We start from the raw sequence: 57,671 nt of genomic DNA, 5'->3' as shown, positions 1-57,671 counted from the left end.
GGTTTTCCATCTTCTTTCCAATGCTTCATGTTGCGGTAAGTCTTCGAAACCGAACTTTTCGCTTGATAGAAATTGCACTGTTTGCTGGTTTTTGGGCCACCATGGGCTTGTTCTACGTTTATAATCCGGTGGAACGAATGGTCTGGTATTATGCCATGCCTGAACTGCTGCTTTACACGCAATTGCTTCTGTCGGTGGTTTACCTGATGCGACAATTCGCTAAGGCAAGTGAAAAGCTCTTTCTACGAAGCTATATGTTCATGTTTGCGGCATTGAGCATTGCTTCCGTTCCGTTAACATTGGGAGAATTAGATTGGATGGATCGCTACTTGAATACAGTAGAGACTGAAAGGTTGGAAATAGGGGAGATGATTGCTTCGTTTCCGGCAACAGACACGCTTGTTTCCGCTCACGGACACTTTGGAGCCAATTACCAAGGATACGTATTGGACATGAGCGGTCTTAATTCCAAGCTAGTAACTGATATTAAGTTAAATGCCGACTCGGTCCTTTCGATTTACAAACCCAAGTATTTCATTCATCACGCGTCAGGCCAAAATGTAACAACTGCCGAAAACAATGGTTACGTACTGAAACAAGAATGGACGAAGATTGAAGAGTACGACTACCCTAAATGGGTTCTGTATGAACGTAAGTAAGGAGCTTAAATGTCAAATCATAAAAAAGCCCGATCAGTTACTGATCGGGCTTTTTAGTTATTAAATAGCTTGATTCTTAGAAGAACTTAGCGCGATTGTCTACGATCTCTGCTTTTTCTTTCAAGGCTTCATACACTTCAAAGTCAACTCTTGAAGAAAGAGCGCTGTTCAGCATACGTTCGTTATTTGCCAAGTTGTTTTGAGCAGGTGCTTGTGCACGGCTCTCTAAATAAACCACATACACGCCTTGTTCGCCTTTTACTGGTTTAGAAATATCTCCAGTCTCCATTCCGCTGATTGTTCCGATAAGTGCTGGTTCACGACCAAGACCAGTAATAGCCGCTGAAGAGAAAAGTACATTCTCTTTTACTTCAACAGGAAGATTCATTTTATCTGCAATGCTCTGAATGTCGCCAGCACGTGCAGCATCAAATTCTTCCATGAATTTTGCAGCTTTCTTGTCTTGGATCGCTCCTGCCTCAATCTCATCTTTGATCTCTTCCATGGCGGTAAATCCTTCCTCATGTACAGCAGTAAGAGCTGCTACAACAAACGTATTTCCCAGTTCGAATACTTTGCTGATGTCGCCTTTTTCCGATTTGTAAGCCCAACGGATCAATTCCCGTGGGTTTTCCAATCCGGCAATGGTTTTGTCGTTCTCTTTCAAGTTGCTAGCAATTCGCTTGTTCAATCCACGGCTAGCAATTTCCTGGTCGAAAGAAGCGATAGAAGTAATGCTTCTGGCAAACTCATCAGCTGTTCCGTAAACCATTTGGAACGTTTTAGTGCTGGCATCAACTTGTCTATCGATGAAAGCAACCGCACGTTTTTCAGTTTTACCTTTTTGGTCCATTACTTCAATGATGTGGAATCCAAACTGTGAGCGAACCACAACCAGATCACCTTTTTTGCCATCAAAACAAGCATCGTTGAAACTTGGAACCATTTGTCCTTCTTTGAACCATCCAAGATCTCCGCCTTTGGCACCTGAACCTGGATCTTCTGATTTTTGACTGGCAATGGCCGCAAAATCGCCACCTTTTTCAATCACTTCTTTCAAACTATCAGCAGCAGCTTTTGCTTTCTCAACACTTCCGAAAGTTTCTAGTCTTAGTAGTATGTGACGTGCTTCAACCGAATCAGGAGCAGTTTTCACCCCGATCAATTTTGCCATTCGGAAAGTCTGTCCTTCCAAATATGGACCTTCAACGTATCCTTTTTCAGCGGCAAACATCAACGAATCGATTGCTCCACCAAGTTCTCCTTTGGCAAGCCATCTTGCGTTAAAACGTACATCCGACTCGCGGTTGATCAAAAGCGTATCGTTTTCAGACGATTCAAACTCTGGCTTCAAACGTTCAGCCCAATTTTTCACTTTCTCAAAATCTTCTTGAGAAGGATCTACTCTGAACGAAACGAACTCAACATCGCGAGATGCATCTTGCTCATATTTAGACTTGTTTGCATTGTAATATTTTTTCAGATCAGCATCAGAAACCTGAATTGTTGAATCGGAAACGCTTGTATATCGCTTTAGCACGAATTTCACGGTAGCCGGTTGGCTTTTTGCCAAAAGGTCGCTTTCAGCTTCCACTTTCGTTATATAAAGTCCTTTCTTAATAAGGTTGTTGTACTTCTCAACTCTTCGAAGTTTTTGGATGTCTTTCTCAAAAGCGATCCAACGGGTTTTCATTTCCTCGTCAGTTTCCATTTTTTTGAGGAAGGCAATAACCTGCGCCTGATCAAATTGTCCGGTCTGTGGGTTAGTAAATGCTTGAACCACTTGTGGATGAGGATTATTTCCTTGAACCATATCAAACAGTTCCTCTGTACTTACATGCACGCCAGCAGCGTCCATTTCTTCACCAAGAACAATGTCTCGAACCATTTGCTGCCATGTCTGGTCGCGCAATTGGTCAGTAGTTGCATTATCAATTGTTGTTTGGCCAGTTTGACTCTTGTAGTTGTCTATCGATTGCTGAACGCGCTCTTCAAAAGTTCGTCCTTCAATTGCTGTTCCTGCAATTTCTCCGACCTGCGTTGCAGAGCCATTGAGCAGAAAACCGCCTGAGTTGATGAGGTCTCCAAGGATAAAAGCCAGCATGGCTCCACCAATTAATATCAGCAACAAGGTTGACTGCTCACGAATTTTACCAATTACCATCTGTAATTACCATTAAAATTTAGGGCTGCGAATATACGTTTCTTACAATCGTTGGTCAATAGTAAAATGATGTCGTTTAACAACGCTTTACGATTGGAAATAATGCAAAGAGTTTTGAACAGTAAATAATCCTTCGCCATGAACCTCGTTTTTTGGTGCAACCTTTGATAAGTGTTGTTTCAATTCACAAATCTTAAAGTCATGAAATTCCTAAGCACATTCGCACTCGCATTGATCATCACAATTCCAACCATCGGACAGAACTTCGGAAAGTTTATGAAGGATGCCGAAAAGACTGTTAAAAACGTGACAACAGACAACGGCACAGGATCACTAAGTGAAGACGAGATCATAAAAGGATTGAAAGAAGCCTTGGCTGTAGGAAGCAGCAATGCAGGAAAATCCGCATCGCAACTAGACGGATTTTACAAGAACGATAAGATCAAAATTCCGTTTCCTCCAGAGGTTGATCAGGTGAGAACAACCGTTGAAAAAGTCGGTTTGAAACCGCAGGTCGACAAATTTGTGGAGACGCTGAACCGAGCTGCTGAAGAAGCCGCTAAAGAAGCCGCGCCCATTTTTGTTAATGCCATAACCAGCATGAACATCAACGATGGAATGAATATTCTGAATGGCGGAGACCGTGCAGCAACAACCTTTCTTCAAGACAAGACATCTCCAGAATTGAAAGCCAAATTTGAACCTATTGTAAAAGCGGCCATCGAAAAAGTGCAGCTGACCAAGTATTGGAATCCGATCATCAACCAATACAATAAAGTTCCGATGGTAAAAAAGGTGAATCCAGACCTTGATGCCTATGTTTTAGACAAAGCACTTGACGGACTTTTCACGCTTGTGGCCGAAGAAGAAGCGAAGATCAGGAAAGACCCAGCAGCTCGCGTTTCGGATATTCTGAAGAAGGTTTTTGGTAACTAATTAAACCGTTTTCTTCCCGTACATCTTCGCAATCAGCGAAAGCTGACCGCAATGAGTGCCTTCGTGGCGAATGGCATGCATGGCCATAAAACGTTTGCTCGTGTTCTCGCCAAAGGCGATTCCAAGCATGTTTTCCTCATCCAATTCAGCCTCGGTTAAATTGGAAATGGTTTCCAAAGCAACAGCATGAATTTGTTTGAAAGCATCCAAAACCTCTTCTAATGACGGCTGACTGGCAGGTTTTTCGCCCTTCGGGGAATGGATTTTGAAATCATTCAGCCAAGGAATGTCCAACGTTTTGCCTCCTAGACTTTGAATGGCCAACATGTTTTCGCCCCAGCACAAATGCGCCAAAATCCAATAAGCACTGTTGGTGGTGTAACCGTTCACTTCAAACTCGCGGTGCATGTCCTCACCTTTTAGTTTAGAAAGATAAAAGCGCGTTAGATTGCGCTGTTCATCCAACATGGTGGCAAGCACTTTCCCAGCCCCTCCAACCGCCCCCGAGGGGAGGCTTTTCTCATCTGAAGTTTTGTCCATGGTCGCTTGTTTAGTCTCCCTTTGGGGGATTCAGAGGGCTTTTACTTTTTCCCGTGACACACTTTGTACTTCTTACCGCTGCCGCAAGGACAAGGGTCGTTTCGGCCGATCTTCTCTTCCACAGTTACAGGCTCCTGTTTTTTCTGTGGTTGCTGAGGAAGTGCTTGTTGCGGTTCGCCATTCTGTGGTGCGGCAACTTGTCTTTGCGCCACTTCTGGACGAGAAGCTGTTACTCGCTCTTTACGTTCTTGCGCTTCGCGAACGCGTGTGTTCTCTGCGTTTGGAAGATCGCCTTTGAACAGGAACGAAATCACTTCGCGATTCATGCGGTCCAGCATTTTTTGGAATAGGTCGAAGCTCTCGAACTTATAGACCAACAATGGATCTTTCTGTTCGTAGGATGCGTTCTGTACAGACGTTTTCAATTCGTCCATTTCGCGCAAGTGCTCTTTCCATTGCTCGTCAATAATGGCAAGAATGATGTTCTTCTCGAACGCCAAAGCCAAATTCGAACCTTTCAATTCGTAGGTTTTGGCCAGATTCACAACCACGTTCAAACTCTTAATTCCATCTGTGAATGGAATAACGATGTTCTTGAAATTCTCTCCCTGTGTTTCAAATACATTGGCAATCACTGGAAAAGCACGCTCCGCGATGGCACTTTTTTTCCGTGTGTAGCTTTGAATCAGTTCGTGAACAAGTTTTTCAAGTATCACATCTACTTTTCCTCCACCGAAATCCTTTTCTGAGATCGGAGATTCTACCGAGAACGTACGGATGATGTCGAGTTTAAATCCTTCGTAATCACGCGCTGGATGGAACTCGTCTAGCAGAGAAGAAGCCGTATCGTGGATCATGTTCAACACATCCACAGAAAGTCGTTCGCCTTGCAAGGCGTGTCTTCTACGTTTGTAGATCACCTCGCGCTGAGCGTTCATCACATCATCATACTCCAACAATCGCTTACGTATGCCGTAGTTGTTCTCCTCAACCTTTTTCTGAGCACGTTCAATGGATTTCGAAACCATTCCATGCTGAATGACCTCGCCTTCTTCGTAACCCATTCTATCCATCAACTTGGCAATTCGGTCAGAACCGAAAAGACGCATCAAGTTGTCTTCCAACGAAACATAGAACTGAGAAGAACCCGGATCTCCCTGACGACCAGCACGACCACGCAACTGGCGGTCAACACGTCTGCTTTCGTGACGTTCGGTACCAATAATGGCCAATCCGCCAGCTTTCTTCACATCTTCCGTAAGCTTGATGTCAGTTCCACGACCTGCCATGTTGGTGGCAATCGTAACCGCTCCAGGCTTTCCGGCCATTGCCACAATATCAGCTTCCTGAGCGTGCAATTTGGCGTTCAAAACGTTGTGATCGATCTTCTTCATTTTGAGCATTCGGCTCAATAGTTCGGAGATTTCCACAGAAGTTGTACCAACAAGTACTGGACGTCCTTGGCCAGTTAGGTTCACAATCTCATCAATCACCGCGTTGTACTTCTCACGGGTTGTTTTGTAAACAAGATCATCCTTGTCATCGCGCGTTATTGGACGATTGGTCGGAGTTACCATCACATCCAATTTGTAGATGTCCCAAAGCTCTTTTGCTTCCGTTTCGGCTGTTCCGGTCATACCAGAAAGTTTGTGGTACATACGGAAGTAGTTCTGAAGCGTAACTGTTGCCCAAGTTTGGGTGGCCGCTTCAACCTTCAGATTTTCCTTGGCTTCAATGGCTTGATGAAGTCCGTCAGAATAGCGTCTGCCATCCATGATACGTCCCGTTTGCTCATCCACGATCTTCACTTTATTGTCCATCACCACGTATTCCACGTCTTTTTCAAAAAGCGTGTAGGCTTTAAACAATTGGTTCATGGAATGAACACGGGCACTTTTGATGGCGAAATCGCGCATCAACTCATCTTTTTTCTTGGCTTTTTCCTGATCGGAAAGCCCCATTTTCTCAATCTCTGCAATTCCTGAACCTACGTCTGTAAGCACGAAGAATTGATCATCATCCATGTTTTTGGTGATCAGTTCGAGACCTTTTTCAGTCAGCTCGATGGAATTGTGCTTTTCATCAATTACGAAGAACAATTCTGCATCAACCTTATGCATTTCCTTGTTCTGGTCTTGCATGTAGTAATTCTCCGTTTTCTGAAGAATTTGCTTCACACCTGGCTCGCTCAAGTATTTGATCAGCGTCTTGTTTTTCGGCAATGCACGATAGCAACGAAGCAAGGCCATTCCGCCTTCTCCTTCTTTGTAACCATCGCGCTTGTCGGCAATCAGTTTTTTAGCGTCTGCCAATGTGGTGTTGAAGAATGTGCGCTGAACCTGAAGCAACTTTTCAACCTTAGGCTTTAGTTCATCAAATTCGTGCTGATCGCCTTTTGGTACTGGTCCTGAAATGATAAGCGGTGTTCTCGCATCATCAATAAATACAGAATCGACCTCATCTACAATGGCGTAGTTGTGCTTGCGTTGTACCAGATCGCCCGCTTCGCGTGCCATGTTGTCACGCAAATAATCAAAACCGAATTCGTTGTTCGTGCCAAAAGTGATGTCAGCATTGTAAGCAGTACGTCTTTCTGTAGAATTCGGTTGATGCTTATCAATGCAATCTACTTTCAATCCGTGGAATTCATAAAGTGGTCCCATCCACTCAGAGTCACGTTTAGACAGGTAATCGTTCACCGTCACCAAGTGAACCCCACGACCAGCCAACGCATTCAAATACACAGGAAGCGTGGCAACAAGGGTTTTTCCTTCACCAGTGGCCATTTCCGCAATCCGTCCTTTGTGAAGTGCCACGCCACCAATGAGCTGCACATCGTAATGAACCATGTCCCATTTTACTTCCGTTCCGCCAGCTTTCCATGTATTTGGGAAAGTGGCCTGCTGTCCATTGATGGTAACATACCCTTTGGTTGCAGCCAGATCCCTGTCCATTTCGGTAGCAGTTACCGTAAGCGAACCATTGTCTTTAAGCCTTCGGGCGGTTTCTTTCACCACTGCAAAAGCCGTTGGCAGAATTTCAAGGAGAACCTCTTCAATTTTACTGGTAACGACCTCTTCTAACTTATCAATCTGATCGTAGAGACGTTCTTTTTCTTCAATATCTGTTGCTGGCTGTTCAGCTTTTTCGGCCAGTTCGGAAATCTGATTTCGCTCAGCAGACAAATAGTCGTTTATCTGTTGTTTGAGCGCTGCTGTTTTTCCGCGAAGCGCATCATCGGAAATCCCTTGAAGGGTTTTCGAGATCTCATTTATCTTCTCAACGAAAGGTTGAATTTCTTCAATATCCTTATCGGCCTTCGTGCCGAATACCTTTCGTGCAAGATTGTTTATGAAATTGATCATTGTGTCTGAATTCCTTTTTGAATGACCGAGCTTTTAGCAACAACCATTCCTTGGTATGGTGTTCGGTCAACCTGTCATGTAAGCCCGCGAAATTACGCCTTTACGCTAACGGGGCAAAGCAGATTTATGACCATCTGCAATGGCATACAAAATGAACAAGATGGAAGCTGAAATAGCTTCGGATGCTTCAACTATTAGCTCGTTGAGCTAGACCTGAATGACCTACAGAAGTTCGTTTGCCAAGTTTGCTAGTTCAGACCGTTCGCCTTTTTCCAGCGTAACGTGTGCGCAGAGTCTATTGCCTTTCACCTTCTCAATGAGATAGGATAGACCGTTACTTTGCGTGTCCAAATACGGAGTGTCTATCTGAAAGATGTCGCCTGTAAAAATGATCTTGGTGTTTTCTCCAGCACGAGTAATAATTGTTTTTACTTCGTGAGGAGTTAGATTTTGCGCTTCATCAATAATGAAGAAGATGTTGCTCAAACTTCTTCCGCGTATGTATGCTAGAGGAGTGATCATCAACTTTTCGGTTTCTACCATCAGTTGAATCTGTTTGGCCTCTTTTCCCTTTTCTGGAAATTGACTCTGAATGAACTTGAGGTTATCCCAAAGCGGCTCCATGTAAGGGTTTATTTTACTCTTGATGTCTCCTGGCAGAAAACCAATATCCCGATTGCTTAATGGTACGATTGGACGGGCCAAATAGATCTGGCGGAAATCCTTTTTCTGTTCCATGGCTCCGGCAAGCGCCAAAAGCGTTTTTCCTGTTCCGGCCACACCTTGTAAGGTTACCAGTTTGATGTTCGGGTCGAGAATGGCATGGAGCGCAAAAACCTGTTCGGCATTCAATGGGCGAATACCATAAGCAGTGGTTTTTTCGATGCGGTGCAGCAGGCCTGTCTCTGGATTATTATGGACCAAAGCAGATTTCTTCCCGTTTTTAAGAATGTAATAATGATTGTATGGAGCGTCTTTCAGTCCAACTGTGGCTGGCTCGCAGGTTCCTTCCTGGTATAGGTCATTAATGACAGAAGATTCGATGCCTTCTACCGAGGTTTCCCCTTTATAAAGCATGCTCACATCCTTGATCTTGCCCGTTTCGTAATCTTCGGCATTCAGATTCAACGATTTGGCCTTCAACCTCAAGTTGATGTCCTTACTTACAAGAATCACTTTTCTATCCGGATGCTCAGATTGAACCGCCAAAGCAGCATTCAAAATCCTGTGGTCTGCTTTGGTTTCGCCAAAGACCTTATTAGCATCAACGTCATTCTTGCCGGTCATAATAACCTTGAAGGACCCTTTTTTCGAACCATTGATAGGAATCCACTGCTGCAATGTCTTCGTCCCAGCCAATACATCAAGCTCTCTTATGAACTCTCGCGCAGCAAAATTCTTACTGTCGTTTCCCTTTTTGAAATTGTCGAGTTCTTCTAAAACCGTGATCGGAATGGCCACATCGTGCTCATCAAATTGAGTGATCGCGTTGTGATCGTAAATGATCACCGAAGTGTCCAATACAAATATCTTTCTGACCTCTTGCTTTTTTGCCATTTCTAATCACTCTAGTTGTTGGAAATTTACAGTTTTGAACGTGTGTTCTGCGGGCATTAACGTTATCGAATTTTGATTTTTTCAACACAGAAATGTGGAGTACCTTGTAACCGATTGACCCCTAATAGTATGAACCGATTTAAACAGCTGGAGCAAGACTTTTTTAAGAGCAATTCCTACAGCGAGGCATTAAGCTTTTTAGAAACATGCGATGCGGAATTTGCGATAGTTTCCATTCATGATAAGCAAGCTTTGTACGTTCGCGTTTCACCATCCGTTGTGGCATTTTGCGGCTACACAGAGAAGGAACTCGTGGGCAATTCGGCATACGATTACTTTCATCAGGATGATTTTCAGGATGTTTTAAAGTCTCATGCTCGCGTCACGGTATTAAGAGACGTTGAGATGGTCGATTATCGATTTATCAATTCTTCAGGAGTACCCATTGATGTCACCACTTTTAGCAAGCGGATCTCGCTCGAAAACGGTTTAGAGAACATTTTAGCATTTACCTTTAAAAGGACGTAATCACTCATTCATCGAAAAAAAAATCTCGTTGATGGTGAAATATCCAAACGATGTCGTAACTTTGGTCTACAGTTCCAATTCCTGGTTTCACCCCCATCGCATGACGCTTCGGCTGACTCGGTGGGGGTATTTGTTTGTAAGAACTTAAGGCATCCTTATTTGTTACCTTTGCCACAACCAATAATGTAACGCATATGTCAGAGGTATTGCTAGATATGAGAACAGATATAGGAGAGGTACTGAAGGATCTCAATATCAAGGAGTTGAATCCAGCTGCATCTACTGGTCTGGTCGATTATAAAGGAGAAGGTGCCGCTATCGATTCTTATTCACCGGTTGATGGAAATCTTATTGCTTCAGTCGGTTCATGCACCAGCAACGATTACAATCTGGTAGTTTCTAAAGCAGAAGCTGCATTTAAAGAATGGCGCATGTGGCCAGCACCTAAGCGTGGCGAAATTGTTCGTCAGGTTGGTGAGGCGCTTCGTGAAAAGAAAGAACCGCTTGGTAAATTGGTTTCCTATGAAATGGGAAAAAGCTTGCAAGAAGGTTTGGGCGAAGTACAGGAGATGATCGACATCTGCGACTTTGCGGTTGGACTATCACGCCAACTTTATGGATTGACCATGCACTCTGAGCGACCCTTGCACAGAATGTACGAGCAGTACCATCCATTAGGAGTTGTAGGAGTCATTTCCGCGTTCAACTTTCCAGTGGCCGTTTGGAGTTGGAATGCCATGTTGGCTTGGGTTTGCGGTGATGTTTGTATTTGGAAACCGTCAGAAAAAGCGCCTTTGTCTGGTGTTGCATGTCAGAACATCATTAAAGAAGTATTTAAGAAGAACCAAGTTCCCGAAGGTGTTAGCTGTGTTGTTCAAGGAGACTATACCGTAGGCGAGTTGATGACCAATGATAAACGCGTTCCGCTTATTTCTGCCACAGGCTCTATACGTATGGGCAAAAAAGTGGCGGTTGCTGTTGGTTCACGATTGGGTAAGACATTGCTGGAGTTGGGCGGAAACAACGCAGTCATTATTACTGAAAATGCCGATCTGAACATTTCCATTATAGGTGCTCTTTTCGGAGCCGTTGGTACTTGCGGTCAGCGTTGCACAAGTACTAGGAGACTTATTATTCACGAAAGTGTGTACGAAGAAGTTAAAGCAAGTTTGGTAAAAGCTTACGGACAGCTTCGAATAGGTAATCCATTGGATCAACACAATCACGTTGGTCCTCTTATCGATAAGCAATCTGTGGAGACTTACCTGAAGGCTTTGGAACAAGTGAAAGCAGAAGGTGGCAACATGGTGGTTGAAGGAGGTGTTCTGCAGGGAGAAGGATACGAAAGCGGCTGTTATGTGAAGCCTGCCATCGCGGAAGCAAAAAATCATTTTCAGATCGTTCAGCAAGAAACCTTCGCGCCTATTCTGTATTTGCTTAAGTATAGCGATATTGACGAGGCAATTGCTTTACAGAATGGGGTTGATCAAGGATTGTCTTCTGCAATTATGACCACGAACATGCGTCAGGCAGAATTGTTTTTGAGTTGTGTTGGTTCTGATTGCGGTATTGCAAACGTGAATATCGGTACATCTGGTGCCGAGATCGGAGGAGCGTTTGGAGGTGAGAAGGAAACTGGCGGAGGTCGCGAATCGGGTTCAGATGCATGGAAAGTTTACATGAGAAGACAGACCAACACCATTAATTATAGTACCCAATTGCCTTTGGCACAGGGAATAAAGTTTGATTTCTAATCGCGCTGTTTGAATCGATTGCTTTACATATCTCTGGTCATGTTGATGTGTTCCTGTTCTAAGGATCCTTCGGAGGTGTATTATGAAAACCAACGTAATTATTACGATCTGCCTTCTTTCATTACCAAGCAGATAACGAATTTCAAAAGTAGAGGTCAGTGGGTGCGTAAGCACATCACAAAAGATGGTCACACGCACATCATAGAGCGCGGAGATGTAGATTGGGATGAGGAATTCGATGCGTTCGTAGAATCTGACATCAACCGACCTGCATGGCGAGGAGAATTCAAAGTAGATACCATTTCGTTGGAGCGGATGTATGTGATAACATACAAGACAGAGAACGACCAGATTCCCGTGAAAAATGTGGTTGTGACCATCGATAAGGACACAAAACAGTGCTTGCAACTAACGGTTGATAGAAGGACGGAGAACTTCCTTTACAGCTCTGATCAAAGTCTATTCTTCACAACTGGAGAAGGATACATGATGAAAGGAAAACTTTCTGTCACGTTGCTTTTCGATTCTGAGTATGCCATCGAAAGCGAATTCATTGAAATTTGAGAGATTGATCCTCTTCTCTTTAGGACTCATCCTTTTCCTAGGTTGTTCTGAAGAGAAGAAATCATTGCCAATTGCAGGAACTTGGCGGTTTACACTTGATATTGGCGAAGAACAAGTGCCATTTCAGGCAGAGATTGTTGACGAAAAAGGAAAGCTACAGTTCTATGCCATCAACGGTAAAGAACGGATTCTGGCCGATCAGTTCGAAACGAAAAACGACAGCGTTTTTATCAGATTGCCCATTTTCAACACGGCTTTGATCGGGAAATACGATGGAGAGCACATCCTTGGCAATTATTTCGATTATTCGCGAAAAGACGATTATCGCATTCCGTTCGTAGCCTCCAAGAAATTCGAAAGTAGATTCAAAATATCTAAACCGCCAATTGCTGATCCTACTGGCAAGTGGCGCGTGGAATTCAGTCCCGGAAGCGATAATGAATACTTGGCCTTGGGCATTTTTGAACAGGATGGAGATAGGGCTTTCGGAACATTTCTGACCACAACGGGCGATTATCGCTATTTGGATGGCAATATTTCTGGAGACAGTCTTTTGCTTTCCTGTTTTGACGGATCACACGTTTTCCTTTTCAAAGCACGAATAGATGGCAACAAGATCGATGGTGATTTTTGGTCAGGAATACATTGGCAAGAGAACTGGGTTGGAACGTGGGATGATACCTATGAACTGCCAGATCCAACGTCTCTCACTTTCATTAAACCGGGTTATTCTGGTTTGGAATTCTCGTTCCGAAACATGCAGGGAGAAACAGTAAGCTTGGATGATGACAGGTATAAAGGCAAAGTGGTGATTGTGCAAATAATGGGAAGTTGGTGCCCAAATTGTATGGACGAAACCGCTTACCTCGTGTCGCTTTACAACAAGTTTCATCAGCAAGGTCTGGAAGTGATTTCCCTCGCTTTTGAAAAGAGCGATAACGAGGAAACGAACATTCGCTCGCTTGCGCGACTCAAGGAACATTTCAATGTGCCGTACGAGATTTTGCTTGCGGGAAAAGCGAGTAAGACAGAAGCGAGTCAAAAACTGCCCATGCTCAATCAGGTGCTTTCATTTCCGACAGGAATTTTTTTGGACAGAAAAGGAAAGGTGCGAAGAATCCACACTGGATTTTCTGGTCCTGGAACAGGCGAGTATTATCATGAATTTGTGGAGGAAACAGATCAGTTTGTAACTCAACTGTTGGTTGAGTGAAGGTTAAATCCGCACGCCAATGACGCAGATGTCATCCACTTGATCGTATGAGCCCTGCCATTCGATAAGATACTTTTCCAATTCAGTTTTTTGCAATTCCATCGGAAGCGAACTGATCTCTAGAATTTTCTTCCGCATGACAGTGGTCTTTAACTTCTTTCCCAATTCACCACCGAATTGATCGGCATATCCATCAGAATAGATGTAAATACAATCGCCTTTTTCAAGTTGAACAAGATGATTTTGGAACGGACGTTCTTCCGTATCCATGCTTCCAATGGCAATTCGGTCTCCTTTGATGAGAATCTCTGTTCCATTTCGAATGATCAATAGCGGGTTGAATGCACTCGCGAACTCCAATTTCATGCTATTGCGGTTCAGTTTACACAACGCAATGTCCATCCCGTCCTTCACATAATTATCATGTTCCGATTTCCGCAATGACTCGTTGACACTTGTGCTCAAATGTTTTAAGATGGCCGCTGGCTCAGAAAGGCGGTATTCACTAATGGCTTGGTTCAATCCGTTGTAGCCAACGATGCTCATTAATGCACCAGGAACACCATGACCCGTGCAATCAACAGCGGAGAAGAATACGTTATCGCCTCGCTCAGATAACCAATAGAAATCGCCACTCACAATATCCTTTGGCTTAAAAAGGACAAACGAATCTGGCAGAAGCTTACTCCATTGCTCGATTGTAGGAAGTGTTGCGGATTGGATGGTACTTGCATAGTTGATGCTATCGATCATCTCCCGATTTTTCTTCTGAATTACATCTTTTTGTAATTCAATTTCGAGGTTTTGCTTTGTGATCTTCCGGTTGACACGTTGAATTGCGAAATAGGAGTACGCGATTGCGCTGGCTACCAGAGCGCAAAACAGAAAGAACCACGTGGTGAGATAGAACGGAGGAAGCACCGTAAATGAAACACTGATAGGTTCATTTTCCCAAAGTTCGTCTCCAAAACCTGCCCTCACCATGAAGGTATAATCGCCTGGCGACAGGTTGGTATATGTGGCCTCGCTGTTGTTCGTGATCTTCGACCAATCCTCATCATATCCTTCTAGCATATAACTGTAGTTCATGGAAATCGGCACGGTGAGGCTGACACCAGAATACTCAAACTTCAGTGTGTTTTTGGCATACGGAATTTCAGGATTGAAAGGGATTCCGGAAAGGGAAATAGAATCGGTGTACTGGCTCCAATCGGTTTCCTGTGAGAATACCTTGACAGCCGTTATCCGTGTTTTTGGTTTGAAGAAAAGCCCCTTGTCTTGTGTTGGATCGTACTCAACCAGCCCGTTGGTCGCACCGATCCAAACCGTTCCGTCCTCATCGGTCCAAATGGAATTTCCGCTGCACTCCAAACCCATAAATCCTTGCGCCTTTCCGTAACGGATCACATCAGTGGGATTGCCTTTATCGTCAAAATAAATTCGGCAAAGACCTTTAGACTGTCCAACCCAAAGGCTGCCCTTGGCGTCAAAGTTCAAGGAATAAACAGCTTCGGAAATTAGGCCTTGATCGACACTGATGTTAATGCAAGAGTCGCCATTATACATATAGATTCCCTTGTTAGTTCCGAAGAAAAGATTTCCTGTTGGGCCAACGGCAACGCTTCGTGTCCTTCCGTCAAAAAAGCCGTCTTTAGCCTTGAGATTCACAAACGTGTGACCGTCATATTTGAGAACGCCATGTTCGTATGCAAACCATAGATCATTCTCGTGTCGAACAGCATCGAACACCAATGAATCGAATTGACCTGAGTTTGACGGTCGAATAAGCGTTCCGTTTTCAAATTTGGCAACCCCTCCTGCGGTCCCGAACCAAACGTCATTTCCATCCACAAATACGTCATGACAACCGTTCAGGTTTTTTTCTGTTTGCTCATACGACACAAGCAGACCGTCTTTATAGGTATTGAAACCATAATCAGTGGCGATGTAAATAGTGCCTTCAGGGCCTTCGTCTATGTCTCTTACCACCTCAGATATCAACCCGTCTTTTTGTTCGAAAAAGAGACGATCATTGCCATTCCAAACAGCAACACCTTGGTGTGTTCCTAACCAGAACTGACCTGTCTTCGAACGAAATACAGCGCCAACTCTTGGGTCTTTTAAGTCATTTTCAGTACTGTAGATCTTGAATCGTTCGCTGTTCAGTTTCGAAACTCCGTTAGATTTTGAACCGAACCAAAGATTTCCCTCACGGTCCTGAAGTAGCTTCCAGATATTGTTGTTAACAAGCCCGCTTTCTTTATTGAACAGTTTGAATTTGCCATTCGCGTATTTAAGAACGCCATTACTTGTTCCGATCCAAACATTGCCTGCCTTGTCGTTCGTGTATCCGTAAAAGATGCTGTGCTCGGAGATAAGACTTCCAGCATATTCGCGTTTTAGTTCTTGCCCTGAAAGACGGTACAAGCCTTTGTAACCGAAAATCCAGGTTTCAAACTTGTTGATCGGCATCACGTCAAAAACATAGTTGTGGTCCAATCCGTCATCGGTGGTTATATTGAGAATGTCCTTTCCGTTCCACCGAAACACACCGTTTTGAACCGTTGCAAACCATATGGAACCATCTTGGCCCTCGCGGATACTCATGATGGTGGATTGTGAAAGGTCAGGATCCAGTTCAACAACTTTAATGGAATCACCTTCCAGTTTGGCCACGCCTTTTCCTGTTCCCAACCAGATCTCATTCTTGCTGGAAACTAGAATACTTACAACTCCTGCATGTGGCAGACCGTTTTCCGTGTTAAGGATGGAGATGCCAGTTCCTTCAATAATGCTAAGTCCATTATTGGTTCCTGCCAAAATACGGTCGCCCAGCTCGTTGATCGCGTAAACCACGTTATCTGAAAGCCCGTTTTCAGTTGAGATATACTTGAAATTCGTGCCGTTGTAACAGTTGATGCCACCTTGATTAGTGCCGATCCAAAGCTCTCCTGTGTTGGTCTGATGCAAGCAGAGTACTTGAGATTGCGCAAGGCCATTCTCAACTGTGAACGTTTGGAAGTCATACGATTGACCGTAGATACTTTGACCACATAGCCAAAGAACAACGGTCAGAATACTGGCATTCCAATAGTACTGCTTCAAATTTCTATTTATCACGAGTCGGTTTTACTCGTACCGAGCCGATTCAGTTACAGTTTGAATTCACAAAGTTGCTTTTCATTCGGTCAGCATATAGGTATTAGAAGTTGGGTCACGTTTTTTTTCGTTGGAATAAAACCATCACGTGGTTATTACGTATGCCCTCTATCATCTAGGTAACTCCAAGGGAAATACCATCAAATCTATTGCAATATGAAACAAGCGAGAAGTCTATTGTTCATTCTATTATTAAGCATCCCAACCTTAAATGCCTTTGCACAATGCCAAGCTGAATTGGCTGTCCTTGGTCAACTGGGAGAGAGCAATGATACCATTTTCATCTGCTCCAATATGACGCTTCAGTTTGAAGACGAATCCTTGTTAGAAGGACTAATTTCTCTTAGAACTTGGGATTTCGGTGACGGAAGTAACGTTGTTGATGGATTGCAGATTCCATTGACGCAGTATGCCTATACCACCCCCGGAACGTACATCATGAAATTGACAGTGGCCTCAATTCTGTGTACACAAATGGTTGCCAAGAGGGTCATTGTTGTTCTAGGACAGCCATCGTATAACCTGTCGGCCTTAGATGCTACCTGTGCCGGAAATTGCGATGGGCAGACAACCGTTTCAGTTTCTGGGCCCAACGCAGGTTTCTACAATTTTATTTGGAGCGATGCGAATGCTCAAGAGACAGCGACAGCTGTTGATCTCTGTCCGGATGACTATTATGTTATGATTTCGGATGATTTCGGTTGTTCTGACGTTACGACCAATACCATTACCGTAGGTGAGCCATCCGTGTTTTCCGCATCTGTCAATACCATCACAATGCCCGATTGTGAGGGAGATGCAACCGGATCGGTTTCGATAAGCACTTCTGGCGGTTCAGGACCATATACGTTTGATATTGGAAACGGTGAACAGGCAAGTAACTTTTTTAGTGGATTGTCAGCAGGCGATTATGTCATTGTGGCGAAAAATTCAAGCGGCTGTGAGGCCACTGTGCCATTTACTATTGGAGAACCATCGGCCATTGAAGGTTCCATTGATGAACTTACCCATGTGGTATGTACCGGAACGTTAACTGGTTCTGTGACCATAACTGCATCGGGCGGAACTTTTCCTTATACATATGACCTAGGATCCGGCCCACAATCAAGCGGTTTTTTTGCTGGTCTTCCGGCCGCTAACTACAGCGTAATTGTGAAGGACGATCACGGCTGCCAGACTACGGTTGGATTTACCATAAATGAACCATCGCTCCTTTCAGCATCCGTTGATTCTTACTCCGATGTCGATTGTAACGGCAATGCAACAGGTTCAGTCGTACTTGTTGGTACTGGTGGAACGGCTCCTTACTCTTACGATATTGGTTTGGGCTCTCAGCCAAGCGGAAATTTCGTTGGACTTACAGCCGGTGACTATTTTTTAACCATTACAGACGCGAACGCTTGCCAGAACGTAATCGGTTTTACCGTCAATGAGCCGCTAATTCTTTCAGCATCGGTGGATGCCAGTTCAGATGCAGATTGCAATGGCAACTTAACCGGTTCAGCCTCGGTAAGTGCCTCTGGCGGAACATCGCCTTACACTTTCGATATTGGCAATGGACCGCAGGCCGATGGCAACTTCTCTGGCCTTTCTGCTGGTTCTTACACGGTGACGATTGTGGATGATCACGGTTGCACTACAACGGTTCCTGTGGTGATCGGTGAACCATCAGCTCTTTCAGCATCGCTGGATGCCAGTTCAGATGCAGATTGCAATGGCAACTCAACGGGTTCAGCCTCGGTAAGTGCCTCTGGAGGAACATCACCTTACATGTTCGATATCGGTTCTGGACCACAGAACGATGGTAACTTCTCTGGACTTTCCGCTGGTTCCTACACGGTAAGCGTCACTGATGATCACGGTTGCACCATAATGGTTCCTGTAGTGATCGGTGAACCAGACATTCTTGCGGTGAATTTCTCATCTGGAGCCAATATTAGCCTTTGTCCTAGCAACGGTTCCACCCAATTGGATGTGGTAATCTCTGGCGGAACAGGTCCTTTTACTTCTGATTGGACAGCATCTCCAGATTTGAACGTAATCAACGTGACATCTGCTGTATTGACACCGACCGAAAGTTCTGTAGAAGCTCAGTATGTAGTAACGGTCACGGATTTCAATGGTTGCAATGCTTCAGATATGATTACCGTTAGTTCAACGTCAAGTTCGTTGCAAGGAACTCTGACAATGGGCAACCTTCCATGCATAGAGTGTTGGGCGTTCATGTACGAATATGACGCGGTCAATCCAGGGGTTTGGAGTCCGATCGATTCGGTGATGACGGATGTTGTCGGATATTACGACTTTGGTCAAGTAGACAATTTCCAAGCTTTTGTCCTAATGGCCAACCCTAATGATGCTTTCTACCCAATGAGCGTAGAGACTTACTATCCAGCCGAGTACGATTGGAACAATGCTGCGGTATTCAATATGTGTGGAAACGATTTTGTGAAGGATATAGCAATGATTGAGCCGATGCTATTCAATGGTTCAAATACACTTTCAGGAACGTTATGGTACGATCCGAGTGGAAAAACGGAGACTGAAGAAGACCCTATTCCGCTCATTGATGTAGTTGTGGAGAAGACCCCACCAGGTCAGGCACAGGGAAGAGTGTCAACTAACACGAATGGTGAGTACGAATTCTCTTTTGTGCCAAGTAGCGATACGACTTACACGATTTTCGTCAACATTCCAGGGGTTCCTGTTACAAACACGTACGAAATTTTGGCAAATTCTGCGGGCCAGGTGTTTGACCACCTCGACTTCTGTGTCAATATAGATTGGACAGAGATTCAAACCTGTCAGGTAGGTGAGGGACTCTCATCTGAGCAAGAGGAGTCCAATGATCTAGGTTTTATGCTCTATCCGAATCCGAGCAACGGAATGTTCGCTATCAATACAGGAAAGTTTGCCGAAACAGATGCTGAGATCCGCATTATGGATACTTCAGGTCGGTTAGTGTTCATTAAACAGTATGAGCAGATACCTTATGTGGTGAACATGGTTAATATGGCCGAAGGTTATTACATCGTTCAGATCATGAATGGTAATGCAAGCGATTCATCGCCTATCAGCGTTATGCGATATTAAGGGAAAGATCAAACTGTGTTCCTGTTGGGGTTCTTACATTTGACCACATGGGAACCATCATTTCAAAGATCATTTTCTTTTTCAGCGGCTGGACAATGGATAAGGACATTCCTGCCGATGTGCAACGCTGCGTCATCATCGCATCGCCACATACCAGCAATTGGGATCTGGTTCATGCACGTTCAGCCTTCTATCTGATGGGTATTCCACTTCGGTTTACCATTAAAAAGGAATGGTTCCGACCTCCATTCGGATGGCTCACCAAAGCTATGGGCGGATTGGCCATTGACAGAACACCGAAAGAACCGGGTGCGGAGCGCAAAAGCATGACCGAGGCAATGGCAGATCTTTTCAAAGAACACCAGACCTTGGCCATGATGGTGACACCCGAAGGAACGCGTGCATTGCGAACTGAATGGAGAATGGGCTTCTACCATGTGGCGGTAGCTGCTGGAGTTCCAATCGCGTTGGGTTATTTGGATTACAAGCGGAAACACGCAGGCGTTGGCCCCATTATTCATCCAAGTGGAGATATGGATGCCGATCTACGTAAGATCATGGCGTTCTACAAAGACATCGCTCCAAAGCACCCAGAGAAATTCTCGGTAGATCTGCGCTACGATTAGATCACGAAACGGCTTTCATTTTGCTTGCCACATAAATGGCAATGATGGATGAAGTAATGGCCAAATAGCCGACCAGATTGTAATCCTGCAATTCTCCTGTAGCCGATTTTACTACGATCATACCTGCCACATAACTGGCCACGCCAGCACCGAGTTGTTGTATACTCGAATTGACGCTCATAAAACCGCCACGTCTTTCTGGTCTGACGGAAGAAGTGATCATGGTCATGGCCGGAATAATGCGCCCCGAAATGACGATGAACATGATGCTCGTAATAACCAGAACAGCTACGAGTTGGAGTTTGGGTAGGTTGGTTATCACCCAAAGTGGAATGAGGGAAAGAAGTGTCACGATGGTGAAGAATCGAAGCTGTCCGAACTTATCCGCCCATCGGCCAAAAAGGGGAGAAGAAAAAAGCGTGCACACGCCTCCGGCCAAATAGATGTATGCTACTTGCCCTTCAGAGAATCCAACATTTGAAACCATGTAAGGTGCAATGAATGTGATGACAGAGAACTGTCCGAGCATCAACAGCACAATGAAAACATGGGCTGTAAGTTGGTTGCTGTCTGCCATCATAGTCTGAAAAATAACCTTCGGACTTTGGGTTGATTGAAGCAAATGTTCGCGCACATTCGGAACCATCATTACGTTCAATACAAGAATTGGAAGCCCTACAATTCCAAGAAAGAGGAATGGTGCCTGCCAGCCGAATTTGGTTGCTAGAAATAGACCGAAAGGCACACCGAAAACCGAAGCAGCAGAGAATGCAGCCATGATGGTTCCCATCGTTTCAGATCGCTTGGACATGGGTGTAAGGTCTCCAACAATGGAAAGTACCGTAGCTCCCAGCAATCCACCAAATGAACCGGTCAGGCATCGAGAAATGAGGAGCATGTGGTATGAATCGGAGAACGCGCAAGCAAAAGTTCCCAATAAGAAACCGATGTAAAGGAAAATCAGGGCGTGTTTGCGGTCAAATCGGTCCATGAAAAACGAACCGAACAACCCTACAATTCCTGCGCTGAACGTGTACGCAGCCACCAACAGGCCGAATTCCTTTGGAGAAATGTTCCAAACCCGTTCGAGGTGTGCACCCAGCGGCATCATGATCATAAAGTCCATGATATGCGTGAACTTGATGAACGCAAGAAGGTAGGTAAGCTGTTTGGTCATTGACTAAAAACGGGCGCAAATGTCAGCAATCATTCGTAACCATGGTTGTAACTATTTGTTTTCGCAAGACGTCTTAATAGCAAACACGCCAGTTATGAAACATCAGATCACCATTCTTTCGTTGCTCATTTGCTCAATGGCCTTCGGGCAATCACGTCAATCTGATTATCATCGCGACTCCAGGGCAGCGCCTCCTTCGGGGTTTTACATCAACCAGTTGACCACCGTCACAACCGCTCTGCTCGATTCCATCATTGTGGGAGGCTGTGTGCAGGTTTCCAACTTTCAGTTTCATGGCCCAGCAAGTGCTTTTGGAATCTTCATCGATAGCGTGAATGCCATTGGCATGAACGGTGGAGTTCTGCTCACCTCTGGCATGGCTAGTACTGCTTTAGGACCAGATAATGCAAATTCTATGGGTTCAAATCAAAATGGTTCTGGTTATGTTGACTTGACAACTCTTGCCGGCTTTCAATCCTTCGATGCCGTTTGGATTGAGTTTGACTTCACCCCATTTGCAGATACCATCTTCGCTTCAGATTTCGTATTCGGATCGGAGGAATATCCAGAATATGTTCAATCTGGATATAATGACGCTTTCGGATTCTTTATTTCTGGACCAGGAATTTCAGGGCCGTATTCAAATGGAGCAGAGAACATTGCTCTGATTCCTAACGCGAACATTCCGATCACAATTAACAATGTAAACAACGGATATAGCCCTACTGAACCGACCACTGGTCCCTGCACAAACTGCCAGTATTATGTCGATAATTCGAACGGGCCTTATGTTCAATATGACGCGTTCACTACCGTGATGAACCTTGAGTATCCAGTTACACCTGGAGAAACATATCATTTTGTGATTGCTGTTGCGGACATTGGAGATGGAGTTTTGGATTCAGGCGTATTCATCGAATCTCAAAGTTTCTGCGGAAACACGTGGTTTCAATATGCACAGTTTGTGGCGCAGCCTCAGGGAGGCTATGAATATGGGTTTCAGAACCAGTCATTTCAGGCCGATTCCTATTTCTGGGATTTTGGTGATGGGATGACAAGCGAGGATGAGAATCCAACACATACCTATGCTGAACCTGGTGAGTATGAGGTAACGCTCACTTGTAGCAACCATTGTTTTGATACAGCCACCGCTGTCCTGCTGAATGTTGGAACCGTGACTGGGATGGAAGAACTTGTCAAGGTTGATGCGTATGTGCGAAACATCGGTTCGGATGCTATCATGCTCAATTGCGAACTACCTTTATCGTCTAATGTAAAGCTGAGCATTTTTGACATGTCTGGTCGAATCCATTGGAGCGAGCAGGTGGGAACGACCACCAAATTCACCAAAACGGTTGATATCTCTTCGCTCCGTTCAGGAATCTATCTGATGCGTATCGATGCGGGAAATTCCTCAAAAGTGATTCGGTTTGCCAAAATGTAAAAGGGCGAACCTTTTCAGATTCGCCCTCATCCTCATCAACCAGCTCCACTTACTTTTTCATCTCATCTTCAATCATTCCAAAGAACTGATCCAACTTTGGCATGATCACGATTCGTGTTCTACGGTTTGCTGCGCGACCTTCTTTAGAACTGTTATCCATGATGGGTACAAATTCGGCACGACCAGCGGCTGTGATTCTTTCTGGAGCGATTTTGAAATCATTCTGTAGAATTCGCACCAACGAAGTTGATCGTTTTACGCTCAGATCCCAGTTATCCTGCAGTTCGCCTCGGTTAAACGGAACGTTGTCCGTATGACCTTCAACCATTACATCCAACCACGGTTTTGATGATAAGATGGTGGCCACTTTGCCAAGGACAGATTTTGCGTTGGAATTGATGGCATAACTACCACTTTTGAATAGGAACTTGTCCGAAATAGACACGAAAACCACACCTTTTTCAACCTTCACAGTGATGTCATCATCATACAGATTTCCGAGTGCACCTTTGATGCTTGTAACAAGCGCAATGGTCACCGAGTCTTTTCGGTTCATTGCCTGATTCAAAGTTTTGATGCGCAGATCCTGCTCGTTGATCTTTTCCAACGATTTCTCTAGGTTGGTAGCTCCTTTTGCAGAAAGCATGGTCATATCACCGATGTTGTTGATCAGTTGGTCGTTTTGTGAGCGGAGATAATCCAACGAACTTTCTGCCGATTTGAGAGCGGATTGACAGGAAAGCAATTCTCGTTGAGTGCGGGCCAGATCGGATAGATTTTTCTCATGCAGATCCTTCAAGGCAGAAAGTTCGCCACCTTGCTTTGTAAACTTCTTGTTAGAAACACAGCTGCTCAACAAGAGGGCTGATAAACTGAACACTATTACTTTTTTCATTTTAAGGTTAAAACATTAATTAATGGCGCAAAAGTAGATGGCTGCTTTATGGCCGGAATTAAAATGTGATGAAAATTGAATTGGCTATAATTCAGGATTTTGAGCACAATAAAAGCCGAACCATGAATATGGTTCGGCTTATGAAAATGAATCTATAGGAAGTTTATTTCGCTTCTTTCAGACCTTCTTCAATCATTCCGTAGAACTGATCCAATTTTGGAAGGATGATAATGCGCGTTCTGCGGTTAGCAGCACGGCCTTCGGCAGAGTCGTTGTCTGTAATTGGAACGTATTCCGCACGTCCAGCAGCGGTCATTCTTGCTGGGTCTATATTGAAATCTTTCTGCAATACTCGGACGATTGAAGTTGCACGCTTGGTGCTTAGATCCCAGTTGTCTTCCAGATCGCCTTTTCGGAAAGAAACGTTGTCTGTGTGTCCTTCGATCATCACCTCAAAATCAGCTTTTGCAACAAGAATCTTGGCAACTTTTGCCAATACATCCATGGCGCCACTGTTCAATTTAAAGCTTCCGCTCTTGAAGAGGAATTTATCTGAGATGGAAACGAAAACAGCTCCTTTATCAACCTTGATCTGAATATCTTCATCACTTAGATCTCCAATTGCACCTTTGATGCTGGTAACAAGCGCAAAGGTCACCGAATCCTTTCGGTCCATGGCATCTTGTAGCGTTCTGATCTGCTTGTCTTTCTCGTTGATCTTCTCTAACGATTTTTCCAAGTTCTCTGCTTCTTTCTTAGAAAGTGTGGCCATTTCGCCCATGTTGCCGATCAGCTTATCGTTCTGAGAACGAAGACGCGCCAACTCCAAACTATCGCGCTCAAGTTGTTTTTTCAACGAGATCAACTCGCGTTGCGTGCGGCCAAGGTCATTTTGGTTCTTTTCATACATGTCTTTCAGGCCGACATATTGGTCGCTGAGAGCCGTGTGTTTTTTGGTAGAAACGCAGCTGCTAAGTAGCAGTACGGAGATTGCAAGAATTGCTATTTGTTTCATAATCGAGTTAACGTGTTTAGTGACTGCGAAATTATACAGCAGAGATTCCTTCTCTGCTAGAAGAGGATAATAATTTCAACTAAGATGTGTGTACAACCGCGGTTTAGACCTGTGCGGTTAGCCACTCTTCCTTCTCTTTGATCGAAGCTTCAATATCTTCCAATCTCCCTTTCGGAATGGCCGCAATCAGCTTCTTGGTGTACTCCGTTTGAGGATTCGAATAGATCTGGTCGGCATCGCCCATTTCTTCCACCACGCCTTTGTTCATTACCACCATGCGGTCGCTCATGAATTTCACCACCGAAAGGTCGTGAGAGATGAAAATGTAAGTGAAATCGAAATCGCGTTTCAGTTCGTTCAGAAGGTTCAGAACCTGCGCCTGAACAGACACATCTAATGCCGATACAGACTCATCGCAAATGATGAACTGCGGACGTAACGCCAAGGCACGTGCAATACAGATCCGTTGGCGCTGACCGCCTGAGAATTCGTGTGGATAACGGTAAAAATGTTCTGGAAGCAGGTTTACGCGCTCCAATAATTCGAGCACTTTATCCTTCCGTTCCTTATCGTTTGCATACAGTTTATGCACTTGCATCGGTTCCATTATCGCATCGCCAACCGTAATTCGTGGGTTGAGCGAAGAATACGGATCCTGAAAGATGATCTGAATGTCTTTTCGGATCTCGGTCAGTTCGCTCGTGGTCATCGAGTGCAGCGGCTTTCCTTTAAAGATCACTTCGCCACCGGTTGGATCAACTAGCCGGAGCACCGTTCTGCCAAGCGTGGTTTTTCCACAACCAGATTCACCAACAAGGCCAAGCGTTTCGCCAGGATAAACATCAAACGTTACGTCATCCACGGCTTTTACTTCTTCTGTCACTTTTCCGAAGAAATTCTTCTTGAGAGGAAAGTATGTTTTAAGGTTTTTGATCTGAAGAATAGGTTCTTTGGCGTACAAATCCTTGTGCGCTTTTTCGCGTTCTGCAGGTGTTTGAATTTCCTTTTGAGTGGCTTCGGTTACGGTCTGGGCAATTTCCTCAATGTTTCCTGCATCATCCAATTTCATGAAATCGGACACGATCGGAAGCCGTTTCAACCGCACATCCAAAGGTGGACGACAGGCCAACAATCCTTTGGTGTAAGGATGCTGCGGATTGCTGAAGATCTCCAAAACAGGCCCTTGCTCCACAATTTTGCCCTTGTACATCACCACAACTTTATCGGCCAATTCGGCAATTACGCCCAAGTCGTGCGTAATGAACATGATGCCCATATCGTGCTCACGCTGAAGTTTGAGCATCAGGTCGAGAATCGTTTGCTGAACAGTAACGTCCAAAGCAGTGGTCGGCTCATCGGCAATCAGAATGCTCGGATTGCAACTCATGGCCATCGCGATCATTACGCGTTGCTTCTGACCACCAGAGATCTGATGCGGATATTGATCAAAAATGGCTTCTGGACGCGGTAACTGAACTTCTTTGAAAAGCGCGATGGTTTTCTCTTTCGCCTCTTTCTTGCTCACTTTCTGATGAAGCAGAATGGCTTCCATCACTTGATCACCGCAGGTAAAAACGGGATTCAGCGATGTCATCGGTTCTTGAAAGATCATGGCAATGTCGTTGCCACGAATGGAGCGCATTTCCTTCTCGCTGATCTTTACAAGGTCAACGGTAGAATTCGCATCCTTGTGAAATAGAATTTCTCCGCCCGAAATGGTTCCTGGAGGATTTGGGATCAGACGCATAACCGAAAGCGATGTGACCGATTTTCCAGAACCAGACTCGCCCACAATTCCGATGGTTTCGCCACGATTGAGCGTAAAACTCACATCGTTAACGGCTTTCAGCACTTTTCCATCCGTTCGGAATTCCGTAACGAGGTTCTTTATTTCCAGCAATTTTCTATCAGACATGCGCGTAGTTGATCAGTAGTCAAAATTATAAATTGTGAGGGAGAGCTTGGGCTGCCCGAATTCGATGCTCTCATCAGCCAAGGTGAATTCCACTTCGGTACCCGAACTGTTGTCTTTCCAAACAAGAAATCCGCCATCCAATTGCACTTCGCCAAAGCTTGCGTTGTAGCGCTCTACCAGCTTGTTCTCAAATGTGTTCAGACTTGCCGAATCTGGAAAGAACATATCTGCCTGAACGGAGTACAGCTTTTCTTGATCGAATTCATAATGCACAGTGAGCTCAGAGTCCCCAGCTTTGAATTCACAGTTCAGCACGCCTTCTTCTGTAGGAACAGGATGGTCTGTAGCCGCATTCTTCAATACTTGCTGGTATTTATCGCCAATGGTGTTTCCTCTAAAATGGCTGTTGGCAGGACCAACCACGGGAGTCAGCACATCCGTTTCAGATCCGCAAGCGAACAGCGTTATGGAAATGATGGTGTAAATAAGTGCTCTCATGTGTCCACAATTTGGTCTTCGTTCAAAATATCTTCTCCACGGAAACGCAATAGTAACTGCGCCACAGCCAAGGTATCGCGTTTGCAGTATTGTTCAATGCGTTCGAGGTCATTCTCCTCATAATAGACCCGCGCCACGTCCTTTCCTTCAATATCTGTTTTTGGAGTTGGAACATCTAGTACATGCGCCAACAATTTCAGCGAAGTATAGCTTTTCCAATCCCCGAATTTCCACATTTCCATGGTGTCCAAGTGCTGCACTTCCCAAGGTTTTTTGCCCACCATGTTCAGTATTTTCGGAATAGGAATACGGTTTATGATCATTCTGCGCGCCAAAAACGGAAAGTCGAATTCCTTCCCATTGTGCCCACAAAGCAAATTGTCTGGTCTACTGAAATGGTTATTCAGCATGGCAGCGAATTCATTCAAAAGCAGCTTTTCATCATCTCCATAAAAGGAGCGCAATCGAAATTCGCGTTTGCCGCCTTCCCTCAGGTTAAAAACACCGACCGAAATACAGATGATCTTTCCGAATTCGGCATAAATACCTGCCCGCTCGTACATCTCTTCGCCTGTCTGTTCTTGCTTCGAAAGCTTGCCTGCTTTGTCGTCCCAAAGCGTAGCGGTCGTTTCGTCCAGCTGCATGTAATCTGCAAACTGAGGCACGGTCTCAATATCGAGAAACAGGATTTTCGTAAGGTCAAGATTCAATAGCATGATCAGCGGATCAAAATTCCAGGTCGGCCTATCAAAGGTATTTGAATGAGGTTGTCTTCAACAACGCTATCTGGAACAAAAATGTATTTACGGTCATGGATTGCTCCATCTATGTAGAAAGTGAGCATGTATTGGTTATTCAAACCGAAAACCTCTGGAATGATTACCTCCACTTTTTGAAATGCGCTCGGTTCCAATTCGTCAAAGAAATGGCGCAATGTGGACGTTTTTATTTCCTCATTATTGATTGTTCCGAATCCTTTAGAAACCACAATGATGTTCTTGATCGCTTCCTCTTTGCTGTTGATCAGGTAAACGCCCCAAGCGGCATCTTCACCATCGGTTTCTTTGACAACAGCCATCGAAACGCCTTCTACTTTTGGTATATGAATGTCTTTTCTCACTTATTGCAAACGTATTTAAAAATGGCCATTTCGTTCAGTGCTTTGTATGAAATGTAGTGCGCACTACAACAATGAAGACAAAGAGAGGTTAATTTGGTTGCTGATATGAAATTCTCCGCTGCATTTCTGTTTTTCTTGTTCCCGTTTATCGGGTTCGGTCAATCGCCACATCCTATTTTGAAATCCTTTGATGCCATTAAGCAACCGAACGGAATTCTTTTGCGCTGGGTGATTAAGGGCGGAAATCAGTGCGAAGGCACCAAGTTGTTCCGGTCCGATGATTCGTTTCAGTTCCAACAGATAAAGCACATTCCCGGAATCTGTGGCAGTTTTACTGAGAACGAAACCTATTCCTTTTTCGATTCGGTTCCGGTTCCAAACATTTACAACCATTACAAGTTGGAATTGGGATTTCAAGGGTTTACTGATACCATCTCGGCATTTTTCGAAGATTTCGGAAGAGCAAACCATATCGTGCTCACGGACCATCAGACCAATTCTTATCGAATTCTATTCAGCAACGATCAGAAATCGGAGGCTTTGCTACAGGTGTTTGATCAAATGGGAAATGAGCTTTACAGCGCTACAGGGACCAACAGCGATTTCAGCATACAACCAAGCGGATGGAGGTCTGGGGTTTATATTTTCCGAATTACCGGTTTGCCTGAAACAGATATTCAAGGAAAGATCTATTTTTCCCATCAATGAGAGCTTTCGCGTTTTTGAGTTTGGTTTTGATGTTTGCCGGCTGCACGAAAAAGACAGACGTGTTCATGTTCGATTGTGTAGTATTTGATGAGAAGGTGAACGCAGCGGTGGAAGGCGCCAGCGTGGTGATGAAGGTGCAGAATGCTGCCGGTGGCTTTAATCCAACGTATGTTGTGGTTGGTTCAGCCGTTACAGATGCCAGCGGTCGCTTTTATATTGAAGTGGACAAGGATGTTTATTATTCGTATCGTGTGGAGGTTTTTCATCCAAATCATTTCGGTGGAACTTTCGATATCAATCCAGACAATGTTCCCTTCAGCACGGCCTATTCTGCTACGTTCAATATAGAACCTAAAGCATGGGTTGCTACGCATCTTGTCAATCAGAACAGTTCGCAAACCGTATCGTATGCGGTTGATGCGGAAACGGACGCGTGCACCAGCTGTTGTTCTTCTACCCTTAAGTTTATTCAGGGAAGTGCGGTAGACACGGTCTTTACCTGTTTGGTCTATGGCGAGCAGCAGGTTCAAATAACGGGTAGTTATGTCGATCAGAACGGTGGCGTCCATCAAGTGGCTGAATCTGCTTTTGCCTCTGCTTTTGATACGAGTACGGTAATGATAATTTATTAGTACTCAGTCTTCTGCGTGTTATCTTTGCGCCATGAGCGAAACAACCCCTATCAAAATCGGAGATTACGATCCTGATTTTATTCCACCATCGGTAGATTTTGTAGAAAAGATGACGGCCCTTGGCCGAGCCTATTTTGAACCACAGTTTTTCGGTTTCGAAAATGTGGATAAGGATAAGCCTGCGATGTATGTGACCAACCATAACGTGTTGGGTGTGCTTGATGGAACGCTTTGGGCAGCTCAGATGTATATGGAAAAAGGCATTTTCTGCCGATCATTGGTAGATGATCTTCATTATATGATGCCGGGCTGGCGCGATCTGGCCACCAAAGTGGGTTTTGTGCGCGGTAGCCGCGAGAATTGTGCTGCAATGATGGAGCATGGTGAACACATCATGGTCTATCCGGGAGGTGGACGCGAAACCTGTAAGCGAAAGGGAGAGAAGTATAAGCTTACTTGGAAGAAGCGGACGGGATTTGCGCGCATGGCCATCGAAAATGGATATGACATCATAACCGTAGCGCAAGTGGGCCAAGAAGATGCTTACGATATTGTGATGGACGGAGACGAACTGATGGAATCGAAGTTTGGTGAGTGGCTGCGCGAGAAGGGAATTGCCGAAAAGTATCTGAAGGATGGCGAGACCATGTTCCCAATTGCCCGTGGCATTGGACCAACGTTCATTCCACGTCCCGAAAAGCAGTATTACGCCTTCGGTCAGCGTATTTCAACCAAAGAATACCAAGGTAGAACAGACGAGGAATCGCTGTGGGAACTTCGCGAACGCGTAGAACTTCAATTGGAATTGGACATCACCAAAATGCGGATTCAGAAATTGCAGGATGGCGATGGAGGTTGGTTGCGCAGTCTGCTTAATCGGCTTTAGGTCAATGATCTCGAACCTGTAGTTGGTTTTCTATATCCGAATTGTGTTCTGAGGCAAACAGGGGAAAATCAATTTTGCTTGATCGGAAATACCTGAAACTGAAGTTTGGGAAAGAGATCGTGTCCGACCGCTATGATGGACGGCACATTCTTGAAAAAGGTAAATCCTGCACCGTTTCTAAAGGTGACCTCGCCATTGCATTGCACCGAATAGTAAGCTACTTTCTTAAGCATGGTATAAGGGTCTGCCAGCGGTGTAATCAGGAAAACATCTGCTTGGTCGGTGCCATTTGGTGTTCTGCAAAAACCAGTGATATACAATCCCGTTGCGTCCTCGGTGAGTTGCAGGTTCTGGTAACTACCATAACTGCGGTCTGTCCAGTCCTTGCGTATCGCTTCGCGACTGTCCCAACTTGTCCAAGGTTCAAAGTTGAAGCCTTCGGCATGGGGGTCGAGTCCATTGGAAACATAAAAGTCGATGGTGGTACAATCCCAGCTCCCCACGGCCAATACAAAGTGGTCTTTCCGTTTGATGAGTGCAACCGCACCAGCTGTGCTGCGCTTGCTTTCCCCTTTTCGGTTTAATGTGAAAACCGGTGGGGATGACAGGTTCTTGAAGGACGACACATCGATGAGTTGTATCACCGATTCGCGTTTCCCAACGGGGTCTTCGATCCCGATGGCCAACCAGTTGCCTGCTATTTGGAAACCTCCGGCATGATTGAAAGGCTTCTTGCCCAGTTTCTTTATGCCTAAAAACCGAAATTCCTCTCCGAGTTTTTGGAACAATGCGAGGTAAGCGAAGCTAGAAGAGCTTCCTGAAACAATAAGTGTTTCATTTAAGAGCTGGATGCCCTGAAGATGTCCGCCTGCCAATTCGTCTTGATCCGGGACACTCACCTGAAAAGCCCTTGCTTCTGATTGTAGCGTTTCCTTGGCGTTCGGAATTGGTTGCGAATGTGCGTTCTGTTGCGTTACCAGGCTAATCGCAACAACAGCAATGATGATGGAGATGAAAGAAAATCTTACAGGATACATGAATTTTTGCACACGCTCAAAGATGAGCATCTTTCTTATTTTTAGCGTCTTCACAAATACCGTTATATGGCAAAATCGCTACTTACTGTCATTGTATTCTCAATTTTTGCCATCCACGTTCAGGCTCAGGAGGTGACCCTTACAGGAACCATTACCGATAAAGAAACCAACGAACCGTTGGTAGGCGCTAGCGTGGTCACCGAACAGGGCACAGGCGTAACCACTGATCTGGACGGGAAATATTCCATAAAATTGCCCAAAGGGATATTGAGTCTTCGATACTCGTTCATTGGTTTCGAGCCGAAAGTAAAAGAAGTGGATCTTCGTTCTGGTGCTGCGCAAACGATTGATGTGAAACTTTCCATGAAATCGGAGCAGTTGGATATTGTGGTTGTTTCTGCCAGCCAGTATCAGAAAAGCATTGCTGAAGAAACGGTATCGATGGAAGTAGTTACTGCCAAGTTGATCGAGAACACGAATGCCACTGATCTTGGCGAAGCGATAAACAAAACCCCCGGTGTGACCATACAGGACAGCCAAGTAAGCATCAGAGGAGGAAGCAGCTGGTCGTATGGTGTAGGAACCCGCACGGCAGTAATGCAAGATGGTATGTCGATGATGAGCGCGGACCTTGGAGAACCACAATTGCGCCAAGCACCAATGCAAAATGTGGAGCAAGTGGAGGTTATCAAAGGTGCATCGAGTGTGGTTTATGGTAGTTCGGCTTTGAATGGCGTTGTGAACGTGATCACCGGATGGCCCAAGGATGCAAAGCCTACTACCACGGTTACCCTGTTCCAGAAACTGTACGACAACCCACCGGACCTATATAGCGATCAGACCTATACTAAGAAACTGACGCGGCCTGATCCAGATAATCCAGGTTCAACCATAGAGGTGGATACGATCATTCATTTTCCTAAAGACACGCTTAAATGGTGGGATAACGGACAGGTACGTGGAGCTTCAGGTGCCAACTTCAATCATATGCGAAAGATCAACAATCTAGACCTTGTGGTTGGTGGAATGTTCATTCACGACCGAAGCTATCTGAGCGATGCGGACGAATTACGCGGAGGAATCAACTTTAAAACGCGCGTTCATCACAAGCGGAAGGTGGGACTTAATTATGGTATTAATGGCAACGCGGTTTACGAGCATTCCGGAAGATTTTTCTTGGCAGCCAACCCGAATGAAGGCGCATTGCGGTCGGCCATTCCATCCAGCGATCAGTATTTCCGAGCCAACTTCGATCCGCATCTGCACTATACGAGCGACAAAGGATTCAAGCATACGTTTCAGAGCCGCTACATGTATATCATGAGGATATCAAAAAACCCTCAGACCACCCCGCATGCCATTTCGCATCAGATCATGCTCAATTACCAGTTTCAACGCCTTTGGAAGAAATGGTCTATAACCAGCGGATTGCCATTGGTAGTAGGAATTTCCAAGAGTAACCTTTATTCTGGAGTAAGGGTCTCCTATTCAGGGGCGGTTTACGTTCAGGGAGAATTTAAAACGAAGCGGCTAACGGCTGTTGCTGGTTTGAGGTATGAAGTATTGGGCGTAGACGATTATTCAGAAACAGGCACGCCCGTTTTCCGTTCAGGATTGAATTACCGTTTCGGCCAAGGAACGTTTGCAAGAATTTCTTACGGACAATCCTATCGTCTTCCGACCATCGCAGAACGGTATCTGGATGATGACCTCAATCCACAGGTACGAATAATTCCTAACGCTAATCTGACAGCAGAGAATGGGCAAAGTGCCGAATTCGGGCTTAAGCAAGTGTTGGCCATCAGCAAATGGCAAGCATATATCGATTTTGCTTACTTCTATCAGCAATATAAGAATCTGGTAGAGTACGGATTCGTTACAGTTGGAACGCATCCAGAACTATTTGCAAATCTTCCGGCCAGTTATGTAGTGGGGCTTTATCCTCAAAACGTTAGCAACGCATTGGTTTCGGGCTACGAATTCGGGCTTGCGAGCCGCGGTTCTGTTGGTCCTATTGGAGTGACAGCGCTTATTGGCTATACCTACAATTATCCCGTCAATCTTGATTCGGCTAAGAGCTATGGTGCGGCTCAATACTTATCTGAATTCTTCAAGTACATGGGCACACGGATTGATGCAGACAATAAGGATGTTGACAAGCTGCTGAAGTTGCGACCACGGCATTTGGTAAAGGGAGATATTCAACTTGACTATAAGAAGGCTTCCATTGGAGTGACGATGATCTATGGTAGCTATCCGGAAAACATCCCGAAGACGGAGACCACTGCGGTAGATTTTATTTCGGGAGAGTTTGGGGCCACCAAGCGCTATGGTGAGGCGCATCAGAAAGGAGATTTCATCTTCAATCTGCGTGCTTCTTACCAGATAATGGAGCAGCTAAAGCTCAATTTCATCGTTAATAACGTTACCAACCGAATCTATTCATTCCGGCCAAGTAAGGTAGAACCGATCCGAAATTTCACCTTACAGATAAAGGTTACTTTTTAGATGAGTGCGGTACCCGGAATGAGCTGATTACCTGATTATCCTCGTCAATGATGCTCAGTTCAACGTAGTCGGAGTTGACTATCTGAACCTTGCCAAAGGCATTCTTCAGATTCTTGTTGCCAAGGCCATTGCCGCCTTGGTTCCAGATTTTTTTCATTTGGAAAGTTCCTGTGAACGTACCGATCAGTTTAAGATAATAGGCAAGTTCTGTGCTGGTAACACTCAGACCGCTGGCATTAAGCTCAGGAAGCCCAGCATTCTTTCCATCATCCATCACATTGTGGTGCGTATCACCGCTTATCACAATCACATCTTTGATGTCGTTCTCTTTCAGAAACTGCATGAAATCATTCCGTTCCTCTGGGAAACCCGCCCAGTATTGGCTGAATCCCCAGGCGAGGTGAAAACCGTAGAATCCTTTCATGCTCATGTTCTGGATCTTCACGCCCGCTTTGATAAGCTTTTCGCATGCTCCATTTAGCGGCACTCCGCTTACGATGAATTTCCAATCGGCATCTGAGTTCAAAAGGCTATTCTTGAGCCAATTCATTTGTTGTTTCCCAAATAGGGCATAGCCTTCTGGCGGATTCCATCGCCACTTTTTCTTTTTCCCGTCAAAAACGAAACCGTCCATGTTTGGTCGATCCTTGGCGCTGTTGCGGTCGATGACGAAGAATTCCGCATTACCTAATTTAAATGAGTGATAGATTCCTTCGCTCGTATCTGCAAGAGGATAGTGTGGGAAGAACTCAGCATATCCTTTTATCGTATTCCTTCTCCAAAAAGCGGGAAATTCTGGAGCCTCCATCTTATTCACCGTTCGGCCGTTCTCCTTGTACGAATGCATATCGTTCTTGCAGTAGCGGCCACCACTGCCTCCTACATAGTCGTTATCGTCATATACATAATCGATCGGTACGCTGCGTAGCATGTATTTCATTCCCTTCTCATCATAACGTTTGCGATAGCTGAGCGCAATTCCTTCCCAAGTTGCTGAGTAATCGGGAGCTATTTGATAATCAGGGTAGGTATAATCACCCGTGTGCATCATGAAGTATGGGTTATGCAAAGGGATCACATCGAAAACTTTCATATTCTCGGTTTCCTGACACGATCCCGTCACAAACGTGTAGATACCCTTTTGGCCTTGCTGTGGATAGGTTGTAAATGAGCCATTGATTGTATCTAGATGCTGACCAACGAATATCCGATAGTAGTATTTGGTGTCAGGTGTTAGACGGTCGAGGTTCAAAATGACCGAACTGTCGATTTTGGCTTCCGTTCTTCCGAGATAGATTTGGGTAGATCGATAGCTTGTGTCAGGCGATAAGTGTAGCGAGATGACCGAATCGGCAATTTTGGTTCGAATGAAAACACGGACCGAGCTATCGGTTACTGCTCCTATTACAGGGCCATGTGTAATATTCTGGCCGTGAGAAAAGAGAACCGAGAAAAGAAAGAAAAATGAATAAACCAGCCTGGTAAGCTTCCTAGTGTCAACAAGTTCAACAGCCAATGTTATCATCGGCCTTTCCAAGGGCCGGTGATGGCCAAGGTAAGCCCGGCATGTTGTATGTTTACAAACATCGTCTTGCCACTTGGAGAGAAGCAGATGCCGGTGAATTCAGATTCATGTTTGGTAGCGTGACCAAAGGTGAAGATCTTTCCTTCAGGTGTTACTCCGCGCAGGTACGGGTCGGTATCGTCTTCGCAGATCATGACATCACCCCATGGGGCAACAGTTAGATTGTCGCAATACTTCATGATGTCAACATCATTAGGCTCAATGAAGAGTTCTAATTGACCACCATTTTCATCAGGGGTCAATTTGAAAACCTGGCCTTTCATTAGATCACCACCGTTTGTGCAGGCAAAATAAATGACGCCCTCATCATACCACATGCCCTCTCCACGTGCAAAAAGGGCGGCACCCTTTTCGTGTCCGCGTACACGTAAATCGTCCTGCGGAGCTTCCACTTCATCCAGATCGATCCATTCCAAGGCCATCGGAATGTGCTGAAGGATATCTGGGCCAAGGCTTTCAGGCCAGTTTCGCGTATCGAACTTGGGCCCGTTTTTAATGGCCAAGGCTTGCAATTTTCCACCTGAATGAAGGTTGTCTTTCACTGTAGGGATGAAGCGATAGAGGAGGCCATCGCCACGGTCTTCGGTCATATAGAGTATTCCGCCTACAGGGTCGTAAGCCACTGCCTCGTGATTGAATCTACCGGCTTCCTTAATTGGTTTGGGTACGGCACGCATGGGTTTGTCGGTGGCAGGAACTTCGAATATGTATCCGTGTTCTTTTTCCACGTTCCCTTCAAAATCCCCCGTTTTGGTCACATCCTCTTCGCAAGTTATCCAGCTACCCCATGGCATTACTCCGCCCGCGCAATTGCGGTAGGTCCCGGCTAGGCTCAGAAACTCAGTTTCCACTTCCTGCGTTGCCTCATTAAAAACCAAGGTGGTTGTTCCTCCCAGACCTGGGAATTGACCTTTCCCGAATTCGTAGAAATCTTCTTCTGGTATAGAAGAGAGATTGACATTCTCTGCTCCAAATGCTCCAAGGTTCTTGTCTGTTGGAACAATTTCGTGGTTTCGGATAATGATGACACGACCGTTCTCTCCCGCAAAGGTTCCCATACCGTCCTGTTTGCCTGGAACGAGAAGACCATCCGTCATCATATCTCCTTGTTTTGAGATGATCTTGTAAGAGAATCCTTCTGGAAGGTCGAGTACACCCAATGGATCTTTTACCAATGGGCCGTAATCCAAGGCGACTTCGGTCAGCTCTACTCCACCAGGGGTTTTGGTGCCACAGGCATATAGTTTCAATCCTACAAAACCGATTCCAATGAAACCGCTTGCGCGGATAAAGTCTCTTCTACTTCGCATACGTTCAGAATAATTGGTGCAAGTTAGTATCCAACAGCAAAATCAATACATCGGTTCTACATTCTTAATACAAAATTGACACGCTAAAACTCTACCCTGTAATAGACCAGCGGCAAAAAGCCGAGCTGATATTTGGTCTCTATGGCCTGGGTCTGCGGATTGTAGTTGCGACTGAAGATGTTCTTGGTGTTGAACACGTTCTGAAAATCGAGCGCTAAACTGTGCGAGGCCCGCTTGCCATTGAATGAGAAAGTGACCTTGATGTCCATGCGGAAATAGTCCTTGTATTTTTCCTCGTAGGCACGCGAATAGTCGCGCACGGTCTCTCCAACGGCAATGGACGAATCGATGTCAATAGGCACGTAGCGCGCGCCTCCCGTCCAGGTGATCTTGCTATCGAAGGCCAAGGTGTTCTTGCGGCTTATCTTGAACTCGTAGCCGCCCAAGGCGCTCAGGTTGTAGTTGCCATTGAAGGCCGAATTGCGCGTAATGCCATCGCTGCCCTTGTAGGTGGAGTTGTAGAGCGATGCGGTGAGTAGGAAGTAGTAGCCACGGTCGAAGAATTTCTCGAGCGTGAATTCGAGCCCCATGTTCTGCCCCGTGCCTTTGTTCACCAGGCTATCGCTCACCTGCACATCGCCAATGCTGGCCCCCGCGTTGGCCATGCTGAAGTAGGAGGAAGTAGGTTCTACCGGAGTCTTGTACATGTACTGATAATAGGCCTCTAACTTCAAGCGCAGCTTAGGGATGATGCTCCAATCGTAGCCCACCACGGCATGCAGGCTTCGGCTAAAACCAAGGTTCCTGTTGCTGCGGATGTAGCGGCCCTCGCTGGGGATGTAGGTCTGATAGAAGTAAGTGAGCGCAGGCAACATCTGGCTGTGCATGCCTCCGCCAACAGAAAAGGAGTGTCGCTTAAAGGGCGACCATTTGAAACCGAAACGCGGCTCAACGGCAAACGAAGTGCTGAGGGTGCTCATTTGCCCATGCAGGCCCAAGGTGCCCGTGGCCTTGGGCGAAAAACGATGATGGAACTGCGAATAGAGCTGCACCAGTCCGAAGTTGTCTTTCTGATTGAGACCAACCAGGTAGCTTTGGGTGCTTAGGTCGATGGAACTATCTACAAACGAAACGAACTTGTGGTCGTAGATGAGGCCGGTGCGCACATTGCTTTTCGCGCTTATCTTGGTGTTTAGCTGTGTATGGAAACTGGTGCCCAGCGTTACGCTCTTGTTGTATTGGTTGAGGTAGCTTAGGCTGGTGCTATCGGTTTCTACAATGGCGTAGTCGGTCTGCCATTGATGCAGGCCCGTGGCGGCAAAGGTGGTCTTCAGGCTGTTTTTTTCGCCCAGAAAGATGAGGTGGGTGAGGCCAGTAGCACCCATATCGGAGCCTAGTTTCTGGTCGCGTTTCTCTTGGCCCGCCTGACTGAATCCTGCATTTTCTTTGATGTGGATGGAGCTGATGCCACCGATTCCCCACAGAGTGAAGCGCCCTGCTTTTTTCCGAGTGGGCACATCGATCACAAAGGTGAGGTCCTGATAATAGGGAATGGCAGAGATGCCGAAGTTGATGCCCATCAACCCAATGATGGCCATGGTGGAATAGCGGTAAGATGCCATGTAGGAGGCAGGATGCTTTTTGGAGAAGGGACCTTCCAAACCAAACTCCAATCCGCTCAATCCCAACTGGAAATAGTATTCGCGCTTCTCGTTGTTTCCGCGCTTCAGGTTCAGGTCGAAGGCTCCCGCGTTGGCGTTTCCGTATTCGGATGGAAAAGCACCCGTGAAGAAATCGCTGTTGGCCAAGGTGTTGTTGTTGAGAATGCTGACAGGGCCGCCCGTGCTTCCCGAAAAGCTCAGGTGGTTGGGATTGGGAATGTTGATGTCTTCCAAACGCCACAGTACCGAGGTGGGCGAGTTGCCGCGGATGATGATGTCGTTGCGCTCGTCAGACCCTCCCGAAACACCGGCATAGGCCGCTGCTGCGCGGGCAGGATCTTGCCAAGAGCCTGCAAAGCGTCTGGTTTCCTCCACCGAAAAAGCACGCGCACTTATGACGGCCATTTCATTCAGTGGCTCGCCTTTGGCGCGTTCGCCTTTCACCACCACTTCATCCACCTTGTTTATCTTCTCCTGAAGCTGCACGTTCAGTACCAATTGTTTGGATGGGTTGAGCACGAGGTTCTGGAGAAATTGGTCCTCATATCCGATAAAAGACACCTTTAGCGACACACGGCCGATAGGAATGTCTTCGAGTTTGAATTCGCCTTCTGTATCAGTCGCAGCCCCTTTAACATTGAGCGAATCCATCAGCATAACGGTTGCACCGGGCAATCCGCGTTGCGAAACGGCATCAATCACTTTTCCGCGGATGGTCTGCGTTATCTGAGCGCTCGCGCCAAGCGAAAACAACAGAAGGGAAAGGAGGAAAGCCGAACGGAACATCTGCCGCAAAAATCATCAATCTTTGAAAGCGAATCCCACGACCATTCCACGATGGTCTGAGCCCGGAATCGTAATGGTATTGCTGGATGTTCCAACCAGATTCCCGCGATAAGTGATGTGGTCAATAGGAATCAGAGGGAAACCGAGATCCATCGGATAGGTGGCTTGAAATCCATCCCTTACCGGTGTAAGATCTCCAGCTTTTAGAAAGTCTTTGAACGTTGCATCCCATGGAACGATATTGAAATCGCCAAGTACGATGCATGTATTGGCCGATGCAGCAGCCATTTTGGCTACGGCCATCAATTGGGCATTTCGCTCGGGTGTTTCGTTGGGCGCAACAGGTGGTCGGGTGTGCAGCGAGATGACCATTACATGATTTCCGTTGATGTCCACTTCGGCAATGATCACAGGGGTTCTGTCCAGTTCGATGACATGGCTTGAAAGGATCGGAAACTTCGAATAAAGCCCAATTCCATAGCAGCAACCTTCCCAAGGTTTTACTACCTGGTAGGGATGTGTGGTGGCAAAGGCCTTTTCGATCAGGGGTTTCCAATCATCATTCATTTCCTGAATGGTGAAAATATCCGCATCTATCACTTCAATTCCCTTCTCAGGTGTAAGACTATGATGGTAAAAATTGAACTGCCCAATAGTGAAATCTGATTGGCCCGATGAATGGAGAGACGAGAAGTGAGGCAGGACCAATGCTCCGCTGATGCAAAGCGATACAAGTGCTGAGATGGCCACAGATCTGAGCTTATAAATAAGTGAAAGAAAAATGGAGATAGCAGAAAGTATGACCGTGAAATGCGCAAAAGCGCCCAGCAATTCAAGCGGACCGATACCGAGCGGAAACCAATGACTTATTGAAAGCAGGATAAGCCCTGTTCCGATAACCCATTCTAACCACCACTTAGATTTCAATTCCCGGTCTTGGCTTTAAACTTCCGATACAGGTACTTCTGCGGATTGTCTAGGTCAATGGCTCGGCCTTGGATGTAAGCATAGATCACATCGTTGCTCATCATGTCCAATGCATCTCCTGTGGAAACGAAAAGGGTGGCGTCTTTTCCTGATTCGAGCGTTCCGCAAGCACCATCAACTCCAAGGATTTTGGCAGCGTTCAGCGTAAGTCCTTTTACAGCCTCTTCGTATGGCAAACCGTAAGCCACTGCCGTTCCTGCAGAGAATGGAAGATTGCGCGAACCAGCAGCTTCCATATCTCCAGCGTAGCTGAAACAGAATAGGATATTGTTGTCGAAAAGCGTTTTGGCCGTTTTGAATGGTTGATCGATCTCCGTATCGCTATCGCTTGGCAGCGAATGTGTGCGCTCCAGTACCACAGGGATTTTCTTGGCGCTTAGGAAATCAGCTACAAGCCACGCTTCGTTAGCACCAACAACCACGGGTTTCTTCGCTCCAGCAGCCTCGGCAAAAAGCACCGATTCCATTATTCCTTTCGCATCATCAACATGCAGGTACAGGTTTTTACTTCCGTTGAATAAGCCATTGCAAGCAGCCAGTTTCTGGTTGAATTCTGGCGAAGGATTTTCGGCATAGGCCTTTGCTCGTTGCAAGAAAACTTTCAATTCCTGCAGTTGGTTATCGTAGTTTTCATTCGGTTTGGTCGGACCTGGTTCTGCCCACCAACCAGTGTGTTGGAAACGGTTTGGCCAATTGATATGAATACCGTCATCTGCTTTAAGCACCGCATCTTCCCAATTCCAACCATCCAAATGCATCACCGCGCTTGTTCCGCAAATGCGGCCAGAACGTGGCGTTGCCTGCGTGATCAATACGCCATTAGAACGAACAGTTGTAGAGATCTTGCTGTCGGTACTAAAGGAGGTCAAGGCACGAACCTCTGGATTGAATGCTCCTGTCTCTGCATAATCGTTAGTGGCGCGTACCGCATCAATTTCAGTAAGACCCAGTGTATTATTCGGGTTGATGAATCCAGGATAAACGTGTTTGGCCGTAATATCGATAATGTCGGCTTCATCAGGATTCAGTTTCACCGAACTCATCGGTTTCACGAAAGTGATCTTGCCATTCTTAATACCGATGGCGGCATTTTCAATTACCTCGCCATTCCCGATGTGCGCAATGCCACCTGTAAGCACAATGGCTTTGGTGGGCGTGTCTCCCGGACTTGGAATCTGCGCCCAAGCGCAGGTTGCAACAAATAGGATAGCAGCTGTGAAGAGTGTTCTCATGTTCATCATTGCTTAGTCTTCCATCGTATCGCAGTGATACAATAAGTGTTCTTTCTTACTTGGTTTATCGGCCTTGGCACCGCCTTTTTTAGCCGAAATCATCTTTTGAATGAGGCGATTACGTTCCGTGTTCAGCGTTCCGCGAGCGGCCTCATCTTTTTCAATAGAGTAATACAACACGCCATCAACATAGGTCTGTTCTGCCTTGGCGTAAATAGAAAGTGGATTGTCCGACCAAACGACCACATCCGCATCTTTTCCTGCTTTCAAGCTTCCCGTTTGGCTATCCAGTTTCAGCATTTTGGCGGGATTGAGTGTTACCATTTTCCACGCGTCTTCCTGACTCATTCCTCCGTATTTCACGCCTTTGGCGGCTTCTTGGTTCAAGCGTCTTCCCATCTCCGCATCGTCTGAGTTGATGCCCACGTTTACACCTGCTTCGTTCATCAAAGCAGCGTTGTATGGAATGGCGTCAATCACTTCGTATTTGTATGCCCACCAATCTGAGAAAGTAGAACCGCTCACGCCATGTTCCTTCATCTTGTCGGCCACTTTGTAGCCCTCCAGAATGTGGGTGAATGTGTTCATTTTCCAGCCCATGCTGTCTGCCACATGCATCAGCATATTGATCTCTTGCTGAACGTAACTGTGGCAGGTAACAAAGCGCTTTCCATCCAGAATTTCCACCAATGCATCCAACTCCAGATCGCGTCTTGGAGCAGAATCAGCGCTCTTGTCCTTTTTCGAAAGTCCGTTGAAAGCTGCCCATTCGGCCTTGTAGGCTTTGGCGCGGTAAAATGCATCGTAAAAAACCTGTTCCACACCCATTCGGGTCTGTGGGAAACGAGAAGTGTAATAATCTCCCCAATTCGATTGTTTCACATTCTCGCCCAAGGCGAATTTGATGTGACCAGCCGCATCTTTCACCTTCATTTCCTCGGGTAATTTTCCCCAACGGAGTTTGATGATGCCGCTCTGTCCACCGATCGGATTGGCTGAACCATGCAGAAGCTGCGAAGCCGTTACACCACCGGCCAATTGGCGATAAATGTTGATGTCTTCGGAGTTGACCACATCGCTGATGCTCACTTCAGCCGTTACGGCCTGCGTTCCTTCGTTTACACCTTTGCTGATGGCAATGTGAGAATGCTCGTCAATGATGCCCGAAGTGACGTGTTTGCCTGTTCCATCAATCTCTTTTGTGCCTGCAGGAACAGTAAGGCCTTTGCCAACGGCTTTGATCTTGCCGCCTTCAAGAAACACGTCAGCAGCTTCAAGAATTCCATCCTTTTCGTTCGTCCAAACCGTTGCCTTTCGGATAACGACCGCTTCCTGTTTTGGCGCTTCGGTGTAGCCGTAAGCCATGAACGGATAGACCACATTTCCAACGATGGTATCTTTCTTCGCTTCGTCTTTTTTCTCCGCTTCCTTTTTCTCCTTTTCCCCTTTTTCTTTTTTCTCTATTTCAGAAGTATAGATCAGTTTCCAATCGGTCCACGTTCCATTCGGATATTGGCCTTTTCCTTTGAAATTGTTGCCATCCTTTCTTCCCGTAAGACGGTATTTTTCCTTGGCATCTTTTCCGTCTGCGAACGAGATGCTAACCAATTCGTTCTTTAGAGTAAAGGCAACATCCAATTTCGTGGTGTCGTTCACTAGCAATTTCACGCTTGGTTTGTCTTCCGTTCCGGTGAATTCCAAGTTCCATGCTCTACGACCTATTTCAAGTGAATAAACGGCATTGATGGAATCTCCTTCCGCTTCGCTGATCTTGTACTGCTTGCCTTTCAGCCAATGTTCCAGAATAGTGTTCTTCTCGTTGAAAAGGTCTTTAGAAGTGATAAGGAAGTTGGCCAAGTTGCCTTTCTGAAGCGAACCGACTTCTTTCAATCCCAGCATCTGGGCGGGAACAGTGGTAAGTGCTTCCAAGGCTGAAATGGAGTCCAAACCAGCTTTGATTGCCGTACGAACAGCGGGCCAGAACTCGGCTTCTTTCTCCAAGCCTTCCATCGTGAGGGCGAATGGAACGCCCGCAGCTTTCAGCACTTTGGCGTTGGTTGGGGCCAATTCCCAATGCAATAGTTCTTCGTAGCTCGCCAACTGCGCGTCAAACGGATCTTCCACATCCAACGCATCAGGGAATTTGAGCGGAATGATAAACGAACCACCGGTTTTCTTCACGGCATCGATTCTTCGGTATTCGGTTCCGTTGCCAAGGAAAACGTATTGCTTGCCGAACTCATCACCCACTTTATCAGCGCGTAGAATGCTAAGTAGGTCGGGCGCTTCAAAAAGCTGCGGAATTGATTGTGTTCCGTTCCAAGCCGCTAAACCAAGGTTCATTTCCTTGGTGTTGTCGTTCAAGTTGGTGTACCAAGCGGCATCTAAATAGGTTTGGCGCAAAAGGGCAATTGCACCCATCTGCGAACTCGGATAATTTTGACCAGAAGTTCCTTTCGAGAATGAATAATTGGCCGCCACATTGGGTTGCAGCAGATTTTCGTTTGCCGAACCATCTCCCGTAAGAACAAGCGCAGATGTTCCGCGCGAAATTCCATCACGAACCAAGGAAACAGTTACTCCAAAACCTTGTTTTCTAAGTTCTTCTGCCTTTTTAGAATCTGGCGTGAATTGCTCTGCAGCGCTCACTTCAGGATTCAAGGCATCGTTCCAAGTAAAAGCACCTTTTTTCTCGGCATCGTATTGCGGCCCTGGGTTGTCCTTCTTCTCTTTCTTTGATTGCTCTACTCCGTAGGTAGAAAAAGCATCGATTAGCGATGGGTAAATGTGCTTGCCTTTCAGGTCGGTTTCAATGGCTCCTTTAGGAATGGAAACTCCTGCGCCAACGCCTATAACACGTCCTTTCTGAACAAGCAAAGTGGCGTCAGTGAGCACGGTTTTCGCGTCAACATGGACCGTTGCATGCGTAAAAGCATACACGGCCGCATCTTTATCTTCTACACCGTTTATGGGAAAAGTTGACTGCGCTTGGGCCGTGGAAAAAGCCGACCCGACAAGCATCAGCAACACAAAGAAAATCCTAGACATTTGAATAGATTAACAGAAAGGCGGCAAATCTACAGAAATTGAACTCAGATGCATTGTCTGCATAGTTGCAGGAAGTGAAATGCGTAGCTTTGACCTTCAAACAGAAATCATGTACGAAATATTACTTCGCTCACATTCAGGATTACGTTGGGTCGCCCTTCTTCTCATTATCGCAACGGTGGTTAAAAGTGCCATGGCGCTAAGTTCAAAACAAGTTTACAGCAGTTTAGATAACAAACTCAGCCTGTTTACGCTGATCTCATTTCACACTCAATTGTTGCTTGGCTTTGGACTCTATTTTATGAGCCCGTTCGTTAAGGCGGCCATGGAATCTGGAATGGGAGTGGCAATGAAAGATCCGGTTCTTCGGTATTGGCTGGTTGAGCATCTCAGCGCCATGCTTATGGCAATTATTTTCGTTACGATGGGTAGAATCAGCAGCAAGAAAGCAACTGAAGACAAGCAGAAATTCAAGAATATTCTGATCTATTTCGGATTGGCACTATTCATTCTGATCGTTGCTATTCCTTGGCCGTTCAGAGAGCAGTTGGGAAGAGCTTGGTTTTGATGAAATACCTGATGCTTGTACTGATCTGCGCTACTTTTCTGTCGTGTGAAAGCGTGAACTCTCAGAGTTCCAATTCCAGATCAGGGAAAGAGATCTACAAGACCTATTGTGTTGCTTGCCATGGTGCTGTTGGCAAGCCGAAATTGAAAAAAGCTCCTGACCTGACGGTTTCCAAGATGACCTTGGAAGAACGCGTTGGGATCATCAGTAAAGGCGGAAAAATGATGCCAGCATTTGCTAAGGTTATTTCGGAGGAAGAAATCAGGGCAGTTGCTGTTTATTTGGATGAATTGAAAGAATTGAATTAAGTGGGAAAGTTATACGATACCGCACCCGTTCAGGAAACAGCCGTTCTGGTCGGACTCATCAAATCTGGTGATACCGAAGAGAAAGTGGCCGAATACATGGAGGAATTGGCTTTCCTTTCGGAAACTGCTGGACTTGCTCCGCAGAAACGATTCACCCAAAAACTGGCGAAAGCCGACCCTAAAACCTTCCTTGGTTCAGGTAAGATCTATGAGATTGACGATTACATAAAAGCGCACAATATTGATGTGGTTGTGTTCGATGATGACCTGAGCCCATCGCAGCTTCGGAATTTGGAGAAGATCTTCAATATCAAAATCTACGATAGAAGCCTTTTGATCCTTGATATTTTCCAATCGCGCGCGCAAACAGCGCAGGCCAGAACGCAAGTTGAATTGGCGCGTTTTCAGTATCTGCTTCCACGATTGACCAATCTTTGGACGCACTTGGAGCGGCAGCGTGGTGGTACAGGGACTCGTGGAGGAGCAGGAGAGAAGGAAATTGAGACGGATAAACGGATCATTCGCGACCGCATTTCCCTGCTGAAGGAACAATTGAAGGACATTGATAAGCAGATGGCCACGCAGCGTAAAAGCCGCGGTCGGCTCATTCGTGTGGCGTTGGTCGGTTACACCAACGTGGGGAAATCCACGGTCATGAACCTGCTGAGCAAATCGGATGTATTGGCTGAGAACAAGCTTTTCGCCACGCTCGACACCACGGTTCGAAAGGTGGTGATCAACAACCTTCCGTTCCTTATGTCAGACACGGTAGGGTTTATCCGCAAACTACCTCACCAATTGGTAGAGAGCTTCAAATCAACCTTGGATGAAGTTCGCGAAGCGGATATTCTGCTTCATGTGGTGGACATTTCGCATCCTGAGTTTGAAGATCACATCAATGTGGTGAACGAGACGTTGGCCGAGATAGGAGCGCGCGACAAGCAAACGATTCTCGTATTCAATAAGATCGATGCCTACACCTACGTGAAAAAGGACGAGGATGATCTTAGCGAAACCACTCGTGAGAATTGGAGTTTGGAAGATCTGAAAAGAAGTTGGATGGGAAAGATGGGAGAAGACTGCATCTTCATTTCAGCCACCAAAAGGGAAAATATTGATGAACTGCGTGACCTTTTATATGAACGTGCCAAGGCGGTTCACATCACACGGTATCCATACGATAAGTTGCTTTATTGATTATTTAGGATAAGCGGGAATTCGGTGGTTGATTCCTAAACTTACAAGTCGAGCGGAGGGTATGAAAATTTCTGGTTTTCCGCCATCTGAAAAATAGGGCCCAACCGAGGCATCTGAACAAATTTCCAAGCTTAGCCCTTTCCAAATCGGCACGGTTATCTCGAAAATTGCACCGAAGGCAATGCCGTGAGATGTACTTGAGGATAACTCATTCCATTCGTTAAAGGCACGATAATCGTAGTAATAATTGAATGTTGGTCCTAATCCAAGAATCAGGCGTCTCTTTAGAATCTCGAATTCATAAGGTACCGATAGGGTTAATAAGAAACTATGGGCCTGATCAAAACCTCGATCCGAATTCCAATTCACCAAAACCCCAGTCTGAATCCAAAAATTGTGGACCCTTGTTTCAAGAGCGAAATGAAATCCGCCAACTATGTCAGAGACTTTGTTTGACTGAGGAAGAAAAGGCAGTGAACGCCAGTTGACTGAGATTCCAATGTCTCGTTGGATGGTGTCTTTTCTTGGAATTATCTGTGCATTGGAAACAGATGCAAACCCGATGAGGAAGAAGAAACAAATGATTTTACGCTTCACGTGTATGAAGCTAGGACTTTTCTAATCAATCCGCTGCGAAACCGACTTCACGGTTACGGCCGCAAGTGGCGTCTTCAAAGCATATTCCGCCTTCGCAAACGTGTCTTCTAGGGATTCGGGCAAGTTCACCGAAACCACGTCTTCCTCGTTTCCAACCTTGCAGCGGAACGGATTATCTTTTTTCATTGCTAAGTAGATGTCCCAAAGCGTGATACTCATCGCTGGACGGCCCAAGAAGTAGCCACCACCGATTCCCTGCTTCACTTTTATCAGTCCGAATTCCTTCAATCGACCAACAATTCTTCGCACCACAACTGGATTTGTGCCAATACTTTCGCCCAATTCAGTGCTGTTCACTAATGTTTTATCGGTTCTATCAAGGTAAACACAAATGTGAATGGCGTTGGTGAAGGTCGAATCTATCTGCATGGCTGAATTTTGCTACAAATGTAACTCTTAAAGTATTTGTTGAGGCAAACAAGACGGCTTTTTCAGTCTTTTTTGCTCCCCTCCTTGGGAGGGGTTGGGGGAGGCTTATATTTGCCCAAAATTCCAGAAAATGAGCGCTTATATATTTGATGCCGTACGTACACCAAGAGGAAAAGGAAAACCAGACGGAGCTTTGGCCTCGGTAAAGCCAGTTGACCTATTGGCTCTGACCTTCAAGGCTATCCGAGATCGGAATAACTTGAATACGGATCTGGTGGAAGATGCCATCATCGGTTGTGTAAGCCCCGTGAAAGAGCAAGGTGCGAATATTGCCAAGGCAGCTGCTATTGAGGCAGGTTATGCCGAAACTACGGCTGGTGTTCAAGTGAACCGATTCTGCGCTTCAGGATTGGAAGCCATTAACATGGCTGCAGCTTACGTGGGAAGCGGAAATGCAGATCTTTTGGTTGCCGGTGGTTTGGAAAGTATGAGCCGCGTGCCAATTGCTTCCGATGGCGGACCGATGTATGACGACAGCGATTTCATCATGAAACATGGCTTGGTTCCGCAGGGAATTTCTGCCGACCTCATTGCCTCCAAATTCGGCTACAACCGAACGCAATTGGATGAATTTGCTTCGCAATCGCATGCTAAAGCAGACAAGGCTTGGAATGAAAATCGATTTGCAAAATCAATTATTACGGTAAAAGATGCTGATGGAAATTCGCTTTTGGATAGAGATCAAATGATCCGTCCAGGAACATCAGCCGAAGGGCTCTTGAAACTGAATCCTGCTTTCATCAAATTGGGTGAAATGGGTTTTGATATGTTGGCATTGAAGAAATATCCTGAGGTTGGAACCATCAACCACGTTCATCATGCAGGAAACTCATCGGCCATTGTTGACGGTGCAGCGTTGACTCTGATCGGAACGAAGGAAGCTGGTGCTGCGCAAGGTTTAAAGCCACGTGCTCGCATCCGCTCCATGGCTTTGACAGGAACTGAACCTACCATCATGCTTCTTGGACCAGCTCCCGTTACCAGAAAGGCTTTGAAAAAAGCAGGAATGGAAATCGGTGACATCGACCTGATGGAGGTGAATGAGGCTTTTGCAGCCGTAGTTCTTCGCTTCATGGAAGACCTTGGTATTGACGAAAGCAGAATCAACGTAAATGGTGGCGCTATTGCCATGGGACACCCACTTGGAGCCACTGGCGCCATGCTGATGGGAACATTGATCGATGAACTCGAACGTCAGGACAAGCAGACCGGCCTCGTTACGCTTTGCGTTGGTGGCGGAATGGGCATTGCTACGATCATTGAGCGGGTTTAACGTCCGATTTCTAGCCGAACCCCTTCCGAGTGAGTAGTAAACTCAGGCGCATACATGCATTGCAGTTGCGAGATGCCATTGCTGAATGTTCCTGCTTGCGTTACGTTCAGGTCGTATTCGAACACGAACGTGCCTTTGGGTAAATAGCCGAAGAAGAAATTCATGGCCACATCGGTGGTTGAGCGGTAATAGCTCAAACCTTCCTGATGTTCTGCGCCTGAAAGTTGTTTTCGTGGTTCAAAACTGGCGGCTCGCATGTCTTTCAGATGTACGTATTCCATGTGACGGTCGGTTTCGAGCGTGATCTTCACCCGAACTTTATCTCCAACCGAAAGCGATGTGTTGGCATCCAGCTTTTTCATCAACGGACCATTCTCCGTGTCTTGCAGAAGCATCACTTCGCGCTTCATTTTGATCGGATTGTCTGTCACGCCTGTGATCTTATCCAAGTCCTCGAAATACTGCCAGTAAACCGCGCCCCAAGCCACGCCTTCGTTGTCCTTAGTCACAGTTACATTTCCCATGTCGGGCGTGATGGAACCCTTCTTCCAATTGGTTTTGAAATAGCCTGTTCCTGCTTCGGTTTTCAGGTCTTTGTCCGTTCGTGGGTCGATGGTTTCGTTACCGAGTTTGATGGAAACCATCGCTTCCGTATCGAAGTTGGTATTTCCTGTTGAGAGTAGTGCATAGCATACTTCAGCAGTCGCTTTCGTGGTTTCCCAACTTTGGGTTTGTTTCTGCTTCAGTAGCCAAATATTCATCTCCGAAACCATGTCGGCATCTTGCGTTACTTCGTGGAAAGCCTCCAAGATCATCACGTGATTTTCAATCGGAGCCTGATGCCAATAGTAGCCTTTGTCCATGGCCCAATAGGTGCCGAATTCTTCGCTATGAAGAGCCGTTTCACGAAGCGAGGCAATCACCTTTTTCGCGTCAGTCTCAAATCCTGAGCGGTTCAGGATGACAGCGGCCAATCCTTTCTGTGAAGCATCCAGTTTCGTCCATTTGTCGCGGATGAGTTTCAAGATGAGATTGTAAGTGGTTTGCGGCTTGCCTTTCAGTTTGAAATCGTCCAACCAGAACGACCGTGCGTAGGTCATGTGGAGGTCGGTCCAACTTGGCACGTAATCCTTTTCTTTCAGCGCTCTGCGGTCGTAGTATTCCACCATTTCCTCGTCAAGGAATTCGATGGCGCGTTCGAGCATGCCTTGTGTTTCGGCATCGATTTTCCAAACGCCCATTTTGCGCATTTTCCCGAAACCCGAAACGATGTATCGCGTGATGTACATGTCCGATTCCATGCCGTTGAACCAGCCCCAGCCACCATCAGCTTTTTGGTTCTGCTTCAGTTTTTTGAGTGCGATTGCCAATTCCGATTCCATACGGTCGGTATCGAAAAGCTCTGAAATTCGTCTTCGCTGTTCCGTCTCGTTCTGCGCATCACGCACCCAAGGCGTTTCGGTCAGTAAGGCTTGTTTCAACTCTGGGTTTTTCTCCAATTCAGACAGGAACGCATCACCTTCCTTGTTCTGAGCCGCACTTTTCCATTGGTCGAACACACGCTTTATGGCAGGGTCAGAATTGGCCAGATACGTACCGATCGCATTTGAATAATAGCGACTGAAGATCTGCTCGGAGCACTCATACGGATATTCCATCATGTAAGGCAGCGAAAGCACCGCCAGCCAGATCGGGTTTGGTGTGAATTCGAGTGTAAGTGAATGATTTCGTAGCGATGAAGAAGTGTTGTTTTTCAGCTTATCAAACGTGAATGTGTGTGTGCCTTTTCCACGGACAGGAAGCGGCATGGCTTCCGTCACCAACATGCGATTGGAGAGTACTGGAATCGTCTTTTCCTCGCCATCAGAGTGTTTCTCTGACCACGCTTTTGTTGTGAATTTCAATGCTGCGAGGTCTTCTGGAACGTTGATTTCCCAATTCGCCAAGGCAGAGCCATTGGCAAAGTTCAAGGTTCGCGGTTCAAGGTTCAAAGCGAGTACCTTATCCGTAAGCGCATCTTTTAATTCAAGGGAAGCCTTGGCGTTTGAAACCGTAGAATCCAAAACGTTCACTTTTACCTGAAAAACCAACTTATCACCTTCTCGCACGAAACGCGGATAATTAGGCGTGATCATTAGTTGCTTGCGTGTGACGACCTCTTCCGTAATGGTGCCGATTTTCAAATCCTCAGTCGTTGCCAAGCCCATGAATTTCCATCGCGTAAGCGATTGGGGTGCGTTGAATTTGAAGCTGGTATTGCCTTGCTTGTCCGTCTCAAGATGCGGATGGAAGAATACCGTTTCGCTGAAATCCGAGCGCATTTTGATATCGGCTGGAGGTTCTGCACTGGCATTATCCTCAGCATTTTTAGACATGAGACCACCGGAAGCGTCACCGAATTGAGCTGGCGCAGCTCCTGTCTTCATCTGAACCTCATCCAGCATGATCGATTCTTCTGCCATTCCATCCGCCTCCACCGCCATGGCTGCATTTCGGGTTCTTGCTCCTCCACGAATAGAAACTGATTCCAAGCGATCGTAGCGATAACGGTTTCCGAAATAGTAACCAAACCAGTTGATCTCCTCAAAACTTCGTTGGATGTCCGAACTCGGGTACTTCAGCCAATTCTGGTTCCACAGTTGGGTTTGGGCACGTTGGAAGGAACTGCTTTCCCAGTTGAAACGCGGGTTCATGAAGCGGAAAGGGTTCAATCTCCAATTGTTGGCCGCCAACACATCCAAGGAAGCATCGTACATGGTTGCTAGCAACTCAGCTTTCGCTGGCTGACCATTCTTGTCGGTGATTTTCAATGTCCATTCTTCGGCATCGTCAGGCGCCATTTCCTTCCGGAAGGTTTCGAGTTTAACGTCCAATTGCTTGTTGGTGTAGGGAACAGAAATGGTCTTTGACCAACTCAATAGTTCGTTGTTCCGAACAGCCGTTACGTGAATCTGGGCATTTCCGCGCCAATCTTCCGTCACCGGAATGCTGATCTTCTGCTGCGTTCCTGTGCAGGATATCTCCTTGGAATAGACCAACTTGTTCGTGTTGTATCCCTTGTCTTTGATCTCCACTTCAATCAGAAATTCAACGAACGCATAAGAAGAACCAACCAGAATTTCCGCTGTTTCGCCTGGTTCGTAATTATCCTTGAGCGCATGGAACCAAGCGGTGGTGTAGTAGGGCGGCAGCTTCGCATCGGCCTCCGTCAGGCAGTAATAAGCTTTCTGAACGACCTCTGTTCCGAAGGCGTCTTTCGCAGTCAGTTCTACCATGTAATAGCCTTGTCCGAGGGCGTTGAGCGGAGCAAAACTCACGTCCTTGTCCTTCTCGGTCTTCAGTACCGCATGGAACATGCTCTTGTCCTTTTCCCAAGTTTGGTAATCACCTTCATTCTTGTAGGGCTCATTGCGGAAAAGCTGTTTATGTTCTGCCTCCGAGAGGTAAAACTGATCGGGCGTCTGCCACATCCGATCGCGCAAAATGCGCTCGTTCGGCTTCAATTTCCAGACATCGACCGAAACATCAGCTGCCTGCGGTTCGCCAGACAGATTGGTGGCCGAAACCTTGTATCGCCCAAGCTCATAACGCTCAATGACAGCTGGTAGGTCAATGTCGATGTTGAGCGAATGATAGCCCACCGAAACGCTGGTCGTTCCAGTTTGCATTTCGCCACTTTGGTCGGTCACATCTGCCTCAATCTGATAACTGAAAACAGGCCCATAATCAGCTTTGATGAGTGGGTCTGGCTGCGCGATGAACTGAATTTGGAATACGCCCGAAGCATCGGCAGTTGCCGTTCCGAAAGCCACTTGCTTGGGCTGCGATTGCGGAAACCAACCCCAACAGCGCCATGGATATGGGAAGCGAGCGGTTCGCGTGACGCGATATTTCACTTCTGCGCCATCCAACGGAACACCCGAATACGACATGGCTGTTCCTGCCACCATCACGGTGTCATTCACGCGGAATTGTTCCTTCGGTTGATCGACCTTCACCTCAAACTTAGGCCGTTTGTACTCCTCCATTCGGAAGGAATGTGAACCACTTTCGTTGCCGATACGGATGTAGCCGTTCAATCCGCCTGTTGGGGCAATGAAGGTTCCGGAAAACGTGCCGAATGCATTCGTTTTCAGGTTCAATTTACTCACTTCCTGTCCGTTGGCATCGAAGAGTTGAACAGTAGTGTTCTTATCAATCAGCGTTTTCACTTCCGAACCATTGCTCGAAAGGATGATGCCCTTAAAGTGGATGGTCTGACCGGGGCGATAAATGGCACGGTCGAGGAAGAAATTCGTCTGATCGTTCCAGCGGATGTCCTCCTGATTGCGGTAGCCATAGACATTATCGGCACCGATCAATTTGTCTTCTCCGTTGTACACATCCACCATCAATCCGCGGTAATCCTGACTTTGGCCTTTCCACATGGCCTCGCCTTTGGCATCGGTGGTCAGGGTCTGTTCCAGCACGTAGTTGTTGCTGCGGTTCTTTCGATCATAAACCAAGCTGAGGAGTTCAATTTTGGCATTGGCGATGGGTTTTCCCGTATCGCGAGAAACCACTTTCAGCAGCGTTCCATCTTGGTTTTCGCTGCGCTTGATGAGGGCGATGTCTGTGACCGTGATGATGCTGTAAGCCACCACTTCGGCATTGGTAGAAAATTTTGGGTCGGAACCTACAAAAACCACGTAGGTGCCGATGGGCAGTTTCTCTAAAGGAAGTTCGATGCTGTGCTGACGGAAATCGCCCGGATTCGGAACATTGAAGGTCTTTTCGCTTACCGTCTGGCTGTTCGATTTGAGCCAATTCACCAGTTTTTCGCCATAATTCTGACGTGCATTTTCTCGGTATTCAATCGGGTCGAGTTTGGCTACCCGAACGTGGACCGCCCATTTCTGTTCCTCAGCTTTCCCGGCATTCCGATAATTGAAAAGGAAACGGAACGGCTTTTCGGGCAGCACCGCGCCTTCGGCATCCATGCCCCATTCCCTCATGCGGATGCGCTCCGAAAGCGACTGGCAATTCCTCGCGCCCAGCGTATTCGGGAATTTCTTGACATAAACCAGACAGAGCGAATCGGCCGTTTTCCAGTTCCAACGCGCTTCGTGGTTCGGGTCGGTGGAAGCATTGCCTTGGTCGTGGAGAAGCGAAGCGATGTAGTAGGCCACTTCGCCAGCAACCGCATCATTCTCGTACTTCTTCAAAAGCGAACGCAGATTCTGTGCATAGCGCTTGTGAGCCGATTGCGCCTGCGAACGACCGTAGATGAAATTCAGCCGTTTCAGGTCTTCCGAAACCAAGGCTTCGTTGCCCAAGTTTTTTGCTTCGCGAAGCAAGTTCTGATACAATTGAATGGAGAAAAGAGCGGGCTGAACGCCTGCTTTTGTGGGCGCTTCCCACGAAAGGAACTCATCGACCGAACCCAAAAGCAGTGTATCGTCATAAACGCCCGAAGCATCGAAATTGATGAGGTCGCGCTCTTCCGAACCGTAGAAATCATGCGCTCGCGATAGCAAGAGATGATAGAGGCTCGGGCGCAGATTGCGGTAGGTATCGGCACCCGTCAGGATCGCTTCATAATCCTTCAAAGCCGCAGTTTTCAGCACTTCTGGGTTCTCCAACGAAAGCTGATAATGCGTGTCGGCCTCTTGCGCCAAGCGCTTGAAATCCCAGGTGAGAATATTGTCGCCAGCCTCTTCGGTAGCGGTGCGATTGAGGATCTGCCAACTGTTGTTCTGATAATATCCCCAATGCATTTCGGCCAGCAGCGAATGCAGGATCTGCTTGGTGGGTTCGGGTGCGGCTTTGGCCTCATCTTCCAGTCGGATGATGCTCGCCACCAGACTTTCCTCCTCAAAATCTGCTTGGAATTTGACCTCATGGATGACGGCCTTCACCAACTGCGGACCGTTGCCATCCTTCACCGCTTGGTCGTGGATCTTCTGCACCACTTCCAAAGCCGATTTCGGGCGGCCATCGTGGGTAAACTGATCTACTTCCTGCCACCAACCTCCGTAGTTCTGGGCTTGCGTATTCACGGTAAAAATTGCCAATAGGGCGATAAGGAATAACCTCATTGTGTTCGGTTTTTCTAGTGGATGCATAAGTTATGGATTATCCATATTCCCTTAGTGATTAACCGCAAAGACGCAGAGGTTTTTCGCAGAGTACGCAAAGACTTTGCGCTCTTGGCGCATGCTTTGCGTCTTTGCGGTTAAGAATATCCCCTACGGAAAAATAACGAAGATCTGCCCCTTGGTAGAAAGCGGTGCGGTCGGGTCGTTGTCGAATTTCGCTTGTTGACACGCAGCCTGTGCTTTTACGAACAGGTATTTATCGTCTGTGGTCTTTGAACCGGGTGCTCCTGGGTCGGCACTTAGCACGTTTCCGTATTTATCGATGGTCACATCAACCACCACCACTCCGTTGTCCTTGGTTCCGAGTCCGATCTTCGGGAACTTGGTCATGGTGCGGCCTTCCATCACATATTCGATCTTGTCGAAACCATTCTTGAACTCCTTTCGATTGCTAGCGGCAGGAGCAGCACTTTTTGCTTCCTCATCATAGAAATGAATGGTTCGTACATCCGAAATAAGCAGGTCAAGCGGACGGCCATTCGTGTAAAAGGTAAGTGTTGGGCCAGAGATGGATTTCACTTCGCCCTTTTTCTGCGAGCCATCTTTTAGGATGACGGTGTGCTGTGAAAAGGAGTTAGGTATTAGGTAAAAGGTAAAAGCAAGAATGGCGATGAGATAACGTGTCATGATTGGATTTTTTTCGAAGGTAGAGCGAATAGTGTGCCATGAACGGAAGACGTGTAGCGAGTATTACACAGAGAGGTTTTTATAATTACGGTTGCAGAGCTTGGCTGCAATACCCCGTTTCTGAACTTGCGCGAAGTGAATTTAGCCTAGTATTAAACTACTCTGAGCGGAGTTTTAGAAAGCCGATCTGAAGTTTTGGGGAGGCTTTTTCCTTTAACCAATGGTCTTTTCGGGGCTTCAGTGCATTTCGCTGGCCATTTTGGTGGTCTTACCGAACAGGCAGATGCTTTGGTTGGCCATATATTCCTTCCGGACAGCCAATTTTTTTGCTTAGAAACGCCTGCTGCTTCCCGCAAAATCCCGGCTCGGTACGCTTCAGGTATGGCACGAGAGCGGAAAGGAACGGCTAAGTCTGCTTTGGATACGGCTCGGTATGCTTAGAGAACAACTCTGCACAGATCATTCCCTACTAGGTACGCTTGACCTACGGCTCGTTAGGCTTGGGGTACGGCTGAGAACGCTTGAGGTACGGTACAGAACGCTTCACTCCCTGCTAATCCCGCTTGGCAGTCAGCTCGTTAAGCAAAAGATCCAGCTAGATCGCATGAGCATGTATCTGGGTCAATGTGGGGGAAAGAGAAAAGGAAAAATGTAATGGAGACAAACCTTTACTCCACCACCACCTTCTGCACCGAGCGCTGGCCGTCTTCGGTGATGGCCTCAACGAGATAGATGCCGCTGGGCAATGCACTGACATCAATATTGGCGTACCCTGAGCGCAGCCGAAGGGTAGGTAAAACCACGCGACCAGCCATATCACTTAGCCAAAGCTGCGGAAGCGGTGTTTTGCTTTGGATGGTGATGTTGGAAGTGGCGGGGTTGGGGTAAATAGAGAAATTGAATTTAGGGTCATTTACTCCAAGCCAAACACTGTAAGGTATGACAGTTACATCATCAACGTAATAATATGTGCTGTTGCTAACTCCTCCTTGAACGGGTATTGTTTCATGTATATTTTCGTTCGGAAAGTATGCAATCCCTAAATATTCCTCATATCCACCAGCCTTGTACACGGTATCCACACGTTGCCAATTTACCTTGTCCGTAATCCAATCGAATTCAACCAAGTCTGGAACGACCGTGTAAAAGCTGTCGGGATTCAATATGACAACCGAATCCAAAAAGACCAGACCAATATTTCGCACAGCATTTTTAGAGTGGTCGGCTAGGGAAATGCTAAAAGAAACATAATACAAGCTATCTCTCAAAAGGTTTTCCCTCAGCGTTCCTAGAATTCCCTCCGTAATCCCAAACGGAATAAAGCCAGAATACCCGACACCTGAAGTCGCGTATTGCGTTCCACCAATATTGTCCGGAACAGACAGATAATCAAGGTCAGAGCATTCATTGAACAAGTCTGCCATAGATTCTCCTGTATCATATAGGTTGTGCCATTCCTCAGCAATTGATACATCACCAAAATCCAAAGCGCAAGTATCAATGTATTCAAAACTTCCGTTCACCACCAAATTCTGCCCAAGCGAAATCATCGGAAGGAGAAACAGTAGGATATGCCAGAGGCGGTGCATTCAACAAAGTTAGTTGTTGTGTCGGCTCACGCTGTACCCTTCGAGTGCCCTTCGACAGGCTCAGGGTGACACTTCAGGGTACGGCCACCGCGCGCAGGCCGTAGGCTGAGGCACTCGAAGCCTAAAGGTACGGCCACCGCGCGCAGGCGTAGGCTGAGGTTCTCGAAGCCTACAGGGAAGGGGTTTCGAGGTTTTCTAAATCCTTATCTCGATACGCTTTTGCTAAATCAGGTAAATCGTCCAATCGACCCTCAATCAATGCCAGTTTCTTAGTTCTGTTCCAA

General features: G+C 46.3%; 42 protein-coding genes (1 of these 42 running past the window's edge). 18 read left to right on the top strand and 24 right to left on the bottom strand.

Annotated elements, in window-relative coordinates; translation table 11 throughout:
* Positions 1 to 659, top strand: partial view of a hypothetical protein gene (locus K9J17_09275; protein ID MCF8276913.1) — the final stretch only. It extends 907 nt beyond the left edge of the window; 659 of the gene's 1,566 nt are visible here — the last part of the coding sequence; its start codon lies off the left edge, out of view; it ends in the stop codon at positions 657 to 659.
* A 76-nt stretch (positions 660 to 735) separates the two neighbouring features.
* Here K9J17_09275 and K9J17_09270 read toward each other — a convergent pair whose 3' ends face one another.
* Entirely contained in the window at positions 736 to 2,823 is a 2,088-nt protein-coding gene (locus K9J17_09270; GenBank protein MCF8276912.1) for a SurA N-terminal domain-containing protein, read from the bottom strand.
* Positions 2,824 to 3,024: 201 nt separating this feature from the next.
* Here K9J17_09270 and K9J17_09265 point away from each other — a divergent pair, with 201 nt between their 5' ends.
* Entirely contained in the window at positions 3,025 to 3,759 is a 735-nt protein-coding gene (locus K9J17_09265; GenBank protein ID MCF8276911.1) for a DUF4197 domain-containing protein, read from the top strand.
* Here the strand turns inward: K9J17_09265 and K9J17_09260 are convergent, their stop codons facing one another.
* Entirely contained in the window at positions 3,760 to 4,299 is a 540-nt protein-coding gene (locus tag K9J17_09260) for a DinB family protein (protein MCF8276910.1), read from the bottom strand.
* A 41-nt stretch (positions 4,300 to 4,340) separates the two neighbouring features.
* Positions 4,341 to 7,664 carry a preprotein translocase subunit SecA gene (gene secA, locus K9J17_09255; protein ID MCF8276909.1) on the bottom strand — a complete coding sequence of 1,108 codons (3,324 nt, stop codon included), beginning with the start codon at positions 7,662 to 7,664 and terminating at the stop codon, positions 4,341 to 4,343.
* 21 nt (positions 7,665 to 7,685) lie between these two features.
* Between secA and K9J17_09250 the strand changes: the two genes are divergently transcribed.
* The gene (locus tag K9J17_09250) at positions 7,686 to 7,835 is read left to right on the top strand and encodes a hypothetical protein (protein MCF8276908.1); all 150 of its coding nucleotides are present in this window, start codon (positions 7,686 to 7,688) and stop codon (positions 7,833 to 7,835) included.
* A gap of 51 nt (positions 7,836 to 7,886) precedes the next feature.
* Here K9J17_09250 and K9J17_09245 read toward each other — a convergent pair whose 3' ends face one another.
* Complete coding sequence (locus K9J17_09245; GenBank protein MCF8276907.1) at positions 7,887 to 9,221, bottom strand: PhoH family protein; 1,335 nt, start codon at positions 9,219 to 9,221, stop codon at positions 7,887 to 7,889.
* A 129-nt stretch (positions 9,222 to 9,350) separates the two neighbouring features.
* Between K9J17_09245 and K9J17_09240 the strand changes: the two genes are divergently transcribed.
* The 4 genes from K9J17_09240 to K9J17_09225 all read left to right on the top strand — a co-directional run bounded on the left by K9J17_09240 (position 9,351) and on the right by K9J17_09225 (position 13,280).
* Complete coding sequence (locus K9J17_09240; protein MCF8276906.1) at positions 9,351 to 9,749, top strand: PAS domain-containing protein; 399 nt, start codon at positions 9,351 to 9,353, stop codon at positions 9,747 to 9,749.
* 194 nt (positions 9,750 to 9,943) lie between these two features.
* A complete protein-coding gene (locus K9J17_09235; protein ID MCF8276905.1) occupies positions 9,944 to 11,503 on the top strand; it encodes an aldehyde dehydrogenase family protein in 1,560 nt (519 codons plus the stop codon).
* Positions 11,504 to 11,521: 18 nt separating this feature from the next.
* The gene (locus K9J17_09230; GenBank protein ID MCF8276904.1) at positions 11,522 to 12,067 is read left to right on the top strand and encodes a hypothetical protein; all 546 of its coding nucleotides are present in this window, start codon (positions 11,522 to 11,524) and stop codon (positions 12,065 to 12,067) included.
* A complete protein-coding gene (locus K9J17_09225) occupies positions 12,057 to 13,280 on the top strand; it encodes a redoxin domain-containing protein (GenBank protein MCF8276903.1) in 1,224 nt (407 codons plus the stop codon). The genes K9J17_09230 and K9J17_09225 overlap by 11 nt, the downstream gene beginning before the upstream one ends.
* Before the next feature lie 3 nt (positions 13,281 to 13,283).
* Here K9J17_09225 and K9J17_09220 read toward each other — a convergent pair whose 3' ends face one another.
* Positions 13,284 to 16,400 (bottom strand): SpoIIE family protein phosphatase, encoded by a 3,117-nt coding sequence (locus K9J17_09220; protein ID MCF8276902.1) that lies wholly within the window; start codon positions 16,398 to 16,400, stop codon positions 13,284 to 13,286.
* Between the two features lie 195 nt (positions 16,401 to 16,595).
* Between K9J17_09220 and K9J17_09215 the strand changes: the two genes are divergently transcribed.
* Both K9J17_09215 and K9J17_09210 read left to right on the top strand, forming a co-directional pair.
* A complete protein-coding gene (locus tag K9J17_09215) occupies positions 16,596 to 19,532 on the top strand; it encodes a T9SS type A sorting domain-containing protein (GenBank protein MCF8276901.1) in 2,937 nt (978 codons plus the stop codon).
* A 47-nt stretch (positions 19,533 to 19,579) separates the two neighbouring features.
* The gene (locus K9J17_09210; protein MCF8276900.1) at positions 19,580 to 20,158 is read left to right on the top strand and encodes a 1-acyl-sn-glycerol-3-phosphate acyltransferase; all 579 of its coding nucleotides are present in this window, start codon (positions 19,580 to 19,582) and stop codon (positions 20,156 to 20,158) included.
* 1 nt (position 20,159) lies between these two features.
* On the opposite strand, the gene K9J17_09205 is transcribed toward K9J17_09210, so the two are convergent.
* Entirely contained in the window at positions 20,160 to 21,335 is a 1,176-nt protein-coding gene (locus K9J17_09205) for an MFS transporter (protein MCF8276899.1), read from the bottom strand.
* A 94-nt stretch (positions 21,336 to 21,429) separates the two neighbouring features.
* Here K9J17_09205 and K9J17_09200 point away from each other — a divergent pair, with 94 nt between their 5' ends.
* A complete protein-coding gene (locus tag K9J17_09200; protein ID MCF8276898.1) occupies positions 21,430 to 22,779 on the top strand; it encodes a choice-of-anchor L domain-containing protein in 1,350 nt (449 codons plus the stop codon).
* Between the two features lie 49 nt (positions 22,780 to 22,828).
* Here the strand turns inward: K9J17_09200 and K9J17_09195 are convergent, their stop codons facing one another.
* The 6 genes from K9J17_09195 to K9J17_09170 form a co-directional block, all read right to left on the bottom strand.
* Complete coding sequence (locus K9J17_09195) at positions 22,829 to 23,674, bottom strand: OmpA family protein (protein MCF8276897.1); 846 nt, start codon at positions 23,672 to 23,674, stop codon at positions 22,829 to 22,831.
* A gap of 163 nt (positions 23,675 to 23,837) precedes the next feature.
* Positions 23,838 to 24,689, bottom strand: a complete 852-nt coding sequence (locus tag K9J17_09190) for an OmpA family protein (protein MCF8276896.1) — start codon at positions 24,687 to 24,689, stop codon at positions 23,838 to 23,840.
* 103 nt (positions 24,690 to 24,792) lie between these two features.
* On the bottom strand, positions 24,793 to 26,604 hold the full coding sequence (locus K9J17_09185) for an ABC transporter ATP-binding protein (GenBank protein MCF8276895.1): 1,812 nt from the start codon (positions 26,602 to 26,604) through the stop codon (positions 24,793 to 24,795).
* A 12-nt stretch (positions 26,605 to 26,616) separates the two neighbouring features.
* On the bottom strand, positions 26,617 to 27,102 hold the full coding sequence (locus K9J17_09180; GenBank protein ID MCF8276894.1) for a hypothetical protein: 486 nt from the start codon (positions 27,100 to 27,102) through the stop codon (positions 26,617 to 26,619).
* Positions 27,099 to 27,818 (bottom strand): 3'-5' exonuclease, encoded by a 720-nt coding sequence (locus tag K9J17_09175; GenBank protein MCF8276893.1) that lies wholly within the window; start codon positions 27,816 to 27,818, stop codon positions 27,099 to 27,101. Before K9J17_09175 ends, K9J17_09180 begins: the two co-directional genes overlap by 4 nt.
* A 2-nt stretch (positions 27,819 to 27,820) precedes the next feature.
* Positions 27,821 to 28,222, bottom strand: coding sequence for a hypothetical protein (locus K9J17_09170; GenBank protein MCF8276892.1), 402 nt, complete (start codon positions 28,220 to 28,222; stop codon positions 27,821 to 27,823).
* A 105-nt stretch (positions 28,223 to 28,327) separates the two neighbouring features.
* Here K9J17_09170 and K9J17_09165 point away from each other — a divergent pair, with 105 nt between their 5' ends.
* From K9J17_09165 to K9J17_09155, 3 genes are read left to right on the top strand one after another with little or no spacing between them, the layout of a single operon-like run.
* Positions 28,328 to 28,930 carry a T9SS type A sorting domain-containing protein gene (locus K9J17_09165; protein MCF8276891.1) on the top strand — a complete coding sequence of 201 codons (603 nt, stop codon included), beginning with the start codon at positions 28,328 to 28,330 and terminating at the stop codon, positions 28,928 to 28,930.
* 29 nt (positions 28,931 to 28,959) lie between these two features.
* Entirely contained in the window at positions 28,960 to 29,562 is a 603-nt protein-coding gene (locus K9J17_09160) for a hypothetical protein (protein MCF8276890.1), read from the top strand.
* Positions 29,563 to 29,593: 31 nt separating this feature from the next.
* Positions 29,594 to 30,448 (top strand): acyltransferase family protein, encoded by an 855-nt coding sequence (locus tag K9J17_09155; GenBank protein MCF8276889.1) that lies wholly within the window; start codon positions 29,594 to 29,596, stop codon positions 30,446 to 30,448.
* 68 nt (positions 30,449 to 30,516) lie between these two features.
* Here K9J17_09155 and K9J17_09150 read toward each other — a convergent pair whose 3' ends face one another.
* Positions 30,517 to 31,515 carry a hypothetical protein gene (locus K9J17_09150; protein MCF8276888.1) on the bottom strand — a complete coding sequence of 333 codons (999 nt, stop codon included), beginning with the start codon at positions 31,513 to 31,515 and terminating at the stop codon, positions 30,517 to 30,519.
* 36 nt (positions 31,516 to 31,551) lie between these two features.
* Here K9J17_09150 and K9J17_09145 point away from each other — a divergent pair, with 36 nt between their 5' ends.
* Positions 31,552 to 33,993, top strand: coding sequence for a TonB-dependent receptor (locus K9J17_09145; GenBank protein ID MCF8276887.1), 2,442 nt, complete (start codon positions 31,552 to 31,554; stop codon positions 33,991 to 33,993).
* On the opposite strand, the gene K9J17_09140 is transcribed toward K9J17_09145, so the two are convergent.
* From K9J17_09140 to K9J17_09115, 6 genes are all read right to left on the bottom strand, one after another.
* On the bottom strand, positions 33,983 to 35,518 hold the full coding sequence (locus tag K9J17_09140) for an alkaline phosphatase D family protein (GenBank protein ID MCF8276886.1): 1,536 nt from the start codon (positions 35,516 to 35,518) through the stop codon (positions 33,983 to 33,985). The two genes, K9J17_09145 and K9J17_09140, sit on opposite strands and share 11 nt — an antisense overlap.
* The gene (locus K9J17_09135; GenBank protein ID MCF8276885.1) at positions 35,515 to 36,888 is read right to left on the bottom strand and encodes a DUF839 domain-containing protein; all 1,374 of its coding nucleotides are present in this window, start codon (positions 36,886 to 36,888) and stop codon (positions 35,515 to 35,517) included. Before K9J17_09135 ends, K9J17_09140 begins: the two co-directional genes overlap by 4 nt.
* 83 nt (positions 36,889 to 36,971) lie before the next feature.
* Positions 36,972 to 39,335: a carboxypeptidase-like regulatory domain-containing protein gene (locus K9J17_09130; GenBank protein MCF8276884.1), complete on the bottom strand. Its 2,364-nt coding sequence runs from the start codon at positions 39,333 to 39,335 to the stop codon at positions 36,972 to 36,974.
* Positions 39,336 to 39,350: 15 nt separating this feature from the next.
* A complete protein-coding gene (locus K9J17_09125) occupies positions 39,351 to 40,262 on the bottom strand; it encodes an endonuclease/exonuclease/phosphatase family protein (GenBank protein MCF8276883.1) in 912 nt (303 codons plus the stop codon).
* Complete coding sequence (locus tag K9J17_09120) at positions 40,259 to 41,554, bottom strand: amidohydrolase family protein (protein MCF8276882.1); 1,296 nt, start codon at positions 41,552 to 41,554, stop codon at positions 40,259 to 40,261. The genes K9J17_09125 and K9J17_09120 overlap by 4 nt, the downstream gene beginning before the upstream one ends.
* A 12-nt stretch (positions 41,555 to 41,566) precedes the next feature.
* Positions 41,567 to 44,575, bottom strand: coding sequence for an amidohydrolase family protein (locus K9J17_09115; protein ID MCF8276881.1), 3,009 nt, complete (start codon positions 44,573 to 44,575; stop codon positions 41,567 to 41,569).
* Between the two features lie 136 nt (positions 44,576 to 44,711).
* Here K9J17_09115 and K9J17_09110 point away from each other — a divergent pair, with 136 nt between their 5' ends.
* Genes K9J17_09110 through hflX form a run of 3 tightly spaced genes read left to right on the top strand, consistent with a single transcriptional unit; the run spans position 44,712 to position 46,675 of the window.
* Positions 44,712 to 45,170, top strand: a complete 459-nt coding sequence (locus K9J17_09110) for a hypothetical protein (GenBank protein ID MCF8276880.1) — start codon at positions 44,712 to 44,714, stop codon at positions 45,168 to 45,170.
* Complete coding sequence (locus K9J17_09105) at positions 45,170 to 45,478, top strand: cytochrome c (protein ID MCF8276879.1); 309 nt, start codon at positions 45,170 to 45,172, stop codon at positions 45,476 to 45,478. Before K9J17_09110 ends, K9J17_09105 begins: the two co-directional genes overlap by 1 nt.
* Positions 45,479 to 46,675 (top strand): GTPase HflX, encoded by a 1,197-nt coding sequence (gene hflX / locus K9J17_09100; protein MCF8276878.1) that lies wholly within the window; start codon positions 45,479 to 45,481, stop codon positions 46,673 to 46,675.
* On the opposite strand, the gene K9J17_09095 is transcribed toward hflX, so the two are convergent.
* Both K9J17_09095 and K9J17_09090 read right to left on the bottom strand, forming a co-directional pair.
* Positions 46,676 to 47,272, bottom strand: a complete 597-nt coding sequence (locus K9J17_09095; GenBank protein MCF8276877.1) for a hypothetical protein — start codon at positions 47,270 to 47,272, stop codon at positions 46,676 to 46,678.
* Between the two features lie 21 nt (positions 47,273 to 47,293).
* The gene (locus tag K9J17_09090) at positions 47,294 to 47,701 is read right to left on the bottom strand and encodes an Rrf2 family transcriptional regulator (GenBank protein MCF8276876.1); all 408 of its coding nucleotides are present in this window, start codon (positions 47,699 to 47,701) and stop codon (positions 47,294 to 47,296) included.
* Positions 47,702 to 47,831: 130 nt separating this feature from the next.
* Between K9J17_09090 and K9J17_09085 the strand changes: the two genes are divergently transcribed.
* Positions 47,832 to 49,034, top strand: a complete 1,203-nt coding sequence (locus K9J17_09085) for an acetyl-CoA C-acetyltransferase (protein MCF8276875.1) — start codon at positions 47,832 to 47,834, stop codon at positions 49,032 to 49,034.
* On the opposite strand, the gene K9J17_09080 is transcribed toward K9J17_09085, so the two are convergent.
* The 3 genes from K9J17_09080 to K9J17_09070 form a co-directional block, all read right to left on the bottom strand.
* Complete coding sequence (locus K9J17_09080) at positions 49,031 to 55,111, bottom strand: hypothetical protein (GenBank protein ID MCF8276874.1); 6,081 nt, start codon at positions 55,109 to 55,111, stop codon at positions 49,031 to 49,033. The two genes, K9J17_09085 and K9J17_09080, sit on opposite strands and share 4 nt — an antisense overlap.
* 150 nt (positions 55,112 to 55,261) lie before the next feature.
* The gene (locus K9J17_09075; protein ID MCF8276873.1) at positions 55,262 to 55,798 is read right to left on the bottom strand and encodes a hypothetical protein; all 537 of its coding nucleotides are present in this window, start codon (positions 55,796 to 55,798) and stop codon (positions 55,262 to 55,264) included.
* 668 nt (positions 55,799 to 56,466) lie between these two features.
* A complete protein-coding gene (locus K9J17_09070) occupies positions 56,467 to 57,387 on the bottom strand; it encodes a T9SS type A sorting domain-containing protein (protein ID MCF8276872.1) in 921 nt (306 codons plus the stop codon).
* Between the last annotated feature and the right edge of the window lie 284 nt (positions 57,388 to 57,671).

It is taken from the genome of Flavobacteriales bacterium (genome assembly GCA_021739695.1).
GTDB lineage: Bacteria > Bacteroidota > Bacteroidia > UBA10329 > UBA10329 > UBA10329.
Note: the sequence above shows the minus strand (reverse complement) of the source record. Positions and strands in the feature narration are given on the sequence as shown.

Excerpts from the sequence above, each read along its gene's own strand:
- K9J17_09270 (MCF8276912.1), bottom strand. The coding sequence starts at position 2,823 with ATGGTAATTGGTAAAATTCGTGAGCAGTCAACCTTGTTGCTGATATTA.
- K9J17_09265 (MCF8276911.1), top strand. The coding sequence starts at position 3,025 with ATGAAATTCCTAAGCACATTCGCACTCGCATTGATCATCACAATTCCA.
- K9J17_09260 (MCF8276910.1), bottom strand. The coding sequence starts at position 4,299 with ATGGACAAAACTTCAGATGAGAAAAGCCTCCCCTCGGGGGCGGTTGGA.
- secA (MCF8276909.1), bottom strand. The coding sequence starts at position 7,664 with ATGATCAATTTCATAAACAATCTTGCACGAAAGGTATTCGGCACGAAG.
- K9J17_09250 (MCF8276908.1), top strand. The coding sequence starts at position 7,686 with ATGACCGAGCTTTTAGCAACAACCATTCCTTGGTATGGTGTTCGGTCA.
- K9J17_09245 (MCF8276907.1), bottom strand. The coding sequence starts at position 9,221 with ATGGCAAAAAAGCAAGAGGTCAGAAAGATATTTGTATTGGACACTTCG.
- K9J17_09240 (MCF8276906.1), top strand. The coding sequence starts at position 9,351 with ATGAACCGATTTAAACAGCTGGAGCAAGACTTTTTTAAGAGCAATTCC.
- K9J17_09235 (MCF8276905.1), top strand. The coding sequence starts at position 9,944 with ATGTCAGAGGTATTGCTAGATATGAGAACAGATATAGGAGAGGTACTG.
- K9J17_09215 (MCF8276901.1), top strand. The coding sequence starts at position 16,596 with ATGAAACAAGCGAGAAGTCTATTGTTCATTCTATTATTAAGCATCCCA.
- K9J17_09210 (MCF8276900.1), top strand. The coding sequence starts at position 19,580 with ATGGGAACCATCATTTCAAAGATCATTTTCTTTTTCAGCGGCTGGACA.
- K9J17_09205 (MCF8276899.1), bottom strand. The coding sequence starts at position 21,335 with ATGACCAAACAGCTTACCTACCTTCTTGCGTTCATCAAGTTCACGCAT.
- K9J17_09200 (MCF8276898.1), top strand. The coding sequence starts at position 21,430 with ATGAAACATCAGATCACCATTCTTTCGTTGCTCATTTGCTCAATGGCC.
- K9J17_09195 (MCF8276897.1), bottom strand. The coding sequence starts at position 23,674 with ATGAAAAAAGTAATAGTGTTCAGTTTATCAGCCCTCTTGTTGAGCAGC.
- K9J17_09190 (MCF8276896.1), bottom strand. The coding sequence starts at position 24,689 with ATGAAACAAATAGCAATTCTTGCAATCTCCGTACTGCTACTTAGCAGC.
- K9J17_09185 (MCF8276895.1), bottom strand. The coding sequence starts at position 26,604 with ATGTCTGATAGAAAATTGCTGGAAATAAAGAACCTCGTTACGGAATTC.
- K9J17_09180 (MCF8276894.1), bottom strand. The coding sequence starts at position 27,102 with ATGAGAGCACTTATTTACACCATCATTTCCATAACGCTGTTCGCTTGC.
- K9J17_09175 (MCF8276893.1), bottom strand. The coding sequence starts at position 27,818 with ATGCTATTGAATCTTGACCTTACGAAAATCCTGTTTCTCGATATTGAG.
- K9J17_09165 (MCF8276891.1), top strand. The coding sequence starts at position 28,328 with ATGAAATTCTCCGCTGCATTTCTGTTTTTCTTGTTCCCGTTTATCGGG.
- K9J17_09160 (MCF8276890.1), top strand. The coding sequence starts at position 28,960 with ATGTTTGCCGGCTGCACGAAAAAGACAGACGTGTTCATGTTCGATTGT.
- K9J17_09155 (MCF8276889.1), top strand. The coding sequence starts at position 29,594 with ATGAGCGAAACAACCCCTATCAAAATCGGAGATTACGATCCTGATTTT.
- K9J17_09150 (MCF8276888.1), bottom strand. The coding sequence starts at position 31,515 with ATGCTCATCTTTGAGCGTGTGCAAAAATTCATGTATCCTGTAAGATTT.
- K9J17_09145 (MCF8276887.1), top strand. The coding sequence starts at position 31,552 with ATGGCAAAATCGCTACTTACTGTCATTGTATTCTCAATTTTTGCCATC.
- K9J17_09140 (MCF8276886.1), bottom strand. The coding sequence starts at position 35,518 with ATGATAACATTGGCTGTTGAACTTGTTGACACTAGGAAGCTTACCAGG.
- K9J17_09135 (MCF8276885.1), bottom strand. The coding sequence starts at position 36,888 with ATGCGAAGTAGAAGAGACTTTATCCGCGCAAGCGGTTTCATTGGAATC.
- K9J17_09130 (MCF8276884.1), bottom strand. The coding sequence starts at position 39,335 with ATGTTCCGTTCGGCTTTCCTCCTTTCCCTTCTGTTGTTTTCGCTTGGC.
- K9J17_09120 (MCF8276882.1), bottom strand. The coding sequence starts at position 41,554 with ATGAGAACACTCTTCACAGCTGCTATCCTATTTGTTGCAACCTGCGCT.
- K9J17_09115 (MCF8276881.1), bottom strand. The coding sequence starts at position 44,575 with ATGCTTGTCGGGTCGGCTTTTTCCACGGCCCAAGCGCAGTCAACTTTT.
- K9J17_09110 (MCF8276880.1), top strand. The coding sequence starts at position 44,712 with ATGTACGAAATATTACTTCGCTCACATTCAGGATTACGTTGGGTCGCC.
- K9J17_09105 (MCF8276879.1), top strand. The coding sequence starts at position 45,170 with ATGAAATACCTGATGCTTGTACTGATCTGCGCTACTTTTCTGTCGTGT.
- K9J17_09090 (MCF8276876.1), bottom strand. The coding sequence starts at position 47,701 with ATGCAGATAGATTCGACCTTCACCAACGCCATTCACATTTGTGTTTAC.
- K9J17_09085 (MCF8276875.1), top strand. The coding sequence starts at position 47,832 with ATGAGCGCTTATATATTTGATGCCGTACGTACACCAAGAGGAAAAGGA.
- K9J17_09080 (MCF8276874.1), bottom strand. The coding sequence starts at position 55,111 with ATGAGGTTATTCCTTATCGCCCTATTGGCAATTTTTACCGTGAATACG.
- K9J17_09075 (MCF8276873.1), bottom strand. The coding sequence starts at position 55,798 with ATGACACGTTATCTCATCGCCATTCTTGCTTTTACCTTTTACCTAATA.
- K9J17_09070 (MCF8276872.1), bottom strand. The coding sequence starts at position 57,387 with ATGCACCGCCTCTGGCATATCCTACTGTTTCTCCTTCCGATGATTTCG.